General features: G+C 65.7%; 49 protein-coding genes and 1 tRNA gene (2 of these 50 cut by a window edge). 9 read left to right on the top strand and 41 right to left on the bottom strand.

Going from position 1 to position 57,671, the window contains the following annotated elements; genetic code table 11:
* The 7 genes from ACCQ10_RS05980 to ACCQ10_RS05950 form a co-directional block, all read right to left on the bottom strand.
* Window positions 1–4: the start of an adenylosuccinate synthase gene (locus tag ACCQ10_RS05980; protein ID WP_024938603.1), read on the bottom strand. 1,289 nt of this gene lie to the left of the window's left edge; 4 of the gene's 1,293 nt are visible here — the first part of the coding sequence; the start codon lies at window positions 2–4; its stop codon lies beyond the left edge, outside the window.
* Window positions 5–418: 414 nt separating this feature from the next.
* Entirely contained in the window at window positions 419–604 is a 186-nt protein-coding gene (locus tag ACCQ10_RS05975) for a DUF2065 domain-containing protein (protein ID WP_039407247.1), read from the bottom strand.
* Window positions 605–821: 217 nt separating this feature from the next.
* Complete coding sequence (hflC, locus tag ACCQ10_RS05970; RefSeq protein ID WP_047695448.1) at window positions 822–1,685, bottom strand: protease modulator HflC; 864 nt, start codon at window positions 1,683–1,685, stop codon at window positions 822–824.
* Window positions 1,685–2,821, bottom strand: coding sequence for an FtsH protease activity modulator HflK (hflK, locus tag ACCQ10_RS05965; RefSeq protein WP_372362487.1), 1,137 nt, complete (start codon window positions 2,819–2,821; stop codon window positions 1,685–1,687). Before hflK ends, hflC begins: the two co-directional genes overlap by 1 nt.
* A 428-nt stretch (window positions 2,822–3,249) precedes the next feature.
* Entirely contained in the window at window positions 3,250–3,636 is a 387-nt protein-coding gene (gene pilH, locus ACCQ10_RS05960; RefSeq protein ID WP_039407238.1) for a twitching motility response regulator PilH, read from the bottom strand.
* A gap of 720 nt (window positions 3,637–4,356) precedes the next feature.
* Entirely contained in the window at window positions 4,357–5,253 is an 897-nt protein-coding gene (locus tag ACCQ10_RS05955) for a DnaJ C-terminal domain-containing protein (protein ID WP_372362486.1), read from the bottom strand.
* Between the two features lie 397 nt (window positions 5,254–5,650).
* Window positions 5,651–6,127 carry an Hsp20/alpha crystallin family protein gene (locus tag ACCQ10_RS05950; protein WP_047695446.1) on the bottom strand — a complete coding sequence of 159 codons (477 nt, stop codon included), beginning with the start codon at window positions 6,125–6,127 and terminating at the stop codon, window positions 5,651–5,653.
* Between the two features lie 163 nt (window positions 6,128–6,290).
* Between ACCQ10_RS05950 and ACCQ10_RS05945 the strand changes: the two genes are divergently transcribed.
* Both ACCQ10_RS05945 and ACCQ10_RS05940 read left to right on the top strand, forming a co-directional pair.
* The gene (locus tag ACCQ10_RS05945; protein ID WP_372362485.1) at window positions 6,291–6,773 is read left to right on the top strand and encodes a peroxiredoxin; all 483 of its coding nucleotides are present in this window, start codon (window positions 6,291–6,293) and stop codon (window positions 6,771–6,773) included.
* A gap of 41 nt (window positions 6,774–6,814) precedes the next feature.
* The gene (locus ACCQ10_RS05940; RefSeq protein WP_372362484.1) at window positions 6,815–7,375 is read left to right on the top strand and encodes a ferritin-like domain-containing protein; all 561 of its coding nucleotides are present in this window, start codon (window positions 6,815–6,817) and stop codon (window positions 7,373–7,375) included.
* A gap of 702 nt (window positions 7,376–8,077) precedes the next feature.
* Here the strand turns inward: ACCQ10_RS05940 and pbpC are convergent.
* The 11 genes from pbpC to acnD form a co-directional block, all read right to left on the bottom strand.
* Window positions 8,078–10,498: a penicillin-binding protein 1C gene (gene pbpC / locus ACCQ10_RS05935; RefSeq protein ID WP_372362483.1), complete on the bottom strand. Its 2,421-nt coding sequence runs from the start codon at window positions 10,496–10,498 to the stop codon at window positions 8,078–8,080.
* A 378-nt stretch (window positions 10,499–10,876) separates the two neighbouring features.
* Window positions 10,877–11,824: a glycerophosphodiester phosphodiesterase family protein gene (locus tag ACCQ10_RS05930; RefSeq protein ID WP_372362482.1), complete on the bottom strand. Its 948-nt coding sequence runs from the start codon at window positions 11,822–11,824 to the stop codon at window positions 10,877–10,879.
* Window positions 11,825–12,011: 187 nt separating this feature from the next.
* Window positions 12,012–14,840: a TonB-dependent receptor gene (locus ACCQ10_RS05925; protein ID WP_372362481.1), complete on the bottom strand. Its 2,829-nt coding sequence runs from the start codon at window positions 14,838–14,840 to the stop codon at window positions 12,012–12,014.
* A gap of 447 nt (window positions 14,841–15,287) precedes the next feature.
* The gene (locus ACCQ10_RS05920; RefSeq protein ID WP_372362480.1) at window positions 15,288–15,755 is read right to left on the bottom strand and encodes an REP-associated tyrosine transposase; all 468 of its coding nucleotides are present in this window, start codon (window positions 15,753–15,755) and stop codon (window positions 15,288–15,290) included.
* 151 nt (window positions 15,756–15,906) lie between these two features.
* Complete coding sequence (locus ACCQ10_RS05915; protein WP_372362479.1) at window positions 15,907–20,808, bottom strand: alpha-2-macroglobulin family protein; 4,902 nt, start codon at window positions 20,806–20,808, stop codon at window positions 15,907–15,909.
* 1,256 nt (window positions 20,809–22,064) lie between these two features.
* Window positions 22,065–23,060 (bottom strand): nucleoside hydrolase, encoded by a 996-nt coding sequence (locus ACCQ10_RS05910; RefSeq protein WP_372362478.1) that lies wholly within the window; start codon window positions 23,058–23,060, stop codon window positions 22,065–22,067.
* 76 nt (window positions 23,061–23,136) lie between these two features.
* Complete coding sequence (locus ACCQ10_RS05905; RefSeq protein WP_372362477.1) at window positions 23,137–25,353, bottom strand: TonB-dependent receptor; 2,217 nt, start codon at window positions 25,351–25,353, stop codon at window positions 23,137–23,139.
* 475 nt (window positions 25,354–25,828) lie between these two features.
* Window positions 25,829–27,028 carry a 2-methylaconitate cis-trans isomerase PrpF gene (gene prpF / locus ACCQ10_RS05900; protein ID WP_372362476.1) on the bottom strand — a complete coding sequence of 400 codons (1,200 nt, stop codon included), beginning with the start codon at window positions 27,026–27,028 and terminating at the stop codon, window positions 25,829–25,831.
* A gap of 90 nt (window positions 27,029–27,118) precedes the next feature.
* Window positions 27,119–27,412 (bottom strand): type II toxin-antitoxin system RelE/ParE family toxin, encoded by a 294-nt coding sequence (locus ACCQ10_RS05895; RefSeq protein WP_267483898.1) that lies wholly within the window; start codon window positions 27,410–27,412, stop codon window positions 27,119–27,121.
* A 20-nt stretch (window positions 27,413–27,432) separates the two neighbouring features.
* The gene (locus tag ACCQ10_RS05890; RefSeq protein WP_039408021.1) at window positions 27,433–27,675 is read right to left on the bottom strand and encodes a ribbon-helix-helix domain-containing protein; all 243 of its coding nucleotides are present in this window, start codon (window positions 27,673–27,675) and stop codon (window positions 27,433–27,435) included.
* 91 nt (window positions 27,676–27,766) lie between these two features.
* Window positions 27,767–30,358, bottom strand: a complete 2,592-nt coding sequence (gene acnD, locus ACCQ10_RS05885) for a Fe/S-dependent 2-methylisocitrate dehydratase AcnD (RefSeq protein ID WP_372362475.1) — start codon at window positions 30,356–30,358, stop codon at window positions 27,767–27,769.
* 29 nt (window positions 30,359–30,387) lie between these two features.
* On the opposite strand from acnD, the gene ACCQ10_RS05880 reads away from it, so the two are divergent.
* Window positions 30,388–30,642 carry a hypothetical protein gene (locus ACCQ10_RS05880; protein WP_372362474.1) on the top strand — a complete coding sequence of 85 codons (255 nt, stop codon included), beginning with the start codon at window positions 30,388–30,390 and terminating at the stop codon, window positions 30,640–30,642.
* A gap of 23 nt (window positions 30,643–30,665) precedes the next feature.
* On the opposite strand, the gene prpC is transcribed toward ACCQ10_RS05880, so the two are convergent.
* The gene (prpC, locus tag ACCQ10_RS05875; RefSeq protein WP_047695436.1) at window positions 30,666–31,820 is read right to left on the bottom strand and encodes a bifunctional 2-methylcitrate synthase/citrate synthase; all 1,155 of its coding nucleotides are present in this window, start codon (window positions 31,818–31,820) and stop codon (window positions 30,666–30,668) included.
* A 75-nt stretch (window positions 31,821–31,895) separates the two neighbouring features.
* The gene (gene prpB, locus ACCQ10_RS05870; RefSeq protein ID WP_047695435.1) at window positions 31,896–32,792 is read right to left on the bottom strand and encodes a methylisocitrate lyase; all 897 of its coding nucleotides are present in this window, start codon (window positions 32,790–32,792) and stop codon (window positions 31,896–31,898) included.
* A 124-nt stretch (window positions 32,793–32,916) separates the two neighbouring features.
* Between prpB and prpR the strand changes: the two genes are divergently transcribed.
* Window positions 32,917–34,527 carry a propionate catabolism operon regulatory protein PrpR gene (gene prpR / locus ACCQ10_RS05865; protein WP_372362473.1) on the top strand — a complete coding sequence of 537 codons (1,611 nt, stop codon included), beginning with the start codon at window positions 32,917–32,919 and terminating at the stop codon, window positions 34,525–34,527.
* 49 nt (window positions 34,528–34,576) lie between these two features.
* Here the strand turns inward: prpR and ACCQ10_RS05860 are convergent, their stop codons facing one another.
* The 14 genes from ACCQ10_RS05860 to ACCQ10_RS05795 all read right to left on the bottom strand — a co-directional run bounded on the left by ACCQ10_RS05860 (window position 34,577) and on the right by ACCQ10_RS05795 (window position 45,975).
* Entirely contained in the window at window positions 34,577–34,903 is a 327-nt protein-coding gene (locus ACCQ10_RS05860) for a hypothetical protein (protein ID WP_372362472.1), read from the bottom strand.
* A gap of 379 nt (window positions 34,904–35,282) precedes the next feature.
* A tRNA-Val gene (locus tag ACCQ10_RS05855) sits at window positions 35,283–35,357 on the bottom strand.
* Window positions 35,358–35,599: 242 nt separating this feature from the next.
* A complete protein-coding gene (locus ACCQ10_RS05850) occupies window positions 35,600–35,953 on the bottom strand; it encodes a PilZ domain-containing protein (protein ID WP_003483889.1) in 354 nt (117 codons plus the stop codon).
* On the bottom strand, window positions 35,950–36,909 hold the full coding sequence (locus tag ACCQ10_RS05845; RefSeq protein ID WP_372362471.1) for a DNA polymerase III subunit delta': 960 nt from the start codon (window positions 36,907–36,909) through the stop codon (window positions 35,950–35,952). Before ACCQ10_RS05845 ends, ACCQ10_RS05850 begins: the two co-directional genes overlap by 4 nt.
* A complete protein-coding gene (gene mltG / locus ACCQ10_RS05840; protein WP_372362470.1) occupies window positions 36,906–37,979 on the bottom strand; it encodes an endolytic transglycosylase MltG in 1,074 nt (357 codons plus the stop codon). The genes ACCQ10_RS05845 and mltG overlap by 4 nt, the downstream gene beginning before the upstream one ends.
* 60 nt (window positions 37,980–38,039) lie before the next feature.
* Window positions 38,040–39,395 (bottom strand): aminodeoxychorismate synthase component I, encoded by a 1,356-nt coding sequence (locus ACCQ10_RS05835; RefSeq protein WP_372362469.1) that lies wholly within the window; start codon window positions 39,393–39,395, stop codon window positions 38,040–38,042.
* Window positions 39,396–39,568: 173 nt separating this feature from the next.
* On the bottom strand, window positions 39,569–40,804 hold the full coding sequence (gene fabF, locus ACCQ10_RS05830) for a beta-ketoacyl-ACP synthase II (RefSeq protein ID WP_047695430.1): 1,236 nt from the start codon (window positions 40,802–40,804) through the stop codon (window positions 39,569–39,571).
* Window positions 40,805–40,944: 140 nt separating this feature from the next.
* Window positions 40,945–41,184, bottom strand: coding sequence for an acyl carrier protein (gene acpP, locus ACCQ10_RS05825; RefSeq protein WP_002814322.1), 240 nt, complete (start codon window positions 41,182–41,184; stop codon window positions 40,945–40,947).
* A 204-nt stretch (window positions 41,185–41,388) separates the two neighbouring features.
* Window positions 41,389–42,132: a 3-oxoacyl-ACP reductase FabG gene (gene fabG / locus ACCQ10_RS05820; protein WP_372362468.1), complete on the bottom strand. Its 744-nt coding sequence runs from the start codon at window positions 42,130–42,132 to the stop codon at window positions 41,389–41,391.
* 82 nt (window positions 42,133–42,214) lie between these two features.
* Window positions 42,215–43,159 (bottom strand): ACP S-malonyltransferase, encoded by a 945-nt coding sequence (gene fabD, locus ACCQ10_RS05815; protein WP_372362467.1) that lies wholly within the window; start codon window positions 43,157–43,159, stop codon window positions 42,215–42,217.
* 104 nt (window positions 43,160–43,263) lie between these two features.
* Window positions 43,264–44,046: a BUD32 family EKC/KEOPS complex subunit gene (locus ACCQ10_RS05810; protein WP_372362466.1), complete on the bottom strand. Its 783-nt coding sequence runs from the start codon at window positions 44,044–44,046 to the stop codon at window positions 43,264–43,266.
* A 60-nt stretch (window positions 44,047–44,106) separates the two neighbouring features.
* On the bottom strand, window positions 44,107–45,084 hold the full coding sequence (locus tag ACCQ10_RS05805; protein WP_372362465.1) for a beta-ketoacyl-ACP synthase III: 978 nt from the start codon (window positions 45,082–45,084) through the stop codon (window positions 44,107–44,109).
* Window positions 45,085–45,173: 89 nt separating this feature from the next.
* Window positions 45,174–45,368 (bottom strand): 50S ribosomal protein L32, encoded by a 195-nt coding sequence (rpmF, locus tag ACCQ10_RS05800; RefSeq protein WP_039404068.1) that lies wholly within the window; start codon window positions 45,366–45,368, stop codon window positions 45,174–45,176.
* Window positions 45,369–45,465: 97 nt separating this feature from the next.
* Window positions 45,466–45,975 (bottom strand): YceD family protein, encoded by a 510-nt coding sequence (locus ACCQ10_RS05795; protein ID WP_039564560.1) that lies wholly within the window; start codon window positions 45,973–45,975, stop codon window positions 45,466–45,468.
* Between the two features lie 108 nt (window positions 45,976–46,083).
* Here ACCQ10_RS05795 and ACCQ10_RS05790 point away from each other — a divergent pair, with 108 nt between their 5' ends.
* The gene (locus ACCQ10_RS05790; protein ID WP_372362464.1) at window positions 46,084–46,659 is read left to right on the top strand and encodes a Maf family protein; all 576 of its coding nucleotides are present in this window, start codon (window positions 46,084–46,086) and stop codon (window positions 46,657–46,659) included.
* A gap of 14 nt (window positions 46,660–46,673) precedes the next feature.
* Here ACCQ10_RS05790 and ACCQ10_RS05785 read toward each other — a convergent pair whose 3' ends face one another.
* The 3 genes from ACCQ10_RS05785 to ACCQ10_RS05775 are packed head-to-tail and all read right to left on the bottom strand — an operon-like array spanning window position 46,674 to window position 51,351.
* Window positions 46,674–48,530, bottom strand: coding sequence for a hypothetical protein (locus ACCQ10_RS05785; RefSeq protein WP_372363062.1), 1,857 nt, complete (start codon window positions 48,528–48,530; stop codon window positions 46,674–46,676).
* On the bottom strand, window positions 48,527–49,501 hold the full coding sequence (locus ACCQ10_RS05780) for a glycosyltransferase family 2 protein (protein WP_372362463.1): 975 nt from the start codon (window positions 49,499–49,501) through the stop codon (window positions 48,527–48,529). Before ACCQ10_RS05780 ends, ACCQ10_RS05785 begins: the two co-directional genes overlap by 4 nt.
* An 8-nt stretch (window positions 49,502–49,509) precedes the next feature.
* Window positions 49,510–51,351, bottom strand: a complete 1,842-nt coding sequence (locus ACCQ10_RS05775; RefSeq protein ID WP_372362462.1) for a glycosyltransferase family 39 protein — start codon at window positions 51,349–51,351, stop codon at window positions 49,510–49,512.
* 36 nt (window positions 51,352–51,387) lie between these two features.
* Here ACCQ10_RS05775 and ACCQ10_RS05770 point away from each other — a divergent pair, with 36 nt between their 5' ends.
* The 4 genes from ACCQ10_RS05770 to ACCQ10_RS05755 are packed head-to-tail and all read left to right on the top strand — an operon-like array spanning window position 51,388 to window position 55,778.
* Window positions 51,388–52,341, top strand: a complete 954-nt coding sequence (locus tag ACCQ10_RS05770; protein WP_372362461.1) for an AAA family ATPase — start codon at window positions 51,388–51,390, stop codon at window positions 52,339–52,341.
* A gap of 5 nt (window positions 52,342–52,346) precedes the next feature.
* Window positions 52,347–53,303: a DUF58 domain-containing protein gene (locus ACCQ10_RS05765; protein WP_372362460.1), complete on the top strand. Its 957-nt coding sequence runs from the start codon at window positions 52,347–52,349 to the stop codon at window positions 53,301–53,303.
* Window positions 53,296–55,248, top strand: a complete 1,953-nt coding sequence (locus ACCQ10_RS05760) for a transglutaminase TgpA family protein (RefSeq protein WP_372362459.1) — start codon at window positions 53,296–53,298, stop codon at window positions 55,246–55,248. Before ACCQ10_RS05765 ends, ACCQ10_RS05760 begins: the two co-directional genes overlap by 8 nt.
* On the top strand, window positions 55,245–55,778 hold the full coding sequence (locus tag ACCQ10_RS05755; protein WP_039404052.1) for a Slp family lipoprotein: 534 nt from the start codon (window positions 55,245–55,247) through the stop codon (window positions 55,776–55,778). The genes ACCQ10_RS05760 and ACCQ10_RS05755 overlap by 4 nt, the downstream gene beginning before the upstream one ends.
* A 298-nt stretch (window positions 55,779–56,076) precedes the next feature.
* Here ACCQ10_RS05755 and ACCQ10_RS05750 read toward each other — a convergent pair whose 3' ends face one another.
* The 4 genes from ACCQ10_RS05750 to dnaX form a co-directional block, all read right to left on the bottom strand.
* On the bottom strand, window positions 56,077–56,427 hold the full coding sequence (locus ACCQ10_RS05750) for a histidine triad nucleotide-binding protein (RefSeq protein WP_039404049.1): 351 nt from the start codon (window positions 56,425–56,427) through the stop codon (window positions 56,077–56,079).
* A gap of 93 nt (window positions 56,428–56,520) precedes the next feature.
* Window positions 56,521–57,114, bottom strand: coding sequence for a recombination mediator RecR (gene recR / locus ACCQ10_RS05745; RefSeq protein WP_228314697.1), 594 nt, complete (start codon window positions 57,112–57,114; stop codon window positions 56,521–56,523).
* 100 nt (window positions 57,115–57,214) lie between these two features.
* Window positions 57,215–57,535: a YbaB/EbfC family nucleoid-associated protein gene (locus tag ACCQ10_RS05740; RefSeq protein WP_005913896.1), complete on the bottom strand. Its 321-nt coding sequence runs from the start codon at window positions 57,533–57,535 to the stop codon at window positions 57,215–57,217.
* Between the two features lie 6 nt (window positions 57,536–57,541).
* On the bottom strand, window positions 57,542–57,671 hold the 3' portion of the coding sequence (gene dnaX, locus ACCQ10_RS05735) for a DNA polymerase III subunit gamma/tau (protein ID WP_372362458.1). Its footprint extends 1,871 nt past the window's final position; 130 of the gene's 2,001 nt are visible here — the last part of the coding sequence; its start codon lies beyond the right edge, outside the window — the gene reads right to left on this strand; its stop codon occupies window positions 57,542–57,544.

Raw genomic sequence — 57,671 nt, 5'->3', positions numbered from 1 at the left:
CCATGACGGGTGAACTCCTGAGTTTTGCTGCAGCCATCGGGGCCGCGGGATGGGACCGGTTCGGGTTGGCGGCGCCACCGTGCGCGCGGCTCCATCGGGGAGCGTTGCAGCGGCGACCAGCCCTGACACGGAAAAAGCCGAACGGGGTGCTCTGCGTGGAGCGTGCCCGGCCGGCTTTTGTGCATTATCCGGGTTTCCGGTGGCGTGCACTACCCCCGGCGAACGGCGGATCGAGGGCTGGCCGGATTGCCGCTGGCCATCGGTTGCGCGGTGCGCCGGGCGCTGCCGGCCCCTAGCAATCCCAAACCCCCATCGCGGGTCGTAGGAGCGCACCCGGGCGCGACTGCTTTACCGGTAACGCCTGTCGCGCCCAGGCGCGCTCCTACGCTGCCCATTTCGGTCGGAACGGACCACCCACTCAGTGGCGCACGATCCACAGCGCGATCGCGCCCAGCACCAAGGTCACACCGCCGATGGCACGCAGTTGGGCCGTGGGCAGGCTGAACAGCTGCTCGACCATCCGCTTCCAGGCGGCGGGCGCGGCGAACAGCAGCAGACCTTCGATGACGGCGATCAGGCATAACGCGGACAGGAACTCGTGCATCAGCACACCAGGACAACGTGGGGAGCTGCAGTGTGCCCGGTTCGGCAGCCCGACACGCCACACCGTAGGAGCGCACCTGGGCGCGACGGGCATTGCCGGTAAAGCGGTCGCGCCCGGGTGCGCTCCTACGGTGGGGGCGCGTCTGCCTGCGCGGCAGTGACAGGCATATGCAAAAACGCCCGCGTTACGCGGGCGTTTTTGTTTCAAGGCAGAACGATCACCGATCGCTCTTGAGGTACTGCAGGAATGGGTCGTTCTTGTCGAGCACGACCACGCCGTTGCCGTCGGTCATGGACTCGCGGTACGCCTCCAGGCTGCGGTAGAAGGCGTAGAACGAGGGGTCCTTTGCGCCGGCTTGGCCATAGATGCGGGCCGCGTCGGCATCGCCTTCGCCGCGCAGTTTCTGGGCATCGCGCTCGGCATCGGCCTTGATGATCGTGCTTTCGCGATCGGCCTGTGCACGGATGGTCAGGGCCTGCTCTTCGCCTTCTGCGCGCAACTTGCTGGCTTCCTGCTTGCGCTGGGCGCGCATGCGCTCGTAGACGTCGGTGATCACCTGGCTGTCGGTCGGCAGGTCGATCTGCTTGATGCGCAGGTCGGTGATCTGCATCCCCAGGCCCTTGATGGCGCCATTGATGCCCTTGAGCTGGCTGGCGATCAATTCGCTGCGGTCGCCGGAGACCAACTGCTGCAGGGTGCGCGAGTTGATCTGGTTACGCAGCGAATCGGTGATGATCGGGGCCAGACGCGAGTTGGCCACCGACTCCTCACCACCGGTAGCGCGATAGAACGCCCGCACATCGGAGATGTAGCCGATGGCGAAGAAGTCCACGCTCACGTCTTTCTGCTCGGCGGTGAAATAGCGCGCCGGGGCGGTATCCAGCACCTGGAAGCGGCGATCGAACACGCGTACCGATTCCACCACCGGGATCTTGAAGTGCAGGCCGGGCTTGAGGTCGGCGCGCACCACACGGCCCAGGTTGAGCACCATGGCCGTCTGGTCTTCGCGCACCACGAACACCGAGCCCATCAGGGTCAGCAACACGGCGACGATCAGGCCGATGACTAGCGAATTCTTCATTATTCGGTTCCCTCACGGCCGGTCGGGCGCGGCCCGCGCTCCGGGTTGCGGATGGCCTCGCTGCTGGAGCTTTGCGGCGGATTCAACAGCACGTCCTGCGGCACCATCGACGGCATGCCGCTGTTGCCGGTATTGCCGCTGGTCGCGGACGCCTTGTTGGCATCGGCCGGCAGCGGCACGTAGATGACCTGGCGGCCATCGCTGCCAATCACCTTGCGGTTCTCCGAGAGCACCTTCTGCACGGTTTCCAGCCACAGGCGCTTGCGCGTGACTTCGGGCGCGCCGGCGTACTGCTCCTGCAGCAGGGTGAAGCGGTCGGCGTCGCCCTCGGCCTTGGAGATCACTGCCTGCTTGTAGCCTTCTGCACCGGTGCGGGTGCGTGCACCCTGGCCGCGCGCTTCCGGCACCACCTTGGCGGCATACGCCTGGGCTTCGTTGATCAGGCGCTCGCGCACCTGCTGGGCACCGTTGACCTCGTCGAAGGCCGGCTTCACTTCTTCCGGCGGGCGCGCGTCGGGCAGGGTCACGCCGGTGACGGCCAGGCCGGTGTTGTAGGCATCCAGCGCCGCCTGCAAGCGGTCCTTGGAGGCGATCGCCAGCGGGCCGCGATTGTTGAGCACGGTATTGAGATCCGAGCGGCCCACCTGCTCACGCACGGCGCTTTGCGCGGCCTGCTCCAGCACCAGGTCGGCATTGCGCGAGCCGAACAGGTATTTGCGCGGGTCGCTGATCTGGTACTGCACGTTGAGCGAGACGTTGACGATGTTCTCGTCGCGGGTCAGCACCGGCACCTGGTTGCTGAAGGTCTTGATCTCGGTGGCATTGACCTTGCGCACCGACTCGATCGGCCAGGGCAGCTTGAAGTTGGGGCCGGGCTGCAGGATGCGCGAGAACTGGCCGAAGCGCAGCACCACGCCACGCTGCTGCTCGCCGATGAGCTGGAAGCTGGAGAACAGCACCATCAGCACCACCGCGACCAGGATCCAGCGCCCGACACCCCCGTCGAACAGCTCTTTCAGCGGGGCGGGCAGATTGCCCCAACCGCCACCGTTGCCACCACCGCGCGGGCCCCAGGACCTGCGACGGTTGGGATCCGGGCCGTCTCCGCCCTTGTTGCCGGGTGTGTTCCAGGCCATGCACGCTCCATGATCGAGGGGCTGTGCGGGCCAGTCCCGCAGTGCCGCCGTGTTGTTTGATTCGCCGATTCTACTAGATGGGGCAGACCGGCCGTTTTGAAAGACCCGGTTCGGTGCATCGGCGATTTAGCCGCTGGGTGGATTAGGGCCCATTGCTGTGCAGCATGGCATGTGCGGGGGACGAGGGACCCCGCTGGCGCGCCGGTGCCCTGTTGATGGATGACCAGCACAAGTACCTGCCGTTCTCACCGGGCATGCGCGAGGACGGACGCGCAGCGCTGACCTGCCCTGCCTTGCCCGGCGGCAGCCTTGCCTGGCTGGGTGATGTGGAGCCGCGACCGACACTGCCGGCAACTGCGGCGCCGGACGCCACGGTAGTGCGGCAACGGCCGCAGGTGCTGAACACGCGGCGCGGCACCCCACCGCGATCATGCCGTCGGCGATTCGTCCTTCTGGTTGAACACGCGCTCCATCACTTCCAGCAGTTCGTCTTCGGAAAACGGCTTGGTGATGTAGGCGCGGGCGCCCTGGCGCATGCCCCACATGCGGTCGGTGTCCTGGTCCTTGGTGGTCACCAGGATCACCGGGATATGCTGGGTGGTGGGCTCGCGCTTGAGCGTGCGCGTGGCCTGGAAGCCGTTGAGGTTGGGCATGACCACGTCCATCAGCACCAGATCCGGCAGCGACTCCTTGGCCGCTTCCACGCCGGCGGCGCCATCGGTGGCGGTGATGGTCTCGTGCCCGAGCTTCTCGACGATGCGCTGAATCCCCAGCAGCTGCGACGGCGAGTCGTCGACGATCAAAATGCGTGCCATGTGTTTCCCCTAGTGTGCGCGGCGAGTGTAGTGCGCCGGCTGCGCTTTCGATAGCTGGGCCAGGTTGGTGGTTGGTGGTTGGTGGTTGGCGAAGGTTGCGACATGCGATGGACTGACGCGCAGTCGTTCTTCGTAGGCGACTGCTGGAGTATTACGTCGGCCAAGCCACGGTTGGATTCAACGCAGCAATCAACGGACAGCGACGCTGATCCCCTTCTCCCATCGGGACATTGCCCTCCTGCATGGGGGAGAAGGTGGCGCGCAGCGCCGGATGAGGGTACGGCCGCGATTCGACGGCGCAGGTCGAGGGCGACTGCCGCATTGCTGACCTACCGTACCCTCACCCCAACCCCTCTCCCGCAAGGAGAGGGACTTATTCCTTTTTCTCCCCACGAGGAGAGGGACGTGCACGCTTCTCCCACCGGGAGAAGGTGGCGCGCAGCGCCGGAGGAGGGCACGGCTGCAATTCGACGGCGCAGGTCGAGGTCGACTGCCGCATTGCCGACCTACCGTACCCTCACCCCAACCCCTCTCCCGAGGGGAGAGGGGCTTCTCCCTTCTCCCACCGGGAGAAGGTGGCGCGCAGCGCCGGATGAGGGTACGGCTGCGGCTCGATGGCGCAGTTCGAGGGCGACTGCCACATTGCTGACCTACGTACCCTCACCCCAACCCCTCTCCCGAGGGGAGAGGGGCTCTTCTAGCAGGCGCTGATCAGCTCACTCACACCGTCTCGCCAAATGCCTTGGCGAGATTACGGTACGCCTTCTTCTGCGCGTCGTCGGTGGGAGCCGGGGCCAGGATCTCCAGCTCCACGATCTGGTCACCCGGGGTCGTGCCCGGCAGGCCGCGGCCGCGCAGGCGCAGCTTGCGGCCAGCATCCGAGTCGGCGGGCACCTTCAGTTCCACCGAGCCGCCCAGGGTGGGCACGCTGATGGTGGTGCCCAGCGCTGCCTGCCAGGGCATGACCTGCAGGGTGTACAGAATGTTGCGCCCGTCCACCTCGAACTGCGGGTGCGCGGCGTACTCGATCTCCAGCAGCAGGTTGCCGCCGCCGTTGCCCTGCCCGCTCAGGCGGATCACCTGACCCGGCTGCACGCCCTTGGGCACGCGCACGTCCAGCTGCTTGCCGTTGATGGTGATGCGCACGCTGTCACCCGAGTGCACCGCTTCCAGCGGTACCGCGAGTTTGGCGCGGGTGTCGCCGCGCGTCTGTGGGCCGGCACCTGCGCCGGCACTACCGCCCGGGCCGCGTGGACGGCCGCCGCGCTGGCCGGCAAACAGGCTCTCGAAGAAATCGCTGAAACCGCCGCCGGCGCCGCCGTTGCCGAACACCTCTTCATAGTCGAAGCCCTGCCCGCCACCATAGCTGGGCGGGGCCTGGAACTCGTCGCCCGGGCGATACCCCTGCGCCTTCAACTGATCGTAGGCCTTGCGCTTGGCCGGGTCGCGCAATGCCTCGTAGGCTTCGTTGATCGCCTTGAACTTGTCCTCGGCGCCGGCTTCCTTGCTGACGTCGGGGTGGTACTTGCGCGCCAACCGGCGATAGGCGGTCTTGATTTCCGCATCGCCCGCGCTGGGCTCCACGCCCAGCGTTGCGTAGTAATCCTTGAATTCCATCTAATCACCTCTGGAAAAAAAACGGCCCGCAGCCGAGGCCACGAGCCAGTTCGAGGGCGGGCATTCCCGTAGGACAGCCATGGATGGCGCAGCTGGCGAAACGTGCCGGGTACATGCCGTACCCGCCACTGCAACACCAGCCGCACCCGCATGACGGTCACGCAACGGGGTTGCTGGCCGATCTCTTCGCAGCCGGGCGGGCGACCGCGCCTATTCTACGGCGCGGTCGTCGCCGGGGAGCGAAGTCAGGTGACATCGCTCCAGGGTCCGTTGCCTCGCAGCGGTGCGCCACCTGCACGGACGGTGGTCGCCGGAGGGCCGAAGGCTGGGCGCACCGGCGCTCAGACCAAACCGGCGACTCACCTGGCAACTCCCTCAGCGCAACCGCTGCGCGCGCTTACTGCACGGTGCTGCCACTGGTGTCCTGCCCGTTGCCCACCTGAATGCGACGCGGGGTGGCCGCCGGACGCTTGGGAATGCGGATTTCCAGCACACCGTTATGCCCGGCTGCGGTGATGCCGTCGGCATCGGCGCTATCGGGCAGCGCGAAGCGGCGGTGGAAGCTGCCGTAGCGGCGCTCGATACGCGAGAAGCGCTCGGTCTCGGTGCTGGACTCGCCCTTGCGCTCGCCCTTGATCGACAGGATGCCCTTGTCCATCTGCACCTCGATCTGGCTGGGGTCGATCCCCGGCAGGTCGGCATACAGCACGAAGTGATTGGCCTCTTCCTTGATGTCCACACGCGGCACCCACTGCGCGGTCACCACCGCCGATTCGTCGGTGTCGCCGTTCTGTTCGAAGAAGCGGTCGAACACATGCTTGATCTCGTTTTGCAGGGCGTGGGTGGGCCACTGGGGGTAACGAACGATGTTCATTGCGAGCCTCCAAAAGGTTGGGTAAGGGGCCGGCAGCGGCGGCATGCGCGCACCGCACCGGCCATGTGCGTCAGATAGGCGTCGCGCTGCGGATTTCAAGCGCGTTGACGCGCCTTTCCCCTGCCCTTTTCTAGAATTCGTTCAGCCACAGGAGCACAGCCCCATGACCATCGCCGTTGGTGACAGCATTCCCGAAGTGGTGCTCAAGCGCATGCGCGAAGGCATCGAGGCGGTCGACACCCATACCTTGTTTGCCGGCCGCAAGGTGCTGCTGTTCGCGGTGCCGGGCGCATTCACGCCGACCTGTTCGGCCAAGCACCTGCCGGGCTACGTGGAGCACTTCGAAGCGTTCCGCAAACGCGGTATCGAGGTCCTGTGCACCGCCGTCAACGACCCGTTCGTGATGCAGGCCTGGGGCCGCAGCCAGTTGCTACCCGACGGCCTGCATCTGCTGCCCGACGGCAATGCCGAACTTGCCCGCGCACTGGGCCTGGAAATCGACGCGAGCGGCTCGGGCATGGGCCTGCGTTCGCGTCGCTACGCGTTGTATGCCGACGACGGCGTGGTCAAGGCCTTGTTCGTCGAAGAGCCCGGCGAATTCAAGGTGTCTGCAACCGATTACGTGCTGCAGCACCTGCCCGATTGAAGCGTAAGTCCCCCGTCCACTCAGAAGGAAAACGGCCAGCCATGTCTGATCAGCCAGCCAGCACCACCCCCGCCGGTATCACCGATACCGCCACCCTGCGCGCCCGCGCACGCCAGAGCATCGAAGATGGCGCCATCACCGAGAGCTACCATGCCAATCGCGAAAAGGTGATCGCGTTGCTCAACACCGCGCTCGCCACCGAATACGTGTGCACCTTGCGCTACTACCGCCATTACTTCATGGCCAAGGGCATGTTGGCCGATGCGGTCAAGGGCGAATTCCTGGAGCACGCGCAGCAGGAACAGGCGCACGCGCACAAGATTGCCGAGCGCATCGTGCAATTGGGCGGCGAACCGGACCTCAACCCGGATACGCTGACCAAGCGTTCGCACGCCGAATACAAGGAAGGCACCGACCTGCGCGACATGGTCAAGGAAAACCTGATCGCCGAACGCATCGCCATCGACAGCTACCGCGAGATGATCGATTTCATCGGCGACAAGGACACCACCACCAAGCGCATCCTGGAAAGCATCCTGGCCCAGGAAGAAGAGCATGCCGACGAGTTCGCCGACCTGCTGGAAGGCTGGATTGGCGAATGAGGTGATCGGTGTGGTGCTGCGCACCGCATGCATTAGGCGCGCGGGCAATGTCGATCATTTGCACGTGCCTGCAACCGCGTTGCGCTACGTCATGCCGGATGACTGCATCGGCATGACGTGGACACCACGACAACGATGAAGAAACAGACAGGGCGCCGCGTGCGCCCTGTCTGTTTACGGCACATGCCGCACGATAACGCGACCGCGTCAGCAAGTCGCAAGCTCGATGCCACCGCTTCTGGTAGGAGCGCCCTTGGGCGCGACGGGCCTTCCCAGTAACGCCCATCGCGCCCAGGGCGCTCCTACATCGGGTTGGCCGCGCTACCCCCGAAACAGCGATACGCACGAATCGGGTGCCGCGCACGTTGCGCAGACGTCATCAAAGAACGATGCAGCAGAATTGCAATAGCTACCGCTTCTCGTAGGAGCGCCCTCGGGCGCGACGGGCCTTCCCGGTAACGCCCATCGCGCCCAAGGGCGCTCCTACATCGGGTTGGCCGGGCTACCCCCGAAACAGCGATACGGACGAATCCGGTGCCACACACGTTGCGCAGACGTCATCAGCGAACGATGCAGCAGAATCGCGATAGCCACCGCCTCTCGTAGGAGCGTCCTTGGGCGCGACGGGCCTTCCCCGGAAACGCCTATCGCGCCCAGGCGCTCCTATATGTCAGCTGGCAATCGAACACGCTGGTGCGGCGCTCAGCGCAATACGCGAAACCGCAGTTGCGTCCAGGCGCCGTCGCTGGCCATGGCGGTCAGCGTGTGCGCACCTGTCTCGGCAAAGTCGCGCTGGAATGCCTGGCGCCCGCTGGTCTGCGCGATCCAGCGACCGTCCAGCAGCCAGTCGATGCGCGCCTCGCTGCCCAGTGCGCGCAGCTGCAGGCGCACCGGACGTGCGGTGTCGTTGGCGCGCGCCAGGGTGGCGCGGTCGGTCAGGCCGTCGATCCGCAGCACACCGCCGCCGGTCATGCGCCCGTCCGGCAGGCAGTCCGGCGCCAGTGGCGGCAGTTGCGCGGCGTGACGTTCTGCGGCGCTGAGCCAGGGCGACACCAGTGCCGGCCAGCGCGCCAATGCACGCGCCGCACGCGCGTGCGGCTGGGTGCATTCCTGTGACAGGCGCAGGCCGCTGCGCGCGTCCACCTCGAACTGCAGCTGCCCGCTTTGCCACAGGCGTGCATCGCGCTCGGCAAAGGTGGGTGGCACCGCGCCGTCGAGCGCGTAGGCGTCGGCACGGCGCGCGCACAAGGGCGGTGGCGTCTGGTCGGCAGCACCACCCAGCGGCCAGCAGATCTGCACGGGCTGCACCGTGGCCGGCATCGGCAGCGGCGCACTGTCGCCGGCACTGCGCGGCAAGGCATCGATGACTTCGAACATCAATGGCAACGCAGTCACCGCGCCGTATTGGCCGGGCAACGGCGTGCCATCCGGCCGCCCCACCCACACGCCCACGGTGTAACGCCGCGTGCCACCGATGGCCCAGGCATCGCGGTAGCCATAGCTGGTACCGGTCTTCCACGCCACGCCCGGACGCGCTGCGGTATCGAAGGTGCCGCTGCCGTAGCCAGGGCGCGGATTGCTCTGCAGGATCTCGCACACGATCCAGGCCGCGCCCGGCGACATCAGGCGGCGCTCGACGCGCGCATCGCCCGGCGTATAGCGCACACGCCCGGCGATGCCGCCGCGATTGAGCGCGGCGAATGCGCCCACCAGTTCCTGCAATTGCGCGCCGGTGCCGCCCAGGATCACGGCCAGCGACGGCGTACTGCCCCGCGGGAAATGTAGGGCGATGCCGGCATTGCCCAATCGCGCGGCAAAGCGCGCCGGGCCGATGCGATCGAGCAGATCCACTGCCGGCACGTTCAGCGACAAGCGCAATGCAGTGGCTGCGCTCACCGGGCCATTGAAGGCTGCATCGAAGTTGCCCGGCCGGTAGTCGCCAAAGCTCTGCGGCGCGTCTACCAGCAGGCTCTCCGAGTGGATCAGGCCATCGTCCAGCGCCATGCCGTACAGGAACGGCTTGAGCGTGGAGCCGGGCGAGCGCCAGGCCTGCACCATGTCCACATGCCCCAGCCGCTGACGATCGCCGAAGCTGGCCGAGCCGACATAGGCGCGCGCTTCCATGCTGGCGTTGTCCACCACCAGCAAGGCTGCAGAAGTGCGCTCGGGCAGCTGCGAAAAATACGTGGCCACGCGCTCTTCCAGCGTGCGCTGCAGTTCCACATCCAGCGTGGTCACGATGCGCGCCGCGCGCGGTTGCGCGCTGTGCAGGCGCTGGGCAAGCAGGGCTGCATGCAACGGCGGCTTGAGCGAGCGCGTGACCACCGGCTCGATGCGCGCATCGTCCACCTGCGCGCGCGACCACACGCCCAGCTCCACCATGCGATCGAGCACCTTGTCGCGCGCCCGTTGCGCCGCTTCCGGGTGACGGTCCGGGCGCAGCCGGCTGGGCGATTGCGGCAGCACCGCCAGCAACGCGGCTTCGGCCTGTGACAACGCTTTCGCCGATTTACCCAGGTACGCCCAGCTGGCCGCTTCCACGCCTTCGATGGTGCCGCCGTAGGGCGCGCGTTCCAGGTACAGGTTGAGAATCTCGCGCTTGCTCAGGTGCGCTTCCAGCTGCAATGCGCGCAACAGCTGCTTGGCCTTGCCCCATGGCGTGCGCGTGTGCGGGTCCAGAATGCGCGCCACCTGCATGGTCAGCGTGGAGCCGCCGGACACGATGCGGCCCTGCCCGATCCACTGCCCGCCGGCACGCAGCAGACCCCACGGATTGACGCCGGGATGGCGCCAGAACCAGCGGTCTTCGTAATTGAGCAATGCCTGCAGATACAGTGGCGACACGCTCTGCGGCGTGGCCGGATAGCGCCACACGCCATTGCGGTCGGCAAACGCACGTAACGGCGTGCCGTCGCGCGCAACCACCAGGGTGGAGGTGTCGCGCGACTTAGGCAGCGGCAACGGGAAGGCCAGGTCCAGCAGCAGCAGGGCGCTCAGCAGGGCAGCCGCACTCAAGCGCAGCCACCGCAGCCAGCGGCGCCCGTCGCGAGCCTGATGGTTCGGCGCTTGCGGGTGCGCCTGCGTCCGATCCATCCCTGTTTGTGCCTGCGGCTGTTCATCCATCGCGCAGAGCATGCAGGGCAAAATGCGTTTCGGCCACTGCTATGCGGCCCGGGCCCGGCGTCTTGGCGCGATCAGCTGCACGACAGCCGGACAAGCTACTGGCCCAAAGGCCAGGCGCAAACCCTGAGCGACAGGTGGATATCCTTGCGATCAACCGTCTGATCTTATCCGTGGCCGCCGCATGAAGTGCCTGCAACGATCAGGCCACTCACACCGAAGGGCGTGGTCGGTGCCCATCGGTAGCAGCACGCATTGCCGGCAGGCAATGGCAATGCCTATAAATACAGTTCGGTTGACGTGACGTGCGTTGTTTGATGCACAGCGCGCCGTGCTACACCTGGTTGCCGCCGCGCGGGACGGCCGCCTGGTCGCTTCCGCTCAGCGCTTTTCCAAGCTGGCGCGATAGCGCAGCAAGGCTTCCGGTGCATCGGTCTGGATGATTGACACGCCATCGCGGTACATCCGGCCCCACACCTTGTCCGGGTTGCGCTCGGCATCGGCGTCGCCACCATAGCCGGCGATAAAGCCATCCCACAGCGAATTGACCATCAGCCGCACGTTGCGTGCCTTGCTCACCGCCACCAATGCCGGTAATTGCGCGGCGGCCATCTTGGGCAACTCGAACGCCATCGGACGCGCATTGCGGGTCTGCGCGGTGGCAATGGCGGCCAGGTCGGCATTGCCGTGTGCATTGATCAGGATCGGGAAGAAGTACACGGTATTGAACGGCACCATCGCCGCCAGCGGTGGCGTGGCGATGCCGGCTTCGGCCTTGACGATCACCTGATGCTGCATGCCGGCGCGCGCGACCGCGTCGATCACTTGCACATAGATCGCATCCTTGACGTCCAGGTTGAGCAGGATGTGCCCTCTGGCCTTGGCAAGCATCTGGTCGAGCGTTACCACGCGCTGGTCGGTGAGCGGTGCCTGTGCGCCACCTTCATCGCTGCGCAGGCGCAGTTTTTGCAGGTCGCTCAGCGTGAGCTCGGACAGCTTGCCGGTGCCATCGGTGGTGCGGTCCACGGTGGCATCGTGCAGCATCACCAGCGTGCCATCGGCCGCGCGCCGCACATCGGTTTCCATCACATCGGCCCCGATTGCGATGCAGCGCTCCAGTGCCGCGAGCGAGTTCTCCGGTGCGGTATCCGTGAAGCCGTGCTGTGGTGCGGCGGCATGACAGCCGCGGTGCGCCACCACCACGATGCCGCCTTGCGGGTTGGCCAGGCGTGCCTGGATCGCGGCGACGTCCGCAGGCGCTGCGCTCGCTGTGGTGACCACGGCAGCGCACAGCAAGGCGGCGAGGATGGCAATGGAACGTGAGGTCATTCGAACAACTCCAATCAGGTGACTTGCAAAACCAGTGTGCGGCGCAGATGCATTGCCGCGTGGTGTGCTCGACGCTGTAGATGCAGATGCGGATGAAGTGTGTAGGTTGTAGTGATGCGCTTCTGGATGGCAGCACTCCGGCGGGATGGCACAGCTCTACAACGTTGCCAACACAGACTGACCGCGCTTACAACGCCGGCGTAAACCGCAGACCCACCCAGTAGGTGGTGGGCACCGAATAACTGTCCTTGAGCAGGTTCTGCCCCGGGCCGGTCACGCTGGTGATACGGCTGTGGGTGATGTTGCTGACCTGGCCGAACAGGCTCAATTGCTTGCTGATCGCATAGGTGGCAGTGAAATCCAGCTGCGAGCGCGGCGACCAGTACAGGTCCTGCCAATCGATGTTGCTGACGATGGACCGCAATGCCTTGCCTTGCCGGTTGTAGGCCGCACGCAACTCCAGCCCGCCGGTGTTGTAGAACAGCGTGGCATTGGCGGTGTAGTCCGGCTGACCGACCAGATTGTCGAGTTTGCGCTCGCGTTGGGTCAGGCTGCTGCCGCTGCCAATGCTGTAAGGCACATCCAGGCTGCCATCGAGCACCGCGACATTGGCGCTGAAACCGACACCACTCAACCACGGCGCGATGGGCGCCAGCGTATTGACGATGCCGTTGAGCTCCACACCGCGGATACGCGCCTTGGCAGCATTGGCCGGCGTGCTGAGCAACGCATTCGCGTAAGTGGTGCCATCGAAAGTGAAACTGTCGGTGCGCGAGAGCGTAAAGATCTCGTCCTGGATGCGCTTGTCGAACACCGCCGCAGAGGCGAACGCATCAAAATCACCGGGCAGGCGCCATTCCAGCGACAGATCCAGGTTGTTGGACACGCGCGGCTTGATCTCCGGATTGCCGATGGTGACGGTGACGCCTTGTGCGTTGGGGTTGCCGGCGTCGGTCGTGTTGACGAAGCCGATCGAGGTACGTGCGGCATACGCGTCGTATGGCGGCCGGCCCAGCGTCCGGCTGGCACCGGCGCGCAGGTCCAGGGTATCGGTCAGGTGGTAGGTCATGATGGCCGACGGCAGCAGATGGTCGTAATCCGCGCTGGTGGGATTTTCGACATACACATAACGGTTGGTGGCGGTGTCCAGCTGCCGCTGACGACCGACGGTGTCGAGCCTGGTGCTGTCCAGGTGTACACCGGCCTGCACATTGAGCCGGTCGCTGCGATAACTCACCAGTCCGTAGCTGCCGAAGGTTTTTTCGGTATGGGTGAAGTTGTCCTGATTGCTGAAGGCCTGCTGGTCGGTACTATTGAACGCGCTCAACGGCGTGGCGGCCAGCATGCGATTGGCCTTGTTCGGGTCGATGCTCAGCAGGTTCAAACCGGCGTAGCGCATTGGCGCCCTGCCGGTGCCGACCACATCGGCCAGGCCGAACGCGGGCGCTGTCGTGTTGGGCTGATACTCGACACGAAAGATATCGTAGGACGGCTTGTCGGTGGTGTACGACACGCCCGCCGCGAAACCGACGCCCTGATCGCTTTCCCCTTGATTGAAGCCGTAATCGAGCCGACCGGTGAGAATGCGATCGGCGGCGGTGCGTTTATAGTCCGGCCGCCAGTACGACAGGCTGTAGTTGTCCAGATTGTTGTAGGCCTGCGGCGACACGCCAAACCGCTGATCGAACCCGGAGGTGTCGTAGTTGAATGCGTAATTGGGCGTGGCATTGAGGGTCACGCCACTGCCGGTCTGGCCCACCGGCACCGGCGCGGCACGGGTGATGCCGGTGGCGTACTTGATCATGCGGATCGGCTCGTCGTAGGTCGCATCCGACCACGCACCGCGCGCGGAAAACTGCTGCCGATCGGTGGGCCGCCAGATGGTGCCCAACTGCGCGACCTTGGTGCGCGTGGTGACGATCTGGTTCGAGTAACCCACCTCGATGTCGCCACCCGGATAACTGCCGGAGGTGGCAGTCTGATTGAACACCTGGTTGCGGTTGCGCGGGTCGATGATGACCTCGTTGCGCTCCATGTCGTCCTTGAAATAGTAGTAGCCGGCCATCGCATACGCTTCGAGCGCGGCACTGGGTCGCATCTCGAACTTGCCGGTGACGCCGTAGCGGTCGCGCTGGTTTTGCACGTACCAATACTTGTCCTGCTGCGGCACTGCCCAGCCATTGCCGAGATTGGCGCCGGTCTGCAGCATGCCGTTGTTGTCGTAGAACCCGTAATGCACCGTGTCGGTGGTCATATGGGTCTCGGTATAGCTGCTGAGCGTCTGGTAGTTGGCCGACACCGTGAGCCCATATTGCTGCTCGCTGCCAAAGGTGCGGCTGCCGGTGGCATTCAACCGGTAGCCCAGCTCGTCCTGATCGCGTGGCTTGCCCACGTCGTTGGCGTGGCCAAGTGCGGCTTCGGCGCTGAAGAACGGCTTGCCGCCGTTTTCGAATGCGCTGCGGGTCTTGAGGTTGATTGCACCGCCAGTGGCATTGGGATCCAGGTCGGGGGTGAACGTCTTGACCACCTGCAACTCGCTGACCATCGAGGCGGGCAGCAAATCCAGACGCACGCCGCGGGTGATCGAACCGAGCGTCCCATTCGGCGTACCGGGCGAGGCGATGGTCAGCCCGTCAATGGTGACGTTGTTGTACGACGGCCCCAGGCCACGCAATACCGGCGTGGCGGCTTCATCGCGGGGATGCTCGTTGTCGGTGGCCGGCAACACTGACAAGCCAGGCACGCGGCGCAACGCTTCGACGATGGTGCTGTCGGGCAAGGCGCGTACGTCGGTGGCGCTGATCACATCGGTGATGTTGGTCGCCGCACGCTTGCTCTCCACCGCCGCCGCATTGGCCCGGCGCACGCCGGTGACCTGCATTGCATCGAGGGTTTGAACGCCTGATGCGGTGGTGGGCGGTCTGTCGGTGTTGGTTGCATCCTCTTGTATCGATGAAGACGATGCAGGGTCTCTGGAATCCGCAGAGGCATCGGCTGACACCGAAGAACCTCGCATTGCGTCCGCAATCCCCGCGCCGGACGTGGTTGCCTCGCCATTCTCGGTTGTCGCTGTAACTGCCCTTGCCGATGCGCTCCTGGCCGTGGCCATCGCCGCAGAAGACGTCTGAGACGAGGCGTCGACTGCAATCGCCGCGCGCTCGTTGGCGGATGCCTGCGAGGCAGGCGAACAGGCCGCGATGGCCACGGCGAGAACGGACAGGTGCACACGGTACGAATCGGAGCGCTGCATGGAATCCCGTAAGTCGCGCAGCAACACGCCGCGCCGATGAGAAAGCACGCCACCGTAGCCCTTAAAAATGACCCTTGCGTGTCGCGCGCATCGCATCAAGAAGACAGTGCGCAGTGATGTCGCTTGCTGCGAAGCGGCGTTTTACTTGCGTAGGAGCGCGCTCGCGCGCGATGAGGCTTTCCCGGCGATGCCCAATCGCGCGCGGGCGCGCTCCTACGGCAACCAGATTGCGTCCCAAAATGGGTAATCGCCGACCCGTTCAACCATTCCGGCGCGCAGCGGATTGGCGATAAGGTAGCGAGCCACGATGCGCAGATCGTCGTCCTTGCGCAAGGCGCGGTCGTGGTAGGCGCGTGCCCAAACCGCGCTAGGCAATTCCCGTTGCCTGTTGACCGCACGCGTACTTGCTGCCTTCATGCATGACACAGTACGCGCCAGTGGCGTGACATCTCCCAACTGCAACAGCCAGTGGACATGGTCCGGCATCAGCACCCAAGCAAGCAACGTGGCATCTTCCGGTAGCGCGGCGATGAACGCACGGCAAGCCAACGCAGCCAGCTGAAAATCGTCGAACACACGTCGCCGCTGACAGGTTGTAACGGTGAGTAGATAGCAGCAATTTTCAAGCGAGCGCCGGCCACGACGAAGCGCGCGATGTCCTGCGGAAGTAGAGCTGATCATCGATGCATGCTGCTCCACCTAAGCAAGCGCTTACATCGGAACCGGACGCTCGCTCCAGTGAGAAAAACCCGAACGTAGGAGCGCGCTCGCGCGCGATGGGGCATTCCTGGGAAAGCCTCATCGCGCGCGAGCGCGCTCCTACCTTTTTGCCCTACGGCTGCACCACCGTCATCGTGGCCGGCGTACTGCGGCCTACACCACGCAGCTCGGGGCGGTACATGTCTTCCACCAGCGATGGCGGCACCGTGTACGTACCCGGCGAGACTGCGCGCACCAGGTAGTACACCTGCGCCTTGCTGCCCGAGGACAGCGCCAGCGCGGCCACATAGCGGTCGTCGCGGAACTCTTCGTGCTTGACGTCGGCGGCGCTGGAACGCTCGCTGATGCCGATGCCGTCCACCACCACGTCCGCCCACTGTTTGGCATCGCCGAGATTGAAATTCTCGATCTCCAGCCCGGCCGGCAACAGGTCGGTGAGCAAGGCGTCGGGCATGTTGCTGTTGGCGGTGATGGTGACGCGCACGATCAACGCCTCGCCTTCCTTCAAGGCCTGCGGTGTCCACGACTTGCCGTCGGTGGTGTACCAGCTGCGCTCCACGCTGAGATGGCGCGTGTCCGGCTCCGGTGCGCTGCGCGGGATGCCGGCCACTTCCAGGCTGGCATACATCGGGGCCTCGCCCTGCGGTGCGAACTGCACCCCACGCGCCAGCGCGGCGCTGTCGAAGCTGCGCCCGAACAAACGTGCAGGAGCGATCTGCTGTGCATCGCCGCCGACCGTCAGCGTGCCGGACACCTGCTTGCCCTGCCCCACCATCAGCGCTTTGCCCAGGCGCGCCAGGGCGACCTGTTCCTGCGTGCTCAGCCACAGCCAGCCGGTGGCGCGACGTGCGTCCAGCGCGCGCCCGAGGGCCACCGCACGGGTGTCGTACTCGGGCTTGGACAAGCCACGCTCGTGCAGCAACGCCATCATCAGCGCGTCGTCGCGGATCGCGCTGCCGTAATCGCCAAAATACGGCGGCCGCTCGCTGCTGTCCTTGGCAAAGCCGGCCTTGATCGCCGCATCGCCGCGCTTGGTGTCGCCCTGCAGCGACAACGCCACACCCAGGTGCACCAGCGACAGACCGGTCAGCGCCTTGTCGCGCTGGTTGTCGTACAGCGCGCGCAAGGTACCGAGCGGGGCGCGATTGACGCGCGCCAGGACATAGCCCGACCAGGCCTGATTGGCGAACTTCAGGTTGTCGCGGCGGTCCTGCCCGTAGAACTCGTTGCCGCCGGACAACAGGTCTTCGCTCAAACGATTGAGCGCCTTCTGCAGCACGTTGTCGGGCACCGCAAAGCCGGCGTCCTTGGCATCGAGCAGGAACTCGGCGATGTACGGCGTCAGCCCCGGGTTGACGTAGCCATCGTCGCCCCACATCGAAAAATGCCCGCTGGCGATCTGCATCGACGCCAGCCGGCCGAACGCGCCTTCCATGCGCTCGCGGCGCTTGGCCGCTTCCAGCCCCTTGGTCCCCAGCGCCCTGGCGGTGGCATCGTCGAGCAACAGCGCCGCGTAGCCCTTGCTAGTGGTCTGCTCGGCGCAGCCGTACGGGTACTCCAACGCGCCTTGCAGGGCGCTGGCGAACGGAATCGGCGGCAGCGGGCTGACCACCATGCGCGCGGTCACCGAGCCGGCCATCAGGCCATCGGCAAAGCTGCTGTCCAGGGTGATCGGCGCCAGTGGGTCGAGCACACGCGTCTGTGTACGCAATACCTGCGGCCAGCCGGCGCGTACCGGCAGCTCGTAGCTGCGGTCGGCCTTGAAGCCATTGCCATCCACGCGCACGCGCACCTTGGCCACGCTATAGCCTTCGGTGGCGCTCAGCGGAAAGCTCAACGTCTGCTTGGCGTCCACACCCAGCTTGACGCTGCGTGCCGCCTCGGCGATGGCGAGCGGGCCGATGCCTTCCACACGCACGTTGAACTCGCCCGGTTTGCCGGTGAAATTCTGCACATCCAGCGTCACCGTGCTGCGGTCGCCCGGGGCCATCACGCGCGGCATGCTGGCCTCGGCCAGGATCGGCGCGCGCACGATGGTTTCCATGTCGCGGTTGCCGTAACGCGTGTCCGAGTACACCAATGCAGACACCCGCAAGGTGCCGTTGAAATCCGGCACCGGCAGTTGCACCCGCGCGTTGCCCTTGGCATCGAGTGTCACCGAGCCGGAGAACAGGTCCACGGTCTGCACGCGCGCGGTCGGGCGCTTGGCCTGCGGCAAGGCTTCCAGTGCCATGTCGCCGCCGAACTTGAGCTTGCCGCTGGCGCCTTCGAAGCTTTCGATCACCCGCCCGTAGATGTCATAGGCATCGGTGCCCAGGCGGCGCTGCGCGAAGAACTGCGCGTTGGCGTCGGGCACCGGGAAACGGGTGATGTTGAGGATGCCTACGTCCACCGCCGAAATGGTCACGTGCGCGGCCTTGCCGGCCAGCTCGGGCACGCTCACCGTCACCGGTAGGGGTTGCTCGGGGCGCATCTGCTTGGGTGCGGACAAGCCCACCGCCACACGCCGTGCCTTGCGGTCCATCGGCACATGCGCCACGCCCACCGCACGCGCGGGGGTGATCTTGCTCGGCGCGGTGCCGCCGCGGAACACCAGCGCGGTGACATAGACGTCGTGCCGCTCCCAGGCTTCCGTGACCGGGAGTTCAAACGTGCTGCCCGGCTTGACGTCGATGTCCTGCACGTACAGCAGCTTGTCGCTTTCCACCAGCAGCACGCCCTTGCCGGCATGTGGCGGGGTCAGCGTCACCTTGAGCGTGTCGCCGGCGCGGTAGCCGGTCTTGTCCAGCGCCAGCTTGACCTTGTCCGGGCGCGCGTCCAGGCCGCGGTTTTCGTCGTTCCAGCTCCAGCCCGCACGGAACGGGTAACGCGTAGTCAGCCCGCTCGCCGGGTCGAACACATCCAGGCGGTATTCGCCCCACTCCACCGGGAAATCGATCTTGGCATTGGCGCTGCCCACGTCCAGCGTGCGCGTGTCCTTGTTCTCGAAGCGGCGGGTGAAGTCGTAATCCCAATGGTTGTCGGTGTAGTTCCAGTGGTAGTCGCGCAGCTCGCGCACCAGGGTGGCTTTCAACCCCTTGGCCGGCTGCGGCTTGCCATCGGCATCCACGCGGGTGATTTCAAAACGCGCATTGCTGTTGGCGTCGGCACCATCGGCGTCGTCGAACAAGGGGCGCACACCGACCAGCGCCTTGGCCGGCCACAGCACCCGCTTGAGGGTGCGGGTGACGGTGCGCCCGCCGGTTTCGTACACGCTGCCGGAGACCACTGCCGCAATCGTGCTGACCGGCTTGGCCTCGGCCGGCAACGCGATGTCTTCGCGCAGGATGCCGTCGCTGCCGAACTCGGTATCGATCACGTCCTTGGCTTCGCGCGGCAGTTCCAGCGTCGGGTCGCCGAAGAACCAGCCCGGCAACGATTCGAGCGGATGCTGCTCCACGCTGACGGCCAGCTTGGCGGTGAAGCGGTTGCCATCGGCCGGCGCACCGTACAGGTACGCGGCATTGGCCACCAGTTTGAACGGCTGCCCGGCGCCCAGGGTCTTTTGCGTGCTGTCCAGGTCCAGCTTCATGCGCTCGGGCAGGAACTCTTCCACACGCACGGTCATGCCCTGCACGGCGTCCTTGCTGGCCGGGTCGGTGCGGAATTCCACCTGCCAGCGGCCGGTCGGCGCATCGGCCGGAATCTGCTGGGTGAACTCGAAATAGCCCTGCTCGCCGGGCTGCAGTTTGGTCTCGCGGAACGTCTTGCCGTCCGGTTGCTTCAGACGCAGGAACACCGGCTGCGGCTTGGTGGGCTTGCCGTCGTTGTCGCGCAGGATCGCCGACACCCGCATGGTCTCACCGGGGCGATACAGGTCGCGACTTGCCCAGGCAAACACATCGAACCACGCGCTCTGGCGCCCGGCCACCGCAAACTCGCTCAGATCCAATGCCGGCTGATTGAATGGCAGCAACGACACATCGGTCTTGCTGCGCGCAGTCAGCACATGGCCGGCGTCGAGCGTGTAGTTGAGCAATGCGTTGCCGTTGCCGTCGGTGGCACCTTTCAGGAACAACTCGCCCTTGGCATCGAGGATGCGCAGTTCCACGTTCTTGATCGGCTCGCCGCTCTGCAACGAGGCGGTGTGCACGAACAGCTTGTCCTTGTAGGCGCGCGTGTGCAGGCCGATGTCGCTGACGGTGAAGAACGCGGTATCGAATTCGTTTTCGAAACTGCCGGCACGCTTCATCACCGCGAAGTACAGGCCCGGCTCCTGCAATTCCTTGATGTCCTGCGTGGGCAGGTAGGTCAGCACACGCTCGTTCTGCTTGCCGCCCAAAATAAAACGGTTGACATAGACCGGGTCGGCCAGCTTGGACAGCGGCTCGTTGCCGCTGTATTCGCTTTCCAGATCCCAGCTGCCGCGACGACCGCCGCGCTGGAACTGCTGGAAGAACGCCGGCAGCGACTTCTCGCGCACGCGCAGGAACTCCACGTCCACTTCCGGCACGTTGACCGACACCACCGGCAGGCCGCGGCTTTCGCGCGCCGGCAACACGCTGCCTTGCGAAGCGAACCCGGCCACAGGCTTGAGTTCGCCGGTGTAGACCTTCTGCTTGAGCGGCTTGCCCAGGCGGCTGCCATCGGCGGCCAGCAAATTGGCGTCGATCAGCACCGTGTAGTCCTTGGCGGCCTCCACATACGGGTAGCGCAGCGTCTTGCCGTCTTCGGACAGCGACCAGCTGCTGTCGCCGGTACCGACCTTTTCTTCGAAGCGCACCAGCGCATCGAAATCCTGGGTGCCCACCAACGGCCGCGAGAATTCCAGCGCCAGCGACAGCCCATCGCTGGTCTGGTCGGGATAGGCACGCGCCAGTGCGAAGCCGGTAATGGCCTGCTTGTCGGCCTTGATCGCCTCGCCGCTGGCGGCAGGCAACTGGCCGCCTTCGTTGCGCTTGCAGGCCACCGCGCCAATCGCCACCGTGAGCAGTACCACCCACAGCAACATGCGCCGCGTGCCCGACGCCCTCATCCCTGATTCCCGGCTGTCCATTTGTGCTATCCCATGACTGAGACAACCAGTATAGCGACGCACCCAACCGCACGCGCTGCGCGGCAGCATAGGCATACCCCCCTTGGCGCTGCGCGCCATGCGACTTGCAGTGGCCTCGGGTAAGGACTCCTGGCGCCTGTTGGATCGGCTGCGCGCAGGCAAGCTGGAGACTGGATGCACCTGTGCTGGACTGGAGGGGATGTCCTCAACAGCCCCTCATCCGCCCTTCGGGCACCTTCTCCCGCACGCGGGAGAAGGAGTTCCGGGGCTGGATGGACTAGGTCTCGGCCGCCAGCGTGATGCTTGGCACCGCGCGTTGGATCGCAGTAGGCACGCAAGCGACGTACATACCTGTCGTCGGCTCGCCTGCCTCATACCCGCGGAAGCTGTTTCGACACTTGAGCGGTGCCGGCAGCACCAAAAAGCTTGTCGATCTCCCCTCTCCCGCTGATGGGTAAGGTGCCCGAGGGATGGATGAGGGACGGCTCACTCCATTACGAACGCGCACACCAGCTGTGCCACCAACACCATGAAGCTCAAGCCGTTCCTTCTCCCGTCAACGGGAGAAGGTGCCCGAAGGGCGAATGAGGGACGGCTCACGCCATTACGAACGCTCACACCAGCCGTGCCACCAATACCATGAAGCACAAGCCGTTCCTTCTCCCGTTGACGGGAGAAGGTGCCCGAAGGGCGGATGAGGGACGGTTCACGCCATTAAGAACGCGCACTCCAGCTGTGCCAGCAACACCATGAAGCACAAGCCGTTCCTTCTCCCGTCAACGGGAGAAGGTGCCCGAAGGGCGGATGAGGGGCGGTTCACTCCATTACGAACGCGCACACCAGCCGTTCCACCAACGCCATGAAGCACAAGCCGTTCCTTCTCCCGTCGACGGGAGAAGGTGCCCGAAGGGCGGATGAGGGGCGGCTCACACCATTACGAACGCTCACACCAGCCGTGCCACCAACGCCATGAAGCACAAAACGTTCCTTCTCCCGTCAACGGGAGAAGGTGCCCGAAGGGCGGATGAGGGACGGCTCACGCCATTACGAACGCTCACACCAGCCGTGCCACCAACGCCATGAAGCACAAAACGTTCCTTCTCCCGTCAACGGGAGAAGGTGCCCGAAGGGCGGATGAGGGGCGGTACACGCCGCTGCCCCAGACCAATGTCCCGGCGTAGGACCGACAGCACCACCTACCCAAGCGCCTTGCTGGCAATGTCGCGGCACGCGTCTCAGCGCAGCAGCTGGCGCATGTACAACGCAATGAACGCCGGCTTGTCCAGACGCAGGCACGCCTGCACGTTCGGTATGCCTGGCCCTTCGCGGGTATAGCCCTGCGCATCCACATCCAGATGCAGCGGCGTGGTCGGGCACAGCGCCGGGCTCAGCAGCCAGGCGACCGGTACCGCGTCGAACACCGTCGGTGTGGCATTGGCCCAGGGCTGGTCGGTATTGCGCCACTGGTAGTACAGCTGGGTGAGCGCATCGGTGAGTCCATCGCCATGCGCGAACAAGGCGATACGCTCAGGTTCTTCCAGCGTGATCTGCGTAGCGTCCAGTGGCAGCAACACGATCGGCACGCCGGCCGCGAACACGCGTTGCGCCGCCGGCACATCGGAGAGGATGTTGTACTCCGGCGCCGGTGCGCTGGCCGGCCGATAGGCAGACTTGCCGTAACCCACCCGCACCGAGCCGCCCATCGCCACGATGCGCTTGAGCTTGGCAAAGCCGGCCGGGTCGCGCTGCTGCGCCAAGGCTGCATCGGTCATCGGCCCCAGCACCAGCAAGGTGACCTCGCCCGGGTGCCGGCGCGCCTGCTGCAGGATCATTGCCGCCGCATCCGGCAGCTTGCCGGGCAACTGTCCCTTGGCGGCCCAGCGTGCCTGGCTGAAGGCAATGGTGCTAGTCGTGCGTGCCCCCACCGCCAATGGAATCTCGCTGCGTCCGGCCTGCTGCAACAAGCGCTGCAACAGCTGCGCACGCAACGTGGTGTCGCCCCATGCCGATGCGATGCCAAGCACCTGCAGCTGCGGGCTGCGCAACAGCAGCCCCAGCGCAAACGCATCGTCGATGTCGTCGCCGATATCGGTGGAGACCACCAGCAGCTCGGTGGCCGCGGGCGGTTGCGTGGCCCGCGCTGTCGTCGCCGCAGCCGCCTGCGCCTGCGCCACGGCAGCCGCACAGCACAACACAGCAATCAACCACGCATTTCGAATGATCCGCCGCATGCATCTACTCCTGCCGCCATAAAAAAACCGCCGGCATGATAGCCGGCGGTTCGATGGTGCTACACCGCAACGCCGATCAGAAGTTGGCGCGGAACTGCGCACCCACGATGCGCGGGTCGTTGATGAAGCCGGTGAGGTTGTTGAAGTCGATCGCACCGGTCACGCGGATCTGGTTGGTGCAGTTGCGGCAGAACACCGACAACTCGTATGCACCCGCGCCCCAGGTGTAGCCGATCTTGGCGCCGCCCTCGACCAGCGGCTGGCCGGTGAACTCACGCGAGTCGTACAGGAAGAAGTTCACTTCGCTGCGGTAGGACCAGTCGGTGTAGAAGAACAGCTCGCCGTCGTTGCCCATCGGGATGCCGTAACGCAGCGTCGCGTTGGCCATCCACTTGGCCGCCTGCGGCAGGTCGTTGCCGTCGATCAGCGCGCGGCCGGCCGCGTTGAGCGGGTCGGTCACGGTGCAGGTGCGGCACACGCCCACCGACAGGCTCGGGTCGTCGATGCGGGTCCAGTTGTAGGCGCCGCCAGCGGTGACGCGCAGGTTCTGGGTGATCAACGCTTCGAAGTCGAACTCGGCACCGCGCGCCTTGGTCTTGTCGGCATTGAGCAGGCGCACGTCGTTGGACGCGCCGCCCACTGCGGTGAGCTGCTGGTTCTTGACCCGGAAATCGTAGATGTCGAAGCTCAGGCGTGCACGGTTGTCGAACAGATCCGACTTGATGCCGACCTCGAACGAATCCACGGTCTCCGGCTCGGCCACGGTCAGCGGCGCGGTGCCCGAGGGCACGCCGAAACTGGCGCCGCGGAAACCGCGTGCCGCACGGGCATACACGTTGACGTCGTCGTTGATCGAGAACGTGGCGGCCAGGTCGCCGGTGACCTTGGAGTTATCGGTCTCGCCGCTGGACGGCTCCACCAGCGTGACGCGGTCCAGCGCCAGCACGTCGAAGGTCTTCTTGTCGTAGGTGTAGCGGATGCCGGCGCGCAGGTTCAGGCGGTCGGTGGCCGCGTAGTTCAACGAGCCGAATGCCGCCCACGAGGTGTTGCGCTGGCGGGTCAGCTGGTAGCTGGCCAGGTCGCCGCCGCTGAAGGTGTTGTACGTGTAGTTTTCGCCTTCCACATCGTCGTGGAAGTAGTAGAGGCCAGCCTGCCAGTTGAGCGGGCCCTCGTACTGCGATTCGGCACGCACTTCCTGGCTGTACTGGTCCAGGCTCTTGATGCCGCCGGCGGTTTCCACCGGGAACGGAATCACGCCCGGGCCGGACGGCGGTGCGAACACCGCGCCGAAGCCACCGTCGATATCGCCGCGGCTGTAGTACTTGCCGATGCCTTCGTACGCAGTGATCGAGTGCAGCGCGATGTCGCCCAGGTCCCAGGTCAGGTTGGCGCTGCCGCCATAGGTCTGCAGTTCCTGGGTGTTGGCGCCGTCGATGAAGGATTTTTCTTCGTCGAAGCCATCCACCAACTGATTGGTGCCGGGCTGGATGATGTTGGCGCGGAACAGCCGCGCGGTGCCGTCCAGATGGCGCGCATGCGCGTTGAACAACGCGCTGAAATCGTCGCTGGCCTGGTACAGCAGCTGCAGACGCACGGCCGAGTCGGTATAGCCTTCCAGGTCGCGACCGTCGCGGTTTTCCACCCAATCGTCGCGGCGCTGGCCCAAGGTGGACAGACGCGCTGCCCAATGGTCGCCCATCGCGATGCTCAGGCCGCTTTCCAGGGTCATGGTGCCGTAGGTGCCGTACGACAGGCTGGCGTAGCCGTCATTGGCGCCGATGGTCGGCTTGACCGAATTGAACTTGACCACGCCGGCCGGCGTATTGCGGCCGAACAGCGTGCCCTGCGGGCCGCGCAGCACTTCCAGGCCTTCCAGATCGAAGATCGGGAAGCCCTTCAAAAACGCGTTTTCCTGCACCACGTCGTCATAGATCAACGACACCGGCTGCGACGCGTAGGTGTTGAAGTCGGTGTTGCCGTAGCCGCGGATATACACGCGCGGGAACACACGGCCGTTGGACGATTCGATGTTGAGGCTCGGCGCCTTGCCGGCCAGCACGCGGATGTCCGAGCCGCTGGTGGAAATGGCATCGAGAAATTCCGGGCGCAGCACGCTGGCGGAAACCGGCACATCCTTGGAATCTTCCGAGCGACGCTCGACCGTGACCTTGACCGCATCCAGACGCACGACACCGTCGTCGCTGGGCGCCTGCTGTGCAGCAGCGTGAAACGGAAGAAGCGAAACGACGGCAACGGCAAGCGCGCTGATCTTGAGCGACCGGCTGGCTGACATGGGAAGCACTCCAAATTCTGGTGGCGGGGCGGCCTGGCCTGCATGCCGCGGTGCAACAGAATTAACACGATTTACACAAATATGGCAGAGCCCGTACGAAAAAGTTTCCATAATTCGCACGGGCGTTCTAATTAATGCAACACGGGCGTGCAATTTGTGCGTCGGAGCCCTGTCAGTCTCAGAGGCGGTCCGTGGCCGGCAACTGCCAGCTTCGGCATTCACATGGTCGGCTACACACGTCGCGACCCAGCCGCGTCGCTAGGAGCACGCCCTGGCGTGACAAGACGTCAGGGGACGCGCCCCTGCACCAGCACCTTACCGATTCGCAAGCGCACCGCCGCGCCATCGCGACACTCGACCCGGACGGCGCACCGAGGCCCTGGACATGACAACTACGGCGCAAACCTACGCAGCCGCGTTGTCCATCCCGAACATGCGCACCTGCCGCAAGCACACCACCCGTGCCAGGTTCTGCTCACTCACCTTCGGCGATGCCGCCGGGCACCCGCACCCAACCCTCCATCAGCACGCGCGCACTGCGGCTCATCAGCGCCTTGGTCACCTGCCACTGCCCATCGACCTGTGTTGCCTCGGCGCCCACGCGCAAGGTGCCGGACGGATGCCCGAAGCGCACCGCCGAGCGGGCCGCGCCGCCGGCCGCCAGGTTGACCAAGGTGCCCGGCACCGCCGCAGCGGTGCCAATCGCCACCGCTGCGGTGCCCATCATCGCGTGGTGCAACTTGCCCATCGACATCGCACGCACCAGCAGATCGATCTCGGCGACGTGCACCGGCTTGCCGCTGGAGGCGGTGTAGTAGGCCGGCGGCGCCACGAAGGCCACCTTGGGCGTGTGCTGACGTGTAGCGGCATCTTCTATCTTTGCAATCAAGCCCATCCGCACCGCACCGTGTGCGCGCAGCGTTTCGAACATGGTCAACGCCCGCGGGTCGCCATTGATGGCCTCCTGCAACTCGGTGCCGGTGTAGCCCAGATCGCGCGCGTTGACGAAGATGGTCGGAATGCCTGCATTGATCAGCGTGGCATCCAGCGTGCCCAGCCCGGGAATCTCCAATCGATCGATGAGATTGCCGGTGGGGAACATCGCCCCACCCTCGCCTTCGGCGTCATCGGCCGGGTCGAGAAATTCCAGCTGCACTTCGGCCGCCGGAAAGGTCACGCCATCCAGTTCGAAGTCGCCGGTTTCCTGCACAAGCCCATCGGTCATCGGCACATGCGCCACGATCGTCTTGCCGATATTGGCCTGCCAGATCCGTACCATGGCCATGCCATCGCGCGGCACGCGTGTGGCATCGATCAATCCGCTGGCAATCGCAAACGGCCCCACCGCTGCGGAAAGGTTGCCGCAGTTGCCACTCCAATCCACGAACGCGCTATCGATGGACACCTGCCCGAACAGATAGTCCACATCGTGCCCGGCACGCGTACTGGCAGAGACGATCACACTCTTGCTGGTGCTCGAGGTCGCCCCGCCCATGCCATCGATCTGCTTGGCATACGGATCCGGGCTGCCGATCACCCGCAGCAACAGCGCGTCGCGTGCAGCGCCCGGCTGCTGCGCGGCCTCGGGCAGATCCTGCAGGCGGAAAAACACGCCCTTGCTGGTGCCGCCACGCATGTAGGTGGCGGGGATACGGAGTTGGGGGAAATGGGTCATGGGATTGGTCTATCTCAATTGAGCGTCAGTGCAGCAACAATGCGCCATCTGCGGCATTGCCGAAGGCTTTGCGCGTAAGCGTTGAGCCACTCAGGCGTCGTCGCGCATCCATGCTGGAATGTCGCGCTGCATCTGCAGTACACGCCAGATGACGACGTCTGCATCGCGTTCGATATAGAAAATCAAATAGGGAAACCCCTTGAGCGGCCACACGCGCAGATGCTGCAACTTCAGTAGTACCGCATGTCGGCTCGAACCGACTCCAGGGTGCTGCATCAGGGTTTTGACCGCCATTTCCAGCGCGTCGGTAAACGCCAGTTCCACTGCGAGCCCAGCCTGTTCGCCGTACCATGCAGCGGCTTCATCCACGTCACGCAGCGCCAACGGACGCCAGCGCGCCGGCTTCACTTGCCGGCAGCGCGTACCTGCGCGCGCTCACGCATGGCCTCGAAGAAATCCGGCTCCATCGCAACCGCCGGACCTGAGTCGGCTCCGTCCAGCAGCAACCCACGCAGCCGTTCCACATCGCGTTGTTTGCGGATCAGTTCGCGCAGGTATTCGCTGCTGGAGCCGTAGGCATGCTCCAGCACCTGTTGATCGACGAACTGCTTGAGTTCGTCAGGCAAAGAGATGTTCATGGTGGCCATGCAACCTCCTGATGGCAAAGATTGCCAAAGTGTGCGCGCCGGGTCGGGCGGGTGCAAGCCGGCGGCCTGAAGGCCTTGAGTACCAGGGGCATCAGGCCGCCGTGGCTTCCAGAAAATCCTGCGCAAACCGTTGCAGCACACCACCGGCCTCGTAGATCGATACTTCCTCTGCAGTATCCAGCCGGCACGTGACCGGTACCTGCAGCTGTTCGCCATTGCGCCGGTGGATCGAGAGTGTCAGCGTGGCCCCCGGCGTGCGCTGGCCGGTGACGTCGAAGGTTTCGCTGCCATCGATACCCAGCGTCTTGCGATCGGTGCCCGGCTTGAACTCCAGCGGTAGCACGCCCATGCCGATCAGGTTGGTGCGGTGGATCCGTTCGAAGCCTTCGGCCACGATCACCTCCACACCGGCCAGACGCACGCCCTTGGCTGCCCAGTCGCGGGAGGAGCCCTGCCCGTAATCGGCACCGGCAACGATGATCAACGGCTGCTTGCGGGTCATGTAGGTTTCGATGGCCTCCCACATGCGCATCACCTGCCCTTCCGGCTCCAGCCGCGCCAGCGAGCCTGCCGTGACCTGCCCATCGATCACGGCCATTTCGTTGATCAATTTGGGATTGGCGAAGGTGGCGCGCTGCGCGGTGAGATGGTCACCGCGATGGGTGGCGTAGGAATTGAAATCCTCCTCGGGCACGCCCATGTGCGCGAGGTACTCGCCAGCCGCACTGCCGGCCTGGATCGCATTGGACGGCGACAGATGATCGGTGGTGATGTTGTCGCCGAGCACGGCCAGCGGCCGCATGCCGTGCAGGGTGCGTGCCCCAGCCAATGCGCCCTCCCAGTACGGCGGGCGGCGAATGTAGGTGCTGGTCGGGCGCCAGTCGTACAACGGGCTCACGCCGATGCCCTGCCCAATGCTGCGCTGAAACATCGGGTCGTACACGCGACGGAAGTGCTCAGGCTTGACGCTGCGCGCCACCACCGCGTCGATCTCCGCATCGCTCGGCCACAGATCCTTGAGCGTTACCGCCACGCCGTCTGCATCGATGCCCAGCACGTCCTTTTCGATATCGAAGCGCACGGTTCCTGCGATTGCATAGGCGATCACCAACGGCGGCGAGGCGAGAAACGCCTGCTTGGCATACGGGTGGATGCGCCCGTCGAAATTGCGGTTGCCCGACAGCACCGCCGTGGCATACAGATCGCGGTCGATGATTTCCTGCTGGATGGTTGGGTCGAGCGCACCGCTCATGCCATTGCAGGTAGTGCAGGCGAACGCCACGATGCCGAAGCCCAGCTGTTCCAATTCGCTCAATAAACCGGCTTCTTCCAGGTACAGCTGCACTGCCTTGGAACCCGGCGCCAGCGAACTCTTCACCCACGGCTTGCGGGTCAAGCCACGCGCGTTGGCATTGCGTGCCAGCAGACCGGCCGCGATGACGTTGCGCGGGTTGGAGGTGTTGGTGCACGAGGTGATTGCCGCAATGATCACCGCGCCATCGGGCATCTGCCCCGGCACCTCGTCCCAGGCGCCGGCAATGCCGCGCGCAGCCAGCTCGCTGGTGGCCACGCGCTTGTGCGGGTTGGAGGGCCCGGCCATGTTGCGCACCACGCTGGACAGATCGAACTGCAGCACGCGCTCATACTGTGCGGTGGCCAGATCGTCGGCCCACAGCCCGGTATGACGTGCATAGTTCTCCACCAATGCCACCTGCGCGTCGTCGCGACCGGTGAGCCGCAGGTAGTCGATGGTCTGCTGGTCGATGTAGAACATCGCCGCGGTCGCCCCGAATTCCGGCGTCATGTTGGAAATGGTGGCGCGGTCACCGATGGTCAGCGCACTGGCGCCTGCACCATGGAATTCGAGATAGGCGCCCACCACGCGTTGCTGGCGCAGGAATTCGGTCAAGGCCAGCACGATATCGGTGGCGGTCATTCCCGGTGACGGCCGCCCGGTGAGTTCCACGCCGATGATGTCCGGCAGGCGCATCCACGAGGCGCGCCCCAACATCACGTTTTCTGCTTCCAGGCCGCCCACGCCCACTGCGATGACGCCCAACGCATCCACATGCGGGGTGTGGCTATCGGTGCCCACGCAGGTATCCGGAAACGCCACGCCGTCCAGCGTGTAAATCACCGGCGACATCTTCTCCAGGTTGATCTGATGCATGATCCCGTTGCCCGGCGGAATCACTTCCATGTTCTCGAACGCGCGCTTGGTCCATTCGATGAAATGGAAGCGATCGGCATTGCGACGGTCTTCCACGCCGCGGTTCTTGGCAAAGGCCTGCTTGTCGAAGCCGGCGTATTCCACCGCCAGCGAGTGATCGACGATCAGCTGCACCGGCACCACCGGATTGACCTGCGCCGGATCGCCGCCCTGCTCGGCAATCGCATCACGCAGTCCGGCAAGATCCACCAAGGCGGTCTGGCCCAGGATGTCGTGGCAGACCACACGCGCCGGAAACCACGGGAAATCCAGCTCGCGCTTGCGCTCGATCAATTGGCGCAGATACGCCTCCAGCATCTGCGGTTCGGCGCGCCGCACCAGGTTTTCCGCGTGCACGCGTGCGGTGTACGGCAAGCCTGCATATGCACCGGGCTGCAACGCATCCACGGCGGCCCGTGCATCGAAGTAATCCAACGCGGTGCCCGGCAAGGGCTTGCGGTACTGGCTATTCATGGCTGGCGATATCACAAGGCGGGCGGGATATGTTGCTGTTGCTGTTGCTGTTGTTGCTGTTGTTGCTGTTGTTGCTGTTGCTGTTGTTGCTGTTGTTGCTGTTGCTGTTGCTGTTGCTGTTGCTGTTGCTGTTGCTGTTGTTGCTGTTGTTGCTGTTGCTGATGTTGTTGCTGATGTTGTTGCTGTTGCTGTTGCTGTTGCTGCTCGTATTCCTACTCACCACGTGCCACTCGCCACGCTCCCTTCTCCCGCAACGCGGGAGAAGGTGCCCGAAGGGCGGATGAGGGCGGCTCGCAAGTGGCACTTTTCAGACGCGCTGATCCAACGGCACAAACACCTGATCTTCCGGCCCGGTGTAATTGGCCGAAGGCCGAATGATCTTGCCATCCACGCGCTGCTCGATCACGTGCGCACTCCAGCCCGCCGTGCGTGCCAGCACGAACAGCGGGGTGAACATCGCTGTCGGCACACCCATCATGTGGTAGCTCACCGCACTGAACCAGTCCAGATTCGGGAACATCTTCTTGATGTCCCACATCACGCTTTCCAGACGCTCGGCGATGTCGTACATCTTGCGGCTGCCCTGCTCCTCGGACAGCTCGCGCGCCACGTCCTTGATTACCTTGTTGCGCGGGTCGGACACGGTGTAGACCGGATGCCCGAAGCCGATCACCACTTCCTTGCGCTCCACACGTGCCTTGATGTCGGCCTCGGCTTCGTCTGGCGTGTCGTAGCGTTTCTGCACCTCGAAGGCCACTTCGTTGGCGCCGCCATGCTTGGGACCGCGCAACGCGCCGATACCACCGGCAATGGCGCTGTACATATCGCTGCCGGTGCCGGCAATGACGCGGCTCGCAAATGTCGACGCGTTGAACTCGTGCTCGGCGTACAAGATCAGGCTGGTGTGCATTGCGCGCACCCACGAATCCTTCGGCGCAAAGCCATGCAGCAGGTGCAGGAAATGCCCACCGATGGAGTCGTCGTCGGTCTCCACCTCGATGCGCTTGCCGTTGTGGCTGTAGTGATACCAGTACAGCAGCATCGAACCGAGCGAGGCCATCAACTTGTCGGCGATATCACGCGCACCGGGATGGTTGTGATCGTCCTTTTCCGGCTGCAGGCAGCCCAGCACCGACACACCGGTGCGCATCACATCCATCGGGTGCGCGGATGGCGGCAGCTGTTCCAGCGCGGTTTTCACCGCTGCCGGCACACCACGCAACGAGCGCAGCTTGGCCTTGTAGCCGCGCAACTCGCCGCTGTTGGGCAACTTGCCGTGCACCAGCAGGTAGGCGATCTCCTCGAACTCGCTGGTGGTGGCCAGGTCCAGGATGTCGTAACCGCGGTAATGCAGATCGTTGCCGCTGCGGCCCACGGTGCACAGGGCGGTATTGCCGGCGGCCGTGCCGGACAGGGCAACGGATTTCTTCGGCTTGAAGCCAGGAATGGCGGTGTCGTTCATGCGATGAGCTCCCAGACGGTGGCGTGTTGCGATGTCACGGACGAAGTAAAGGAATCGGTGCGCGGCAACGCGCGATCATGCGCCCTTGCGCGCAAACAACGCGTCCAGGCGCTGTTCGTAGCCGTGATAGCCGATGCGCTCATAGAGTTCTTCGCGGGTCTGCATCGTTTCCAGCACGGCCTGCTGGTGGCCGTCGCGTCGAATCGCCGTATAGACCGCCTCGGCGGCCTTGTTGGCCGCACGGAACGCCGACAGCGGGAACAGCTGGATCGCCACACCGGCCTGCGCAAGTTGGTCGCGCGTGAACAGCGGGGTCTTGCCGAACTCGGTGATGTTGGCCAACACCGGCACTTTCACTGCATCGACAAAGCGCGTGTAGGTCTCCAGGTCGTAGGCGGCCTCGGCAAAGATGCCGTCGGCGCCCGCGTCCACGCAGGCGATGGCGCGTTCGATCGCCGCATCCACCCCTTCCATCTGGATGGCGTCGGTGCGTGCAATCAAGAAAAACGCCGGATCGGTCTTGGCATCGGCCGCCGCCTTGACCCGGTCGACCATCTCGCCCTGGCTCACGATCTCCTTACCCGGCCGATGCCCGCAACGCTTGGCGCCAACCTGGTCTTCGATATGGCAACCGGCCGCGCCGGCCTTGATCAGCGACTTGATGGTGCGCTCGATATTGAAGGCACTCGGCCCGAAGCCGGTATCCACATCCACCAGCAGCGGCAGTTCGCACACGTCGGTGATGCGGCGCACATCGATCAGCACGTCTTCCAAAGTGTTGATCCCCAGATCCGGCAACCCCAGCGAGCCAGCCGCCACGCCGCCGCCGGACAGGTAGATGGCCTGGTAGCCCGCACGCTGGGCCAGTAGCGCGTGGTTGGCATTGATCGCACCGATCACCTGCAGCGGCGACTCGGCAGCCAGCGCTGCGCGAAAGCGCGTGCCGGCAGAGGCTGGATAGGAGGACGTCATGACAGTTCCCGGGATGAGATGGTTAGCTGGTCAGCAAACGTCGTGCCAACCGCAAGTGTCTGATTCAGCTATAAACCGGAGACACCACTGTTGCAGTTTTGGAACTGATGGAACATCATGAAACATGACGAAACAGCTCGACTTCCCGCGCCCCTCCAGCACCTCCGACGCAGCAGGCACCTCTCTGCCGGTGATCTGGACCGTCAGCGTGTCCCGACTGACCGGGCTGCTCGCCGACGTCATCCCCGAGTTCGACCAGCGCGCGCGCATCGAGCAGATCAACCTCGGCTTTGCCGAAGCGGTGGAGGTCATCGGCCAGCGACTGCGCCGCGAACGCTGCGACGCCCTGGTGGCCGGCGGCTCCAACGCCGCCTATCTGCGCAGCCGCCTGGCATTGCCGCTGGCGCCAATCCAGGCAACCGGGTTCGACCTGATGGAAGCGCTGGCGCGCGCGCGCCGCATCGCCCCGCGCATCGGCGTGGTGACCCATGCCAGCGACGTCCCGTCGTTTCATGCCTTCCAGACCAGCTTCGACCTGGACATCGAGCACCGCCGATTCGTCACTGCCGAGGACGCGCGCGATTGCATTGCCGACCTGCGCGCCGCCGGTATCCAGGTCATCGTAGGCACCGGCATGGCGATCGATTTCGCCGAACAGGCCGGGCTGCCCGGCGTGCTGCTGTATTCGGCAGGGTCGGTGCGTCAGGCGCTGGAGCAGGCCATCGCACTGGGCACGGCATCGAGCCGGGAGCGGCCCTCCGCGCGTAGCCACTCAAGGCGTCCCCGACGTAGCGATGCGCTGCTTGGCGACGACGCCGCCATGGCGCAGGTGCGTGCCTTGGTACAGCTGTATGCCCCGCATGCCGGCACCGTGCTGATCAGCGGCGAAACCGGCACCGGCAAGGAATTGGTCGCCCGACAACTGCATGCCGGCAGCCGTCGCCGCGGCCGTTTCATGGCAATCAATTGCGCGGCCATCAGCGAATCGTTGCTGGAGGCAGAGCTGTTCGGCTACAGCGATGGCGCCTTCACCGGTGCCCGCCGCGGCGGCCACACCGGCCTGATCGAAGCCGCGCAGGATGGCACGCTGTTCCTCGACGAAATCGGCGAATTGCCCATGCCGTTGCAGACACGGCTCTTACGCGTATTGGAAGAACGCGAAGTGTTGCGCGTTGGCGCAACCCTGCCCGTCGCAATCGACGTGCGTGTGGTGGCCGCCAGCCTGCAGGAGCTGCACGCGCTGGTCGAACAAGGGCGATTCCGTCGCGACCTGTTCTACCGCCTGGCAGCGTTACGCATTGCACTGCCCCCCTTGCGTCAGCGCCCCGACGACATCGCGCTGCTGCTGGCGCATTACTTCCAGCAACTCGGCAATATCGCCTCGCCGCTGTCGGAGGCTGCATTGCAACGACTGCAACTACACACCTGGCCCGGCAATGTGCGCGAGCTGCGCAACCTGGTCGAACGCCTGTGCATCCACTGGAAGGCACAGGCGCACGAGAGCCTGAGCCTGGAGCAACTGCATTGGTGGGCACCGGAACTGTTCGACACGCAGATCGGCGATACCGCAGCGGCATCCGCACGCAGCGACCTGGCGGCGTCCCGCCTGCAGCTCACCGCTGCAGCCGTCCGCGCAGCGCTCGATCACGCAAACGGCAATCGCGCCCTCGCCGCACAGGCGCTCGGCGTTTCGCGCACGACGCTGTGGCGCTGGATGCAGACGCAAGCTACCTAGAGAACTGGCGCGACGACCGTACGGCGATTTGCCCCAGGCGCGCGGAGGCTCACTTGACCCGTGTGTACTCGGTATCGCCGGTGCTCAAACGACCGCTCGCCTCGTCGATCGCATAGTTGACCGTGCCACTGCCACTGGACACCTGCAGCACGCCCTTGGTCAACAACGCCGGGTAATTTCGGGTTTTGACCCCATTGCCGAACATCTCCGGCGAGGTGTCGCGGATGATGAAGCTCTCGCCGTTGTGCTCGATGCTCAGTACATTCTTCTGCGACTTCACATTGACCCACTTGCCCACGTACTGCTCGCCAACATCGCGCGCGCAGCCGGTCAGCAGCGCCATCGCAATCAGGGCACTTCCAAGCAATGCTTTCATCGCCATACCTTCTTCAACGCGGGGGTCTCGCAGGATGGCAAGTCCTTGCTGAGCCCGCAACAAGCAGGCACAAGCGACGAGACAGACCACCCGGAAAGCACGATCACGGGGGCGCAGACTCGACTCTCCGGTCGCCAACGGACATGTCTGCAAGACCGAGACCGACGTTCTGCTGATTGCAAGGTGCGCTATCACTCCCGTAGCGGCAACGTGCATTCAACCAAATTCGCCCACCGCAACCGCCTGCAGCAGGTGTCACCCATGACGTCCCGCGCTTTGCTGCGTCCTTGAGCCTTCCGCAGGGGAGGCAAGACACAAAAAAACCGGCACATGGCCGGCTTTTTCTTCGCGTCCAATCCCGTGGAGTGCGGGATTTCTATGGTGGGCGGTACAGGGTTCGAACCTGTGACCCTTGCCGTGTGAAGGCAATGCTCTACCGCTGAGCTAACCGCCCGGTGACGCGAGCCGCACATTATAGGGCAGCTGCGGCAATCGTCAACAGGTTCATCCGCGACGGCGATGACCTGGTCGAAAACGTCCCGGTCCAATGACTGGGCGCGGCGTGCCGAAGGTCTGGCGGCGCCATGGCGATAAATCGATTCGGCGCCATTCAAATGCCCGCTACGCCCTTCGACGACCCGCTTCCAATACGACGGCAATCACGTACGCAACCGCACCGCGCCGCGCCGCACCACGTCACATCGTATGCGTCGGTTTGTCCGAGGTCGTCAGGCCTGCCAGCAGGGTCTCGATCTTGTTGCGCACTGCCTCACCTTCCGGGCCATCCGGGAACTGCACGCCGATGCCGGCAGCGCGGTTGCCCTGGGCGCCGGCCGGCGTAGTCCAGATCACCTTGCCGGCCACCGGCAGGCGCTCACTGGAATCGGGCAGGGTCAGCAGCAGGAAGACTTCGTCGCCCAGCATGTAGCGCTTGGGGGTCGGCACGAAGATGCCGCCACCTTTCACGAACGGCATGTACGCGCTATAGAGCGCCGGCTTGTCTTTCAACGCCAGCGACAAAATGCCTTGGCGTGCATTCATTGCACTCATCGAGTTCCCCTAGAACGTGGCTGGCGCTCTCCCTCGCGCCAGGCCAGCAACAATTCCGTCACTGCCAGGTCGGCGCGGACGGTGGTGCGCAGCAGGTCGCGGGTGCGGTTGGCGGCGTCGAACCAGGTCGCCAGCTTGTGCAACCGCGATGGATCGGTCAAGCCGGCCGAGGCCTGCGCCAATGCCAGATCGGCGGCATGCCGCAGACGTTGATCGGCCTGGCCATCATTGGTCCAGCGCTGCGCAACCTCCACCGCGCCGACGCGGCCGCTGGCAATCTGCTCCAGGTCCTGCGCCACCGCACGCCGCACCGCCAGGCCGTCTTCGCGCAGCCATTGCGCGGCAAGGCCGGGATGGCCGCGGGCGGCGTCCAGGGCCTCCTGCGCAGCGCGCTCGCCAACCCCTTGCGACAGCAACCAGGCCAGTGCCTCGTGCGCGGGCGGCAATTTGAATTCCAGGCGCTGGCAACGGCTGCGGATGGTCGCCGGCAACCGCGCCGGCTGGGCGCTGATCAACCACAGGTAGCGGCCGGGCGATGGTTCCTCCAGCGTCTTGAGCAAGGCGTTGCAGGCGGAGCGATTGATCGCATCGGCCGGGTCCACGATCACCACCTGGGCGATGCCGTACTGCGGGGTCAGCGCGAGCTTTTGCGAAATCTCGCGCACCTGCTCGATGACGATCTCGGTACGCAGCTTGTCGCCGGTACGGTTGGCAATGAAGGACACCAGCTGCAGGTCCGGGTGAGTGCCGGCGGCGATCAACTGCCGCGTGCGCTGCGCCAGTGCCGGGTCCGGCGAGCTGGCCAGCACGTGCTCGGCCAGGGCCAGGGCGACCGCGCGCTTGCCCAGCCCTTCCGGCCCGCAGATCAGCAACCCGTGCCCGAGCCGTCCGGCATCCAGTGCAGAAACGGTTTGGTCGAAGGCGCGTTGCTGCCAGGGCGAAAATGCGGCGGTCATGGCGTGGGCTCCGTCTGCGGCGCGCTCGGCAGGCGGCGGCGCTGCAGGTAGCGCGCCACCGCCGCGTTATGTTCGGCCAGCGTGGCCGAGAATGCGTGCGCGCCGGTGCCATCGCCGACGGCCACGAAATACAGCGCCTCGCCGGGTGCCGGCTGCACCGCCGCCAGCAGCGCCTCGCGGCCCGGCATCGCGATCGGCGTCGGCGTCAGGCCGGGGCGCGTATAGGTGTTGTATGGCGTGTCGGTGGTCAGGTCGCGGCGGCGGATATTGCCGTCGTAGCTGCTGCCGATGCCGTAGATCACGGTCGGGTCGGTCTGCAGTTTCATGCCCAGCTGCAGCCGGCGCAGGAACACTCCCGCGATCAATGGCCGCTCGGAGCCCAGGGCAGTTTCCTTTTCGATGATCGATGCCAGGATCAATGCCTGTTCCGGCGAGCTAAGCGGCAGGTTCGGGGCGCGCTGTTCCCAGGCCTGCGCCAATGCCTTGTCCATGGCGGCGTGTGCGCGCTTGAGCACGTCGAGGTCGCTATCGCCGCGCTGATACACATAGGTTTCCGGCAGGAATCGCCCTTCCGGATGCTGCTTGGCAAATCCCAGCCGCGCCATCAGCGCCGCATCGTCCAGCGCGTCGATGGAGTGCTGCAGCGGCGTGGCGGTGGCGAGTGCGGCGCGAAGCTGACGGAAATTCCAGCCCTCCACGATCGTGAAACGGTACTGGATCACACGCCCCTGGCGCATGCGCGTCAGCACCTCGCGTGGCGACAGTGCCGGCGCCAATGCGTACTCGCCCACCTTGAGCTTGCCGGCGGCATCCACCTGGCGCGCGAGCAGCTGCCATTCCAGATCGGTGCCCTGCTCCAGGCCGGCTGCGCGCAATTTGCGCAGCGTGACCTTGAGCGAATCGCCGGGCGCAATCACCACACTGGGCGCGCTCGCAGGCACGGGAGTATCGGCGAAGTGCAGGTAATGCCGCCACGCCACCACCGCGGCAATCGCCAACAGCGTTGCGAGCAGCAATGCCGTGCCCAGCACGGCCAGACATCCGCGTTTGCCAGTCACCGCCACACCCACCTCGTCATTGCCCCAGCGCCGCGCAGGATACCGCGCGCCGGTGATGTCCCGTTGAAGCGCTCATGTCTGCTCGATCGCGCGCAACACGCCACGCGCCTTGGCGCGGGTTTCGTCCAGCTCACGCTGCGGGTCCGAGTCCACCACGATCCCGGCGCCAGTGCGGAAACGCACCTGCTCGCCGGCCACCTCGGCGGTACGGATCAGGATATTCAGATCCATGTCGCCATCGCGATTGAGCCAGCCGAAGGCGCCGGTGTAGGCGCCGCGCGCGGTCTGTTCGAGCTCGGCAATGATCTGCATGCAGCGCACCTTGGGGCAACCGGTGATCGTGCCGCCGGGAAACACCGCCGCGATCACCGCGCCCGGGGTCACCCCGGCGCGCAGGCGGCCACGCACGTTGCTGACGATGTGGTGCACGTGCGCGTAGCTCTCCACGACCATCAGCTCGTCCACTTCCACGGTGCCGGGCGCACAGATGCGGCCCAGGTCGTTGCGCTCCAGATCGATCAGCATCACGTGCTCGGCACGCTCCTTCGGATGCCCGACCAGCTCGCGGATGCGTGCTGCATCGTCGTCGCCGGCAAAGCGCGCGCGGGTACCGGCGATCGGGCGCGTCTGCACCACATCGCCGTGCACCGACACCAGCCGCTCGGGCGAGGAGCTCACCACCGCGCGCCCGGCCGCCACGAACAGGCCGGCAAACGGCGCAGGGTTGGCCGCGCGCAGGCGCGCATGCAGCGCGGCCGGGTCGACCGCGTTGGCGAATGTGGCCTGCCATGCACGCGAGATATTGGCCTGGAACACATCGCCGGCGCGCAGGTAATCGAGCACGCGCTCCACCGCGGCGGTGAAGCGCTCGGCCGCGTCTTCTTCCACCGCGACCGGCCCGCTCCACGCGGGCAACGGCGGCAGTGCACCGCACGCAGCGATGTCGTCAACGATCTGCTGCAGCAAGTCCTCACGCCCCGGCTCGGCCAGCGCCACGCAGCGCCCTTCCACGCGGTCGCGCAGCACCGCTGCCGGCGCGCGCAACGCCAGCGCGGTCGGCATGCCATCGCCGCGGGCGGGCAGCTGCAGAATCGGTTCGACCTGCGCGGCCAGTTCGTAATCCAGCAAGACCGCCCAGCCGCCACGGAACGGCCATGGGCTGGTCGTATCGTGCGGCACGCGCTCGGCCTGCCAGGCGGCATCCAGCGCGTCCAGAAACGTGCCTTCGAGCACACGGCCACAGCCATCGCGGGTGCGCCCATCGCCGTCCAGCCGCAGGCTTGCGCCCTCTGCCAGCAGCAGCACATCCCAGCGCCCTTGGGCGGTTCCGGAAGCGGTGGATTCGAGCAGGGCCGGATAGCGTTGCGGTGCCAGCCGATGCAGCGCCAGCAGGTCGATGTCCGCATGCAGTGATCGGGTGAGCGTCATCGGTCCGGCGTGGCGTGAGGTGCAGACGCGGGCCGCTGCGGTAAACGCAGCGTCCGCGATGAGATGGATCGGCTGTCAATCGGAAACGTCGGCAGCGACTGCCGCGCGGACGCACCACGCGCAGCAGCTGAGGCACCGCACACCGTTTTCAGCGAAGAAAACGGCGCATCGACTCAGACGCGCTTGAACACCAGCGTGCCGTTGGTGCCGCCAAAGCCGAAGCCGTTGGACATCACCGCATCCACCTGTACCTCGCGCGCCACGTTGGGCACGTAATCCAGGTCGCAGCCTTCGCTGGGCTCTTCCAGGTTGATGGTCGGCGGAATGATGCCGGTGTGCAGCGCCATCACCGAGAAGATCGCTTCCACACCGCCGGCCGCGCCGAGCAGGTGTCCGGTCATCGACTTGGTCGAGCTGACCATGGTCTTGTAGGCGTGGTCGCCCAGCGCGCGCTTCATCGCCAGGGTTTCGGCCAGATCGCCCAACGGCGTGGAGGTGCCGTGCGCGTTGAGGTAGCCGATCTGCTCGGGATTGAGCTTGGCATCGCGCATGGCGGCGAGCATGCTGCGCGCCGCGCCTTCGCCGTCTTCGCTGGGGGCAGTCATGTGGAAGGCGTCGGAGCTTGCGCCAAAGCCGACCAGCTCGGCATAGATGCGCGCGCCGCGCGCCTTGGCGTGTTCGTATTCTTCCAGCACCAGCACACCGGCACCGTCGCCCAGCACGAAGCCGTCGCGCTGCTTGTCCCACGGGCGCGAGGCCGCTGTGGGATCGTCGTTGCGGGTGGACATGGCCTTCATGGCGCAGAAACCGCCGACCGAACTCGGCGAAGAGCCGCGCTCGGCGCCGCCGGCCAACATCACGTCGGCATCGCCGTACTGGATCATGCGCATCGCCGTGCCGATCGAGTGATTGGAGGTGGCGCAGGCGGACACGGCCGAGAACGTCGGGCCCTTGAGGCCTTTGATCAGGCTGACCTGGCCCGGCAACATGTTGATGATGGTGCTGGGCACGTAGAACGGCGAAATCTTGCGCGCGCCGCCCTCGTGGAATTTGATGGTCTGCTCTTCGATACCGAGCAGCCCGCCGATGCCGGAGCCGAGAATGGCACCGATGCGTTCGGCATTGCTTTCGTCGATTTCCAGCCCGGAATCGTCCAGCGCCATGAACGAGGCGCCGACACCGTAGTGGATGAACGAGTCCATCTTCTTGACGTCCTTGGCGGACACAAAAAGCGTGGGGTCGAAATTCTTGATTTCGCCGGCGATCTTGGTGGTGAACTGCGAGGCATCGATCTGCGTGATCGGGCCAATGCCGGAGCGCCCGTGGATGATTCCATCCCAGCTGCTGGCCAGATCATTGCCCAGCGGCGACACAATGCCCATGCCGGTAACGACAACACGACGACTCATTGCAGATCTCCTCACCACGGAACGAACGGTGCTTGCGGTTTGCGGGTGACGCCTAAAAACACAGGGCCGCATCAGCGGCCCCATGGAATGTCTGACGCAGCAGCGGCTTGACGCACGCCACCGCGGTCAGGAACAACGCATCAGCTCTTGACGTGAGCCTTGACGTAGTCGATCGCCTGCTGGACCGAGGTGATCTTCTCGGCCTCTTCGTCCGGGATCTCGCACTCGAACTCTTCTTCCAGCGCCATCACCAGCTCGACGGTGTCCAGCGAGTCGGCACCCAGGTCATCGACGAACGATGCGCTGGTGGTGACTTCCTCTTCCTTGACGCCGAGTTGTTCGACGACGATTTTCTTGACGCGTTCTTCGATGGTGCTCATTGGGGATATCGCTCCAGATGGAGTAGTGGTGGTTCGAGTTTTAGGATCCCCGCACACGGATGTGCGGTGCTCCTGTGAGGGACTCACAAAACGCCATCGCCGCTGCGATGGCCGCGTTGGATAGTGTAGTGGAAGCGCCCGAGCCTTGCATTGCATCACAAGTCCCGGCCGATCAGCCACTTAGCGCCTCCCGGCGCCGCACGCTCACGGCATGTACATGCCGCCGTTGACGTGCAGGGTCTCGCCGGTGATATAGCGTGCGGTCGGGCCAGCCAGGAATGCCACCGCATTGGCGATGTCTTCCGGGGCGCCCAGGTGGCCCAGTGCGATCTGCTGCAGCAAGGCGGTCTTGGCCTCGTCCGGCAGCGCCTTGGTCATGTCGGTGTCGATGAAACCGGGCGCCACCACGTTGACGGTGACCCCGCGCGAGCCGATTTCCTTGGCCAGCGACTTGGAGAACGCAATGATGCCGGCCTTGGCCGCGGCGTAGTTGGTCTGGCCCGGATTGCCGGTCACCCCGACCACCGAGGCGATATTGATGATGCGGCCCTTGCGCGCCTTCATCATGCCGCGCATCACCGCCTTGGAGGTGCGGAACACGCTGGTCAGATTGGTGTCGATGATCGCCTGCCAGTCGTCGTCCTTCATCCGCAGCAACAGATTGTCGCGGGTGATGCCGGCGTTGTTGACCAGGATCGAGATCGCACCGAATTCCTTGCCGATCGCATCGATCAGGCCATCCACCGCCGCCGCATCGGTGACGTTGAGTTCGCGACCATGCCCGCCGTGGGCGGCCAGGCGCTCGCCGATCGCCGCAGCGCCGGAGGCCGACGTGGCGGTGCCGATGACGGTGGCGCCCTGTGCGGCCAGCGTGTCGGCAATGGCCGCGCCGATCCCGCGGCTGGCACCGGTGACAAGGGCGATTTCGCCCTGCAGAGGCTTGCTCATGAATGCTGTTCCTCGAAGGGGGACGTCGCAACCGTGGCCGCGAACGTCGAGGGAGGCCGGCACGACCGGCATATGCAGTGGATCAGTGCGCCCACGCGTCGAGAGCACCGGCATAGTCGGCCGGCGTGGCCAGCGGGCGCGCGTCCAGGCTCTTGTCGATGCGCTTGATCAGCCCGCTCAGCACCTTGCCCGGGCCGCATTCGGCAATCCGCGTGATGCCCTGCGAAGCCAGCGCCTGCACGCACCCGGTCCATTGCACCGGCAGGTACAGCTGCTCGGCCAGCGCCTGGCGGATCGCGGCGCTGCCCTCGTGCATGCGTGCATCGACGTTCTGCACCACCGGGATCTGCGGCGTCTGCCAGCTCAGCCCGGCCATGGCTTCAGCCAGCTGATTGGCGGCATCGCGCATCAGCGGCGTATGCGAGGGCACGCTCACCGCCAGCTTGACCGCCTTGCGCACGCCGCGCTCGGCCAGCAAGGCCAGCGCGCGGTCCACCGCGCCGGCATCGCCACCAATCACGATCTGACCGGGCGAATTGAAGTTGGCCGGCACCACCACCTGGCTGCCTGCCGCCTCGGCGCAGACCTCCAGCACCAACGCGTCGTCGGCACCCAGCACCGCCGCCATCGCGCCAACGCCGGCCGGCGCGGCGGCCTGCATGAACTGGCCGCGCAGCCGCACCAGGTGCGCGCCGTCGTGCAGCGACAAGGCGCTGGAGGCGACCAGGGCGGTGTATTCGCCCAGGCTGTGCCCGGCCAGCAGCGCCGGGCGCTGCCCGCGCTGGGCAGTCCACAACCGCCACACCGCCACGCCCGCGGCCAGCAGGGCCGGCTGGGTGTATTCGGTGCGGTTGAGCATCTCTTCCGGGCCACCCTGGGACAGGGCCCACAGATCGACACCGGCGCCTTCGGAGGCTTCGGCAAACGTGTCACGGATCTGCGGATGCAGTTCGGCCAGTTCGGCCAGCATCCCTAAGGACTGCGAGCCCTGGCCGGGAAACACGAAGGCGAGAGTGGATTCGGTCACGCGCTGCTGCCTGCAAAAATCGAGCCGGGATGATACGTGCGAAATCGCCCTGGCGTCTGTACTGCCGCGTATGCAAGCCGGCACCGGCGCAGCGGCCGGCACGCTTACAGCAAGGCTGCGAGCAGGTCCATTTCGCCGTCGGCACACCAGTCCACGCACAGCACCAGCACCAAGACCACGCCGAAGGCACTGGCCGCATGGATGGCCTGGATCGCCCGCCCCAGCGCGCCCGCCGAGCGGCCCAGGCCGCGCGCCACCTGCGCAACGCGCCGCAGGCGCCCGGTGACCGTATGCGCATGTTCGACCACCGCCGGGCCGGCGGTATCGAAGGCGCGCGCCAGCAGGCGCTGCAGCACCTCGCGCCGGCCACGGTAGTACTTGGCCACGCCATAGCCGAACACCAGCCAGTCGCGCGCCTGGGCCTGCGCCAGGTCCATCACTTCCAGTGGATCTTCTTCGAAATCGATAAAGCCGACCGACTGGCCATCGAAGGTCATGTTGCGTGGCAACGGCTGCCCGAAATAGGCGCCATGACCATGCGCATGGACCATGGCCGACACCGCCAGCGCCACCAGGCGGTCGCGCTCGGGCACGTCGGCTTCGCGCAGGCAGGTGGCAAACGAGCGGCCGTTGTCGCTCAGGATCAGGGCCGCCTGCCCGCAGCCGACCACGCGCGGCACATTGACCGACTGCGCGTGCAGCTCGCCGAGCCGGCGCGCTTCGAGGTCGCGCGCGGCGTCGCCGCCACGGTGCGGCGGTGGACGCAGTGCATCCAGGCCCCAGCGGCGTGCGACAAAATTGAGTGCGCCCAGCGAGACCGCCCGATTGCTGCGGCGGTACTGCTTGAGCCAGACACGCTGGCCGGCGATGACGATCGGTTCTGCCATGACGGTCCGTCCTTCGACGCAGTCAGACCCAGCCGGCGGACGCGGCCGGGCCTGCGGGACTCAGTAGCGCAGCAGCGCCGAGCCCCAGGTAAATCCACCACCGAAGGCTTCCAGCAGCAGCAATTGGCCGCGCTGCACGCGGCCCGAGCGGACCGCTTCGTCCAGCGCGAGCGGCACCGAGGCCGACGAGGTATTGCCGTGGCGATCCACGGTAACCACCACCTGCTCCATCGGCAGGTCCAGCCGCTTGGCGGTGGCCTCGATGATGCGCAGGTTGGCCTGATGCGGGATCAGCCAGTCCAGGTCGTGCTTGTCGTAGCCGTTGGCGGCCAGGGTCTCATCGACCACCGAATCCAGCGCCTTGACCGCGTACTTGAACACGTCGTTGCCCTTCATCAGCAACGCGCCGCCGCCGTTCTTGCCTTCGCCGAAGCCGACCGACACGCCCACCGGGTCCCACAGCAGCTCCTTCTTGCTGCCGTCGGCATGCAGATGGGTGCTGAGGATGCCGGTTTCTTCATCGGCCTTGAGGATCACCGCACCGGCACCGTCGCCGAACAGCACGCAGGTGGTGCGGTCGGTCCAGTCGACAATGCGGGTCAGGGTCTCGGCACCGACCACCAACACGGTCTTGGCATCGCCACTGCGCACGAACTTGTCGGCCACGCTGAGCGCGTAGACAAAGCCCGAGCAGGCCGCGTTGACGTCCATCGCGCCGCAACCGACGTTGCCCAGCCGCGCCTGCAGCAGGCAGGCCGTGGACGGGAAGATCAGGTCGGGGGTGGTGGTGCCGATGACGATCAGGTCGATCTCGTCGGCGGTGACGCCGGCCGCTTCCATCGCCTTCAGCGAGGCGAAATACGCCAGATCGCTGGTGGTCTGGTCGTCGGCGACGATGTGACGCTCACGGATACCAGTGCGCGAGAAGATCCATTCATCGCTGGTGTCGACGATCTTGGCCATGTCGTCGTTGGTCAACACCTTTTCGGGCAAATAGCTACCCGTGCCCGCGATTCTGGAATAGATCCGCTTGCTCATACTGTTTCCTGGTGCAAGAGCCGCGGTGACCGGCGGCTCCGGAAGAAGCGAGAGTCACCCGGCCGCGCGCAGGCGCCGGGTGCCACGAATCAATCTTCTTGAATGGCCGACGACTTGGTCGCGATCACCTTCTTGCCGCGGTAGTAACCGTCAGCGGTGATGTGGTGGCGCAGATGGATCTCGCCGCTGGTCGGGTCGGTCGACAGCTGCTTGGCGGTCAGGGCGTCGTGCGAACGACGCTGGCCGCGACGGGACGGGGTGACACGGGATTTCTGCACAGCCATGGGATTGCTCCAACTTTAGTTCGATAACTTGTCTGTTGAGTCGAACAGCACGCTCTACGCCCGCGTCGACCTGTCTTTCCGCCCTTAACAGCGGCGGTTACTGTTTCTTCAACGCTGCCAGCGCCGCGAACGGACTGGCCTTGTCCTGCTCTTCCTGGGTCGGAACCCATTCGGCATCGATCGCTTCGCTACCCGGCGCCATCGGCACCACTGGCACCGACAGCACCAGTTCGTCCTCCACCAGGTCCGCCGCCCGCAACATGCCGTCGTCGGGCACCAGCAAGGCTTCGTAGTCCGGCGGCAACGCGGCTTCTTCGTCCTCGTCGCGGATCAGGCCAAGACGCTGCCTGATCTGCACCGGGTACAGAAAACGCTGCAAGGTGCGCTGGCAGGCCAGCGGCAGCTCGACATCGATGCTGAGTTCGACATAGGCGACCTTGAGCAGAGCGTCCTGATCGAACTGGAGCGAATAGACACACTCGCCTTCGGTATCGACCAGACTCCCCTGCAGACGGGTCATCGCAGAGAGCGGGATGCGGCCATCGAAGCGCCTGCGCGCTGCGACCATCCGCCAAGCATCCAGCATTTCGGGTACGTTCGCGGACATAAGCCGCAGAATGTTAAAGACCCGCCGTGGCCATGTCAAATGCACCCATTCAGTGTGCTGCACCGGGTGCAGACTGGCAGACTGCCCTGCCCGTTTCCAGCAGCGTCCATGATGCCACGCCTGATCCTAGCCTCCACTTCTGTGTACCGGCGCGAGCTGCTTGGCCGCCTGCAACTGGACTTCACCACCGCACGCCCGCAGGTCGATGAGCGGGCGCAGCCGGGTGAGGCCCCGAGCGCCCTCGCCAGCCGCCTGGCTGCTGAAAAGGCCGCTGCCATCGCGACCCACACGCCCGACGCCTGGGTGATCGGCTCGGATCAGGTGGCCGACCTCGACGGCCAGGCGCTGGGCAAGCCCGGCACCCTGGACCAGGCACGCGCGCAGTTGAGCGCCATGTCCGGGCGCACGATGCGCTTCCACACCGCGGTCAGCCTGATCGGCCCGGACGGCGCCTTTCACGCCGTGGACCTGACCGAAGTCCAGCTTCGCCCGCTGACGCCCGACGCGATCGCGCGCTACCTGGCCGCCGAACCCGCACTGGAGTGTGCCGGCAGCTTCAAATGCGAGGGCCTGGGCATCAGCCTGTTCGATGCGATTCGCTCTGAGGATCCCACGGCCCTGGTCGGGCTGCCACTGATCGCGCTGGCGCGGTTACTGCGCCAGGCGGGGTTTCAACTGCCCTGAGCTATCGCCTGGCCTCATCGATCGAGCCTGCAGAACTGGTAGGGATACTCCCCCTGCCCGATTTGCGAGGAAAGCCTGCGACAACTCGCCGGATCCAGCTTCACCCCATACACAAGCAGCTGCTGTCGCGCCTGCTCCAATAGGCGGCGATCGGCAGCCACCAATTCCCTCGCCTTGTGTTCCGGAACGCGCAACTGGCACAGTCCGGGCCGGGATGCATCGAGTTCGGCACGCAATCCATGCGCCGTCAGCCAGCGCAATTGGGGGCATTCCGGCCCAGAACTCCATCCCAGACGCCGCGCCCACCGATTCATCCGTTCCACGCGGGGGCTCTGCTTGTCCTGGGTAGCATCCCATAACGCATACAGCTGGGGCCGCTCTGCCACCAGCGCGCGCACGCGGGCGCGATAGGCATCCGACTCGGCAAGGTTGCTGGCCACACCGACATAACGTGCCGCTGGCGCAAGCAGCGCAATCCGCCATGCCTGTGGCTGGTTTCCGACCAATAACACGGTACTGGACGCTGGTGCATCGTTCGGTGGTGGCTGCACCTGGATGCTGTGCCGTGCCCAGGATTCATGGCCCCAGTCGTTCCAGCCCCCGAGCGCAATCACCGCACTGAAGAGCACCAGGCAGGCGGCCACAGTGCGGGCCCGGGCGGCGGCGAACAGCCGCTGACAGCAAAGCCAGAGCGCCAACGGCGCCAGTAGTTCCAACGCCGCCAGGTAACGATGGATCGAAAACATGCTCTGCCAGAGCAGATACCCCACGCCGACAAACACCAGCAGCGTCGTCGCCTGGGCATTCCACCCGCGAACGGGCAACGACCTGCGCCATAGCGCGCGCCCCACGATTCCCAGCACGGCCACATAAAGCAGTGCCCAGATGCATTGAAACAGCGCAATTTCACTCACCCGCCAGGGATTGAAGGTCAGCACCAGCGGCCACGCCAACCACTCGCCAACATTGCGCGGCAGCCAACGGGTATCACCTAGCGAGACAGGTTGCGCGAGTGGCGCGCGAAACAGGCCATTGAACTGCGGAAACAAGGGGTTGCCGAACTGCTCCCAGACCCGCAGATACCAGGGGGCAGCGATCACGGCAAAGACCAGCATTGCCGTTAGCGCCATGCTCACCACACCCAGCGCCCGTGCGCGCGGCCGCCCACCGGCGCAGAGCGCCGCACAAGCCAATGCCACTGCATAAGGCGCGTTGGTCAACTTGCACGCCACGGCGACACCAAGCAAGAACCCGGCGAGCAGCCAATGACCCGCAGCAAGCGCACTACCGGCCTGTTGTCGGCGCTGCGCGCGCATCACCAATGCCAGCGCCGCGAGCAATGGCAGCGCCGTGCTCGCATCGCCCATGGTGTTGGCAAATTCGGAAAGGAATGCCGCGCTGCACAGGCCAGCCAGCGCCAGCAGCGGGGCGAGGCGAGCGCGCTGGGAGTCTGCCTCCAGCACATACCAGGCGATTGCCGCCACCGGCACGAACACCAATGCATGCAGCACGCCCATCAGCGCGCCGGCCATTGGCCCGGGCCAGCGTGTCAGCAGCGCGTACTGGACGATATCCAGCGCCGGATTGAAATAGCTCTGCAACTGCGCCGGAGCCAGATCCTGGGCCAGGCGACCGTGCCACCACGCATAGCCGTTATAGACGTGGTAATTGCGCAGGTCCCAGTTGGCATCCTGCCCAAGAAACAACGCCACCAGGCCACCTAGCAGCGCAACGGCGGTCACCGCCGCGACCACGTTGGCTGGACGCCGGAACGCGAAGCGGTGATCGGCCCAATGCAACAAGCGGGCGATCCTGCGCCCCTGCCCGGAGGCGGCAGCGCCGGCGTAGACGCGCGCGAACAGGGCACTCATCGGTGCGCCTCCGGCCCCAGCAAGGGCTCGGCAAGATAGGCCAGATGCTTGGCCTCGATGCGTCCACGGGTGACGGTATCCAGGATCAACCCGCAGGCCAGCAACAAGAATCCCAGCAGCATCAGCGCCACGCACAGGATGGCGGTGGGAAAGCGCGGAACCAGGCCGGTCTGGGCGTAGGTTTCAAACAACGGGATCGCCAATCCCACCGAAGCCAGGGCACAGGCAATAAAACCCACCGAGAAAAACAACAGCGGCCGCTCGGCCTTGAACAACTTGGCGATCGTGGTGAGGATGCGCCAGCCATCGCGCCAGGTATTCAACTTGCTTTGCGAGCCTTCCGGGCGCACGCCGTAGGCGGTTTCGACCTCGGCCACCGGCATGCGCAACTGCAACGCGTGCACGGCCAGTTCGGTTTCGGTCTCGAAACCATGGGCATGGGCCGCGAAGGATTTGACATAGCGCCGCGAAAACACCCGGTACCCGGACAGCATGTCATCGAAGCTGCGCCCGAACAGCAGCCCGGCGCACCGCGTCAGCAGCACGTTCCCCAGCCGATGGCCAGGGCGGTAGGCGGCCTGCTGCTGATCGCGCCGCGCGCCGACCACCATGTCCAGGCGTTCGTCGATGAGCTTGCGCACCAGCGCGGGCGCAGCACCGGCGTCGTAGGTGGCGTCGCCGTCGACCAGCACGTAGATGTCGGCTTCGACGTCGGCAAATCCACGCCGCACCACGTTGCCCTTGCCTTGCAGTGCGACGCGGCATACCTGTGCACCTGCCGCAGCAGCGACTGCTGCGGTGGCATCGCTGGAATTGTTGTCCAGCACGTAGATCACCGCGCCCGGCAAGGCGGCAGCAAATGCGCCGACCACCTCGGCCACTGTTGCCGCTTCGTCATGGCAAGGCACCAGCACGGCGATTCGAATCCCGGACAACGGTGCGGGAGGGGTAACGGGCAAGGATTGCGTCATTGGGCGATCTAGGGTGCGGAAACGGTGACGGGCTGCTCCCACCAGTCCTCGACGCTGCCGTCGCGGCCGTGCAGGCGCAGTCCCAACCAATGCGTGCCGGGCGGCAACGCGTGCGTGTCGAGGGTGGCGGAGAAGCCGACGTTCGGGTGCTGCGGGTCGGTGGAAATCTTCCAGTACGGGCGCACGTCCAGCACGCTGCCGTAATCGGCCTGCGCGACCGGGCGACCGTCCAGCAGCAGCTCCACGGTCGCCAGGCCGACTCCGTCCTTGAATGCCCAACCGCGCACCTGGACCTGGCCGGACACCGCCGCGTCCGGCAGCGGCGTGTCGATCCAGGCCATCGCCGGGGTGACGCACGCCCCGGGCGCGCGCTGCGCCGGCAGTGCAAGCAGCAGGAAGCGCTGATAGCCGTGATCGGTGGAGACGACGGTGGGCGATGGCAATGGCCCGACCATCTTGCAGATGTCGTGGTAGCGCACGAGCAGATCGCGGTAACGCTGATCGCTGGGCGACAGCACCAGCAATCGCGGCCCATCCCGCGTGCCATCGCTGAGCAACCCCCACTGCAGCAACTGCGCACTGCGCCCGTGCTTGTCGTTCAAGTCTGCGCGCAGCACCTCGATATTGGCGTCGTGCAACTGGAAACCGAGCTCGGCGCCGACCTTGAAGTTTTCTGCCAGCACGCGCGTGCCCGGCGGCATCTGCGCCAGCTGACGTTTGACCGCGCGCGCCAGATCGTTCCAGCCGGCAAAGTTGCGCGGGTAGCATTTTTCGCCAGCCGCGTGCGCGCGGATCGACGGCACCGAGACGGCCAGGTAATAGCCATACGCCCCAAGCGTGCCGAGCAGCGCGATCAGCCACGCCGCACGGCGCAGCGGGTGCGGCCAGCGCATCAGGATCACCGGCACCGCCACCAGCAGCGCCAGATACCCCGGCAACGGCCAATGGAAGCTGATCCGCTCGGCATCGCTGAAGAAGCCCAGCACGAAGATCGCCACGGTCGAAATGCCGCCCAGCAAACCGAAGTAACGCCACTGCGCGCGCGAACCGCCCCCGGTCCGCGTGCCGGCCAAGCCCACCTTGACCATTGCCCAGGCCAGCAACGGCGTCACCAGTGCCGCCTGGATCAGCAGAAACCACAGCCCGGTGATCTGAAAGCGCCACGGGTGCCGGTCGACCAACTGGAAGCGCAGGCCGGCCTCGTCATGGTCGGTGTTCCAGAACAGCAGCGGCAGCCAGCTCATCGCGCCCACCGTCAGCGCCATCCAGATGCGCGGGTCGCGCATCACCGCGCGCCCTTGCGGAATGCACAGCAGCGCGATGCAGCCCACCCCGATCACGCCGGCAAAGCGGTAGTGGCTGAGCGCGCCGATCACCAGGCCAATGGCGAGCTCCAGCGCACTGGTGGCATCGACCTCGCGCAGCAAGCGCGCGCCGGCGTCCATGCACAGCACCGCTGCCAGGGCCATCGGCACGTCCGGCACCGCCAGGATGCCCAGCGTGGCCGACAACGGCATCAGCAGGGTCAGGCTGCCAGCCTGCCAGCCCAGCGTGGAGCCGAACCAGCGCGTGGCGATATGCGCGATCAACCAGGGAACCAGCGCGGCGATGGCCAGGAACGGCAGCCGCAAAGCCAGCAGATGATGCCCGCCCAGCTCCACGCCCAGCCGCGCCAGCCAGGCGGTCAGGCCCGGCAGATCCGAATAGGCTGCGGCCAGATGCTGGCCTTCCTGCCAGTAAAACGCCTCGTCCACGAATAGCGGCAAGCGTGCGGCGATCAATAGCTTGACGGCCGTCGCCAGTGTCCACAGGATCACGAAGGTGCGATGTGCGCGTTGGTCCCCCTGCATTGCCCTGTGCACTCTTCTCTCACCTACGGAATTGTGATGTCGACACCGCTGCGTTCCACGGAAATGCTAACCGATGCGCTGCGTCAATCGCTGCGGCGCGCGCAAGACCAGGTCAATTCGCTGCTGCTGGGCAAGGCGCAGGAAGTGCGGCTGGCGTTCGTGGCGCTGCTGTCCGGTGGACATTTGTTGATCGAGGACCTGCCCGGCCTGGGCAAGACCACCCTGGCCCACGCGATGGCGTCCAGCCTGGGGCTGGGCTTCCAGCGCGTGCAGTTCACCTCCGACCTGCTGCCGGCCGATGTGCTGGGGGTGTCGGTCTACGACGCGGTCTCGCGCCAGTTCCAGTTCCATCCCGGCCCGGTGTTCACCAACGTGCTGCTGGCCGATGAGATCAATCGCGCTCCGCCGCGCACGCAAAGCTCGCTGCTCGAAGCCATGGCCGAGCAGCAGGTGACACTGGACGGCGTGACGCATGCGTTGCCGGAGCCGTTCTTCGTGATCGCCACGCAGAACCCGGTCGATCTGTCCGGCACGTTCCCGCTACCCGATTCGCAGCTGGACCGCTTCCTGCTGCGGCTGAGCCTGGGCTACCCCAGCGCCGATGCCGAGCGCGCGCTGCTGTCGGGCACCGACCGACGCGAGCTGATCGCCCAGGCCGCCCCGCAACTCAGCGACGCCGACATGGTGGCGCTGCGCGCAGTGGTCGGCCAGGTCCACACCAGCGATGCCTTGATCGGTTATGTGCAGGCCTTGCTGCTGCGCAGCCGTCAGCACGCCGGGGTGCGCGTGGGGCTGTCGCCGCGCGCCGGCATTGCGCTGTTGCGTGCCGCCAAGGCCTACGCGCTGCTGCTAGGGCGCGAACATGTGCTGCCGGAAGACGTGCAGGCGCTGTTTGTCGCCGTGGCCGGGCACCGGCTGGTGCCGGAGGCCGAATCCTCGTCCGGGCCGGCGCTGGCCAAGGCGCTGCTGCACAGCGTGCCGGTGGACTGACCCAGGTGCGTGCGCCACTGCGCGGCATCGGCCGCCGGCTCAGCCTGCTGGCGCGTCCGCGGGGAGCCGAAGCCTTGCCGATCGTGCTGGACCGGCGGCGCATCTATGTGCTGCCCACCCGCTTCGGACTGTTCGTCACCGCGCTGTTGCTGGCGATGCTGCTGGGCGCGCTGAACTACAACAACAACCCCGCGCTGCTGCTGGCCCTGCTGCTGGCCACCGCCGGGGTCGCCAGCAGCATCATGGCGCACCTGCAGTTGTCGGCGCTGCGCGTGGAGGCAGTCTCGGCCGAACCGGTGGTCGCCGGCGAGCCGCTGCGCATGCGGGTGTCGCTGGCACGCCGCGACACCCGCGCACGTCGCGGCGTGCGCCTGGATCATCTGGACAGCAGCGGCTTCTGTTCGCTGGTCGACCACGACATGGCCGAGATCGACTTGCTGGTGCCCACCGCGCGCCGCGGCTGGCAGGACATCGAACGCATCCGCCTGTCCAGTACCCAACCGCTGGGGCTGGTACGGGCATGGTCGTGGGTGTGGCCGGAAACGCCGCTGCTGGCCTACCCCAGACCCGAAGAACAGGGACCGTCATTGCCCGAGGGCGCCGGTTCGCCCAACCAGACCCGCCTGCACGCACAAGGCGAAGAACTGCATCAGCTGCGCCCCTACCGCGCCGGCGATGCACCACGCACGATTTCCTGGAAGCACTCGGCGCGGCGCGACACCTTGCTGGTGCGCGAGTACGAACAACCGTTCGGTATCGAAGTGACGCTGGACTGGCGCAGCCTCCACGCGCTGCCCTACGAGCGCCGCATCGCGCGGCTGGCGCGCTGGGTCAACCTGGCAGAGCGCGACGGGCGACGCTACCGGCTGCTGCTGCCAGGCCAACCTCCGCTGGGCCCTGCACAGGGGCCTTCGCACCATCACCTCTGCCTGCGCGCGCTGGCGCTGCTGCCGCATGACTGAGCCCGCCCTTCCCATTTCCCAGGCCGGCCGTGGCTGGGTGCTGGCTACCAGCTGGCTGGCGCTCACGCCATTGCTGCTGCAGCTGCCGGGGTTGCTGGCCTCCACCATCGCCATCGCCGCACTGCTGGTGGGCGTGATGAGCTGGCGCGGCACACTGATGGCACCGGTGCGCGTCCTGCTGGTGATCGCGATGCTGGCGGCGGTGTATTGGCAAATTGGCATGCGTTTCGGGCGCGACACCGGCTGTGCGGTGCTGGCGGCGATGCTGGCGATCAAGGCCTCCGAACTGCGCTCCCTGCGCGATGCGCGCAGCCTGCTGGGTTTTGCATTGTTTGCGCCGTTTGCGGCCTTCCTGCTCGACCAGGGCCCGACGACGATGGGCCTGGCGCTGCTGGCGGTGGTCAGCGCCCTGCTCAGCATGCAGCGGCTGGCCGACGAAGAGCACCGCACCGGCACGCCTGGCCTGCGCCTGCAGTTGCGCAGCATCGGCAAACTGGTCGCCATCGGCGTGCCGCTGGCGCTGGTCACCTTCTGGTTGCTGCCGCGCCTGAGTTCGCCATTGTGGGGCGTGCCCGAGCGCGCACTGTCGCGGCCCGGCCTGTCGGACAACATGTCCCCGGGCGAATGGATCGACCTGATGGCAGACGACAGCCCGGCCTTGCGCGTGCAGTTCACCGGCAAGGCGCCACCGCCGCAGCAACGCTACTGGCGCGGACCGGTGATGTGGGACTTCGACGGCCGTACCTGGCAGCGCGCGCGCTGGACCGGCCGCGGCCAGCCCGCCTCGGTCACCGCAGGCCCGCAAACCTATCGTTACCGCCTGGACTACGAGCCCACCGATCGCCGCCAGCTGGTGTCGCTGGACCTGCCGACCCAGGGCGTTGCCAACGCCGAGCTCTCACCCGATTACGAACTGTTGGCGCAGCGCCCGTTGAGCGCCTTGACACGCTGGGAGCTGCAATCGGCACCGCCCACCCGTTTCGATACCGACCTGCCCGACCAGTTGCGCAAGCGCGCGCTCGCGCTGCCTCCAGGCTTCAATCCGCGCACGCTCACCCTGGCCCGGCAATGGCGCGCGGAGGCCGGCAGCAACGACGATGCGGTGGTGCAGCGCGCGCTGGGCTGGATCACCCGCGAATTCGCCTACACGCTGGATACGCCGCTACTCGGCCGCAACAGCGTGGATGAATTCCTGTTCCAGCAAAAGGCCGGTTTCTGCGAACACTTCAGCTCTTCATTCGTGGTGCTGATGCGTGCGGCCGGCATCCCGGCGCGCGTGGTCACTGGCTATGCCGGCGGCACCTACAACGGGCTGGGCAACTACTGGGTGGTGCGGCGCATGGATGCCCATGCCTGGACCGAGGTGTGGCTGGCCGGCCGCGGCTGGGTGCGCGTGGACCCGACTGCCGCGGTGGCGCCGGAACGCATCTACGACACGCTGGAAGATCGCCTGCAGGCCGATGGCGGCGCCGGCCTGGCCCAGCTCGGCACCTGGGCCGGCCTGAGCCAGGTCGGCGACTGGCTGCGGCGCGGCTGGAACGACCTGGTGCTGTCATTCAATGCCGACCGCCAGCAGCGCCTGCTGCAGCCGTTCGGCATCGACCGCCTGGAGCCCACGCAACTGGCCGCCATCTTCGGCGTGTTTGCCGTCGGTGCCCTGGCCTGGATGGGCTGGCTGCTGGCTCGCGGCGAGCGCGAACGCGACCCGCTACTGCGCGCCTGGCATCGGCTGAGTCGCCGCTACGGCAAGCTGGGCCTGGCCCGCGAACCCCACGAACCGGCCATTGACTGGGCGCAACGCGTCGCCCGTTCGCAGCCGGACACGGCACTGTTGGCGCTCAGCCAACGTTTCGCTGCCGCGCGATACGCTGGCGCTGATTCCGACAGCGCCACTCTCCTGAAAGACCTGCTGCAGCATCGCCCGCGAACCGGAGCTTCCTCATGAGTACCCGTTTTCTGTTCCCCATTGTCGCTGTGCTCGGGCTCGCAGCCTGCGCGACCGCGCCCAAGCCGCTGCAGGGCCAGTTCCCCACGGTCAGCCCGAGCGATTCCACGGCCAGCGCGCAGCTGGGCACCTCGGTGCGCTGGGGCGGCAAGATCATTCAGACCAAACCCGCCCAGGGCCAGACCTGCTTCGAGCTGATCTCGCGTCCGCTCAACGCCAGTGGCCGTCCGGACCGCAATGCGGTGGATGCCAGCGATGGCCGCTTCCTGGCATGCCGCTCGGGCTTCTATGACCCGGCCGTGTTCGAGCCGGGCCGCGAGGTCACCTTCATCGGCAAGATCGAAGGCTATGAAACCACCAAGATCGGCGAGTACGACTACAAGCTGCCCAAGGTGGCTGCCGATGTGGTGTATCTGTGGCCGGAAGTGCGCGACGTCGACGTGATTCCGGCCTACCCGTATGGCCCCTGGGGCGACCCGTGGGGTCCGCGCTGGGGCGGCGGCTGGGGTTGGGGCCGCGGTTGGTGGTAATCCACCGCTGAGCCAGCCGTGATGCAAAACGCCGCTCTTGAAGGAGCGGCGTTTTTGTTGGTGCGGATCAAGCCGCCTGCGGCGCGTTTCGGCAGGATCGTTATTCGCCATTTCGCCGGCCCCGGCGCTACGCGGGCGCAACAAGGCCGGAATCGCGGCTGCGCGGCTACAGGGCTGCCATGAGCGCCTATTGGTGTGCATCGGCTCGTGACCGCAGTAGCGACGACCGGCCATGCTCAAGCCCGGCCTGCCGTTGCCGCTCGACCATCTGTTCGGCCACATCGGTGGCGACGTCCCGTCAGGGGGTGCCGAAACGACCCAACGGCGCACCGGCCAGCAGGTGCAGATGGATATGGAAGACCGTCTGGCCGGCATGCTCGCGGCAATTCATCACGATGCGGTAGCCGTCCTGCGCCAGTCCCTGCGCGCGCGCGTAGGCCGCCGCCGCAATGGCCAGCTTGCCGACCAGCAGCGCCTGCTCCGGCGGCACATCGTCCAGGGTGGGAATGGCGTGCTGCTTGGGAATGAACAGCACATGCACCGGCGCCTGCGGTGCGATGTCCTCGAAGCCCAGCACCTCGTCGTCTTCATAAACGATGGTGGCCGGAATTTCGCGACGAATGATTTTGCCGAAGATGGTGTCGGTCATAGACGGGATTCGGGATTTGGGATTGGCCAAAGCTTACCGCGCGCGCCGACCGGCTTTTGCGAATCCCCAATCCCGACTCCCCAATCCCCGCCCTCAAAGCACCTCACTGCGGGTGCCGAAGGCGTGCGACAGGGTGCCGCGGTCGACGTATTCCAGCTCGCCGCCCAGCGGCATGCCCTGGGCGAGCCGACTTGGCCGTACCGCATGCTGACGCGCCAGCTGCGCCAGGTAATGGGCGGTTGCCTCGCCCTCCACGGTGGCATTGGTGGCGATGATCATTTCGGTGACCTCACCGGCGGCCAGGCGCTCGCCGAGGCGGTCCAGCCCCAACTCGCGCGGGCCGATGCCATCCAGCGGCGACAAGCGCCCCTGCAAAATGAAATACAGACCCCGGTAGCCGGTGGCATGCTCGATCGCCAGGCGATCGGCCGGCGACTCGACCACGCACAGCTGCTGTCGGTCACGGCTGCTGCTGGCGCAGATGGTGCAGACTTCCGATTCGGTGAAATCGCGGCATTGCACGCAATGCCCGACCTTTTCCACCGCATTTCCCAGCGCCGCGGCCAGGCGCCGCCCGCCCTCGCGCTCGCGCTCGAGCACGTGGTAGGCCATGCGCTGCGCCGATTTCTGGCCCACACCGGGCAATACCCGGAAGGCCTCGATCAGTTGTTCGAGCAGAGTGGACATTGGGCGGCCGGGATTCGGGAGTTGAGATTCGGGATTGGCAAACGCAGAAGCGAGCCTCGCTTCTAGCGAATCCCCAATCCCGACTCCCGAATCCCCTCGATCAGAACGGCAACTTCATGCCGGGCGGCAGCTGCATGCCGGCGGTGGCCGAGCCCATGCGGTCCTTGGATTCGGCGTCGATCTTGTTGGAGGCGTCGTTGAACGCAGCGGCGATCAGGTCTTCGGCCATTTCCTGGTCGGACAGGATGCTCGGGTCGATGCGCACCTTGCGGCACTCCTTGGCGCCGGTCAGCGTCACGCTGACCATGCCGCCGCCGGCGGTGCCGGTGACTTCCAGCTTGGCCAGTTCTTCCTGGGCGCGCTGCAGGTTTTCCTGCATCTTCTGCGCCTGCTGCATCAATTGGGCAATGTTTCCACGCATGGGGCGTTACTCGTCGTAAGGGCGGATGGAATCGGGGACGACCCGCGCGCCCTGCTGCTGAATCAGCTGCTGCACATTGGGGTCGTTGATGAAGGCGATTTCGGCTGCGCTCTGGCGCTCGCCTTTCTGGCGGTTG

Origin of the sequence: Xanthomonas sp. NCPPB 1325, from assembly GCF_041477645.2 — a bacterium.
GTDB lineage: Bacteria > Pseudomonadota > Gammaproteobacteria > Xanthomonadales > Xanthomonadaceae > Xanthomonas > Xanthomonas cannabis.
This window is presented reverse-complemented; position numbering and strand designations above follow the sequence as displayed.

Coding starts and splice junctions, on each gene's coding strand:
- ACCQ10_RS05975 (WP_039407247.1), bottom strand. CDS start 604: ATGCACGAGTTCCTGTCCGCGTTATGCCTGATCGCCGTCATCGAAGGT.
- hflC (WP_047695448.1), bottom strand. CDS start 1,685: ATGAAGAATTCGCTAGTCATCGGCCTGATCGTCGCCGTGTTGCTGACC.
- hflK (WP_372362487.1), bottom strand. CDS start 2,821: ATGGCCTGGAACACACCCGGCAACAAGGGCGGAGACGGCCCGGATCCC.
- pilH (WP_039407238.1), bottom strand. CDS start 3,636: ATGGCACGCATTTTGATCGTCGACGACTCGCCGTCGCAGCTGCTGGGG.
- ACCQ10_RS05955 (WP_372362486.1), bottom strand. CDS start 5,253: ATGGAATTCAAGGATTACTACGCAACGCTGGGCGTGGAGCCCAGCGCG.
- ACCQ10_RS05950 (WP_047695446.1), bottom strand. CDS start 6,127: ATGAACATCGTTCGTTACCCCCAGTGGCCCACCCACGCCCTGCAAAAC.
- ACCQ10_RS05945 (WP_372362485.1), top strand. CDS start 6,291: ATGACCATCGCCGTTGGTGACAGCATTCCCGAAGTGGTGCTCAAGCGC.
- ACCQ10_RS05940 (WP_372362484.1), top strand. CDS start 6,815: ATGTCTGATCAGCCAGCCAGCACCACCCCCGCCGGTATCACCGATACC.
- pbpC (WP_372362483.1), bottom strand. CDS start 10,498: ATGGATGAACAGCCGCAGGCACAAACAGGGATGGATCGGACGCAGGCG.
- ACCQ10_RS05930 (WP_372362482.1), bottom strand. CDS start 11,824: ATGACCTCACGTTCCATTGCCATCCTCGCCGCCTTGCTGTGCGCTGCC.
- ACCQ10_RS05925 (WP_372362481.1), bottom strand. CDS start 14,840: ATGCGAGGTTCTTCGGTGTCAGCCGATGCCTCTGCGGATTCCAGAGAC.
- ACCQ10_RS05920 (WP_372362480.1), bottom strand. CDS start 15,755: ATGATCAGCTCTACTTCCGCAGGACATCGCGCGCTTCGTCGTGGCCGG.
- ACCQ10_RS05915 (WP_372362479.1), bottom strand. CDS start 20,808: ATGAGGGCGTCGGGCACGCGGCGCATGTTGCTGTGGGTGGTACTGCTC.
- ACCQ10_RS05910 (WP_372362478.1), bottom strand. CDS start 23,060: ATGCGGCGGATCATTCGAAATGCGTGGTTGATTGCTGTGTTGTGCTGT.
- ACCQ10_RS05905 (WP_372362477.1), bottom strand. CDS start 25,353: ATGTCAGCCAGCCGGTCGCTCAAGATCAGCGCGCTTGCCGTTGCCGTC.
- prpF (WP_372362476.1), bottom strand. CDS start 27,028: ATGACCCATTTCCCCCAACTCCGTATCCCCGCCACCTACATGCGTGGC.
- ACCQ10_RS05890 (WP_039408021.1), bottom strand. CDS start 27,675: ATGGCCACCATGAACATCTCTTTGCCTGACGAACTCAAGCAGTTCGTC.
- acnD (WP_372362475.1), bottom strand. CDS start 30,358: ATGAATAGCCAGTACCGCAAGCCCTTGCCGGGCACCGCGTTGGATTAC.
- ACCQ10_RS05880 (WP_372362474.1), top strand. CDS start 30,388: ATGTTGCTGTTGCTGTTGCTGTTGTTGCTGTTGTTGCTGTTGTTGCTG.
- prpC (WP_047695436.1), bottom strand. CDS start 31,820: ATGAACGACACCGCCATTCCTGGCTTCAAGCCGAAGAAATCCGTTGCC.
- prpB (WP_047695435.1), bottom strand. CDS start 32,792: ATGACGTCCTCCTATCCAGCCTCTGCCGGCACGCGCTTTCGCGCAGCG.
- prpR (WP_372362473.1), top strand. CDS start 32,917: ATGACGAAACAGCTCGACTTCCCGCGCCCCTCCAGCACCTCCGACGCA.
- ACCQ10_RS05860 (WP_372362472.1), bottom strand. CDS start 34,903: ATGAAAGCATTGCTTGGAAGTGCCCTGATTGCGATGGCGCTGCTGACC.
- ACCQ10_RS05850 (WP_003483889.1), bottom strand. CDS start 35,953: ATGAGTGCAATGAATGCACGCCAAGGCATTTTGTCGCTGGCGTTGAAA.
- ACCQ10_RS05845 (WP_372362471.1), bottom strand. CDS start 36,909: ATGACCGCCGCATTTTCGCCCTGGCAGCAACGCGCCTTCGACCAAACC.
- ACCQ10_RS05835 (WP_372362469.1), bottom strand. CDS start 39,395: ATGACGCTCACCCGATCACTGCATGCGGACATCGACCTGCTGGCGCTG.
- fabF (WP_047695430.1), bottom strand. CDS start 40,804: ATGAGTCGTCGTGTTGTCGTTACCGGCATGGGCATTGTGTCGCCGCTG.
- acpP (WP_002814322.1), bottom strand. CDS start 41,184: ATGAGCACCATCGAAGAACGCGTCAAGAAAATCGTCGTCGAACAACTC.
- fabG (WP_372362468.1), bottom strand. CDS start 42,132: ATGAGCAAGCCTCTGCAGGGCGAAATCGCCCTTGTCACCGGTGCCAGC.
- ACCQ10_RS05810 (WP_372362466.1), bottom strand. CDS start 44,046: ATGGCAGAACCGATCGTCATCGCCGGCCAGCGTGTCTGGCTCAAGCAG.
- ACCQ10_RS05805 (WP_372362465.1), bottom strand. CDS start 45,084: ATGAGCAAGCGGATCTATTCCAGAATCGCGGGCACGGGTAGCTATTTG.
- rpmF (WP_039404068.1), bottom strand. CDS start 45,368: ATGGCTGTGCAGAAATCCCGTGTCACCCCGTCCCGTCGCGGCCAGCGT.
- ACCQ10_RS05795 (WP_039564560.1), bottom strand. CDS start 45,975: ATGTCCGCGAACGTACCCGAAATGCTGGATGCTTGGCGGATGGTCGCA.
- ACCQ10_RS05790 (WP_372362464.1), top strand. CDS start 46,084: ATGATGCCACGCCTGATCCTAGCCTCCACTTCTGTGTACCGGCGCGAG.
- ACCQ10_RS05785 (WP_372363062.1), bottom strand. CDS start 48,530: ATGAGTGCCCTGTTCGCGCGCGTCTACGCCGGCGCTGCCGCCTCCGGG.
- ACCQ10_RS05780 (WP_372362463.1), bottom strand. CDS start 49,501: ATGACGCAATCCTTGCCCGTTACCCCTCCCGCACCGTTGTCCGGGATT.
- ACCQ10_RS05775 (WP_372362462.1), bottom strand. CDS start 51,351: ATGCAGGGGGACCAACGCGCACATCGCACCTTCGTGATCCTGTGGACA.
- ACCQ10_RS05770 (WP_372362461.1), top strand. CDS start 51,388: ATGTCGACACCGCTGCGTTCCACGGAAATGCTAACCGATGCGCTGCGT.
- ACCQ10_RS05760 (WP_372362459.1), top strand. CDS start 53,296: ATGACTGAGCCCGCCCTTCCCATTTCCCAGGCCGGCCGTGGCTGGGTG.
- ACCQ10_RS05755 (WP_039404052.1), top strand. CDS start 55,245: ATGAGTACCCGTTTTCTGTTCCCCATTGTCGCTGTGCTCGGGCTCGCA.
- ACCQ10_RS05750 (WP_039404049.1), bottom strand. CDS start 56,427: ATGACCGACACCATCTTCGGCAAAATCATTCGTCGCGAAATTCCGGCC.
- recR (WP_228314697.1), bottom strand. CDS start 57,114: ATGTCCACTCTGCTCGAACAACTGATCGAGGCCTTCCGGGTATTGCCC.
- ACCQ10_RS05740 (WP_005913896.1), bottom strand. CDS start 57,535: ATGCGTGGAAACATTGCCCAATTGATGCAGCAGGCGCAGAAGATGCAG.